This is a genomic window from Micromonospora parva (assembly GCF_000718515.1).
GTDB classification, from domain to species: Bacteria; Actinomycetota; Actinomycetes; order Mycobacteriales; family Micromonosporaceae; genus Micromonospora; species Micromonospora parva.
The window spans coordinates 1-56081 of the sequence record NZ_JNZS01000010.1 but is presented as its reverse complement, the minus strand read 5'-3'; the positions used below and the strand labels follow the sequence as shown (position 1 = coordinate 56081).

The following is a 56081-nucleotide window of genomic DNA, read 5'->3' as shown; positions in this document are numbered from 1 at the left end:
TGACCGTCGAACAGGCGCTCGCCGACGGGCACCGGCCCACCGTGCAGCGCAACGGGCCGGTCACGCTGCTGGTCCTGCGCACCGCCGGGTACGTGGAGCACGACGAGCTGACCGACACCTCCGAGGTCATCGACACCGGGGACGTCATGGTGCTGCTCGGTGACCGCTTCGCCATCACTGTGCGGCACGGTGCCGCCGGGGCGCTGCGCAGCGTCCGCGCCGACATCGAGCGCCGCCCCGCGCTGCTGGCCGCCGGCCCGTGGGCGGTGGCGTACGCGGTCTGCGCCCGCATGGTCGACTCCTACCTGGAGGTGGCCGGGCACGTGGAACGCGACCTGGAGCGGGTCGAGGAGGCGGTGTTCGCCCGCGACCGCACGGCCGACATCCAGCACATCTACCAGCTCAAACGGGAGGTGGTGGAGTTCAAGCGGGCGGTCCTGCCGTTGCAGACGCCGATGCGTACGCTGCTCGAACCCGACGGCCCGCCGCGCGCCCTGCACCGCTGGTTCGTCGACGTGGACGGCCGGCTGAGCCGGGCGGTGGATCGGGTGGCCGCGTACGACGACCTGCTCACCTCGATCGTCCAGTCGCGGCTGGCGCAGCTCGCCGTGGAGCAGAACAACGACATGCGCAAGATCGCCGCCTGGGCGGCCATCGCGGCAACCCAGACCGGCATCGCCGGCATCTACGGCATGAACTTCGACCACATGCCCGAGCTGGCCTGGCGCTACGGCTACGCCGGGGCGCTGACCCTGATGGCGGCGGCGGCAGTGTTCCTGTACCGCCTGTTCCGCCGGTCCGGCTGGCTGTGAGGCCCGCCGGCGGGCCGCTCAACGATGCGCGGAGAGGAAGGCGCGGATGCGGTCGCGGGGGTTGTCGGTCAACTCGGGACCGTGGGTGAAGGCCGCCAGGTCGTACTCCAACTCGCCGAGCACGTGCGCGGTCTCCCGGGTCATCTGGAAGTCGCTGCACAGCCACCGCATCGGCCACCGCACGCCGAGCACGTTGAACAGCGCGTCCCCGGTGATCAGCAGGCGGGTCGGCTCGTGCAGCAGCGACACGTGCCCGGGCGAGTGCCCCGGGGTGTGCACCACCCGCAGACCGCCACCGACGTCGAGCAGGTCCCCGTCGGCCAGCGGCTGGGCCACCTCGACCGCCGGAAACCGGCCGCTGTTGAGCCGGGCGAAGAGCCGGCCGCCGGTCACCGCCGGGTCGCTGACCGGCGCGCGGCCCGCCTGCGCGTACGCCACGTCGGCGGCGTGCGCCGCGACCGGGGCGCCGGTGCGGCGGGCCAACTCCGCCGCGCCGCCGGCATGATCGGGGTGCGCGTGGGTGAGCACGATCCGGGTGACGTCCGCCGGCACCTTGCCGATCGCCGCCAGCCCGCGCACGATCCGGGCCGGCGCCTTGGCCAGCCCGCAGTCGACAAGTGTGACGCTGCCGTCGTCGTCGACGAAGGCGTACGAGTTGACGGCCGAACGGCCGACAGTGGGGATACGCCAGACGTTCGGGGCCAGTGCCACCGCAGGGGCTCGCGTCATGTCGCGAGTCTAGGAACCATCGTCAACTGTCGTTGTCGACCGGTCGACGGTCTGCCCGAGGTGCCGGAGGGCTAACCTCGCCCGGGTGATGTGGCAGCGGTACGTGGCGATCGGCGACAGCACCACCGAGGGGCTCGACGACCCGGACGGCGCCGGCGGCTACCGGGGCTGGGCCGACCGGTTCGCCCTGGCGGTGGCCCGCGCCCAGGGCGGTCTGGAATACGCGAACCTGGCCATCCGTGGCCGGACCACCGCGCTGATCCGGGCCGAGCAGCTCCAGCCCGCCCTCGACCTGGCCCCCGACCTGGCTACCGTCGTCGCCGGCATGAACGACGTGTTGCGCCCCTCCTTCGACGCGGACCAGGTCGCCGGTGATGTGGCGGCGATGCAGCAGGCGCTCGTCGATCAGGGGGCCACCGTGCTGACGTTCACGATGCCGGACCCGGCGCCCGTGATGCCGCTGGCCCGGCCCCTGCGGGGTCGCATGCTGGCGCTCAACGAGGCGCTGCGGGCCGCCACCGCGCGGACCGGCGCCACCCTCCTCGACCTGGGTGCCCACCCGGTCTCCTCCGATCCCCGGCTGTGGAGCGACGACCGGCTGCACGCCAACAGCGCCGGGCACGAGCGGATCGCCGCCGCGCTGGCGTACACGGCGGGTCTGCCCGGTTTCGACGACTCCTGGACGCAACCGTTGCCACCCGCAGCGCGGCGACGCCGGGGTGAGGTGTTCGGCGCCGAGCTGGCCTGGACCCGCCGGCACCTGCTGCCCTGGCTGGTCCGGCACCTGAGCGGCCGGTCCTCGGGCGACGACCGGGTGGCCAAGCGGCCGGTGCCGCTGCCGGTGCCGCTGGACTAGAACGGGTACGGAAGGATAGCGACGTGGGCAAGGGTGCGGGACGCCGGCGGGCGAACGCGACGACGGGACGGGTGTGCCCGTGCGGCTCCGGCCGGGCGTACGCGGACTGCTGCGCCCCGGCGCACGCGGGCGACGCCCCGGCGACGGCCGAGGCCCTGATGCGCTCCCGGTTCAGCGCCTTCGCCCTCGGCGACTCCGGTTACCTGCTGCGCAGCTGGCACTCGTCGACCCGGCCGGCCGCCCTGGAGCTCGACCCGGGGCAGCGGTGGACCCGACTGGAGATCGTGCGGACCGAGCGGGGCGGCCTACTCGACGCCGCCGGCACGGTGAGCTTCCACGCCCACTACCGGCACGGGGGCCGGCCCGGCACGGTGACCGAACACAGCCGGTTCGTCCGCGAGGACGGCCGGTGGGTCTACCTCGACGGTGACCAGCCCTGACGGCTGCGCCGACGGCCGGTCGGGGCGTACGATGACGTCGGCGTCGTCCTGCGCCGCACCTCCCTCCCGGCGCTCACGCCGCCGGCAACGCGGAGGCAAAGGGGGCCTGGAGCCCTCGGGACGTGGTGCCACATGCCCCACTCCGGCGGGGTCGGCGGGAGCGTGAGTCCCGGTGACCGTGCCGTTGACCGGGAGCATGTGATGACCACCCAGAGATCGTTCAAGGCCCGGGTTCGGACCCGGATGGCGAAGACCGGCGAGAGCGCCCGTTGGCTGCCCGACGTCGAGGTACGCGTCCGCACCGCCACCGCGCCCCGGATCTTCCGGGCCGACTGGGCCGGTGGCCCGACCCGGATAGTCGTCGGCATCGACGCTGTCGGCGAGTCAAAGACCCGGGTCAGCGTCCTGCACGAGAAGCTGACCGGGGCTGAGCAGGCCGCGGAGCTGAAGGCGTACTGGCGGGAACGACTCGCCGCGCTGAAGGCACTGCTCGAAACGGACGGAGGCCACCGATGACCATGACGTTCATCAACCTGCCGGTGCGCGACCTGACCACCGCCGCCGAGTTCTACCGGGCGATCGGCTTCACCAGCGACCAGAGCGAGCCGGACGGCGACAGCATGGTGCTCACCATCTCCGACACCACCCGACTGGTGCTGCACCTCCGCTCGGGTTTCGAGAGGTTCACCGGTGTCGCCACCCCGGACACGGCGACCAGCCGGGAGGTCATCGTCGGGCTGTCGGCGCAGAGCCGGGGGCAGGTCGACGAGCTGGTCGACCAGGCGGCCGTCGCCGGTGGCGAGTCGCTCGGGCCGGGGATGGCCAACGGGCCGATGTACATGCGTGGCTTCCGGGACCTCGACGGCCACCAGTGGTCGTTCCTGCACCTGGACGGCTGACCACACGGCCCGGCGGCGACCCCCTCGGGCCGCCGCCGGGCCCCGGTCAGTGCCGGCCGGGCGTCACCGCCGCGACCACACCGGTGGGCACCACCGCCCGGCGCCGGCGGCGGGTCAGCAGCACCAGCGCCACCACGAGGTACGCCCCGGCGGTCAGCGCGAACGCCACCGCGTTACCGGCCGCCGTGGCGAGCAGGCCGTAGCCGGCGTACGTCACGATGATCAGCACGTCGGTGGCCATCCCGGCCAGGGATGTGACGGTGGCGCGGCTGGTGCCGGTGATCCGGGCCTGCAACCGGGCGTCGGCCAGCACGGTGGCCAGCTGCGCCGCGCCGAAGGCCACCGCGATCAGCACGAACCCCGCCGGGTGCCGCAGCAGTGCACCGCCGGCCAGCGCGACGCCGACCAGCCCCAGCAGCGCGGCGTACCCTCGGCTGCCCAGCCGCTCCCCCGCCGGGGCGAGCAGCCCACCGACTGTCACCCCGGCCCAGAGCAGCAGGAGCAGCAGTGGGACGGCCTGCGCCCCGACACCGGTGTCCAGGGCGAGCAGCGGGGTGTACTCGTCCAGGGCACCCCAGTCGGCGGCGACCACCGCCACCAGCAGCACTGCCGACCGCACTGGCGCGCGGGTGCGGACCTGCGCCACCCCGGCCCGCAGCGTGTCCCACCATCCCAGGTCGGCATCGTCGTCCGGGCCCGCCGGCGGGACGCTGTCCGGCTCGTCCGGGCCCGCCGGTGGCGCGGTGTCCGGCTGGTCCGGCCGGGGTGGTGCGGCATTCACCGGCCCGGCAGCCGGCACCGGCTCGGCGACCGTGACGCGTGCGGCGGCTGGCGCGCGGTGCTCCGGAAAGCGGGTGGCGGCGATCGCGGCGAGCAGGCAGGCGGCCACGCTGGCCGCGCCGACCGCCGGATACCCGCCGACGGCGAGCACCGGGCCGGCGAGCACTCCGGAGAGCACCACGCCCAGCACACCCGCCGTCCGCGCCCGCCCGAGCACCCGGGCGTACCGGCCGACCGCGCCGAGCCGGTCCAGCTCGGTCCAGACCAACGCCTCCAGGGCGCCGGACACCAGCGCGCCAGCGGCGCCCCAGAGCAGGAAACCACCAGCGAACGCCGGGTACGACGGCAGCAGCACCCAGAGCGCGAAACCGGCGGCGGCCACCAGCGGGGCGAGGCACAGCAGCAGCCGGCGGGACAGCACGTCGGCCCACGCGCCGGAGGGCACCTCGAACAGGATGCCGGCGGCCGACCAGATGACGAACAGCGACGCGATCTGCCCCACCGACAGCCCGGTGTCGGCGAAGAACACCACGTACAGCGGGTAGAGCAGGACAAGGTCGCTGAGGAACGCGTACCCGTAGAGGGTCGCCGTCAGCCGGCGGACCGCCGGGTCGGGCACGCGCGAGACGATGGAGATCATGGGGCCTTCCCGTGGGAGTGGAGACGGACACCGGACGTGCGGTGCCCGTGGTGGCCCACGGGATCGGCCTAGGCCGGTGGATCAATGTCGCCAGGTCATGCCCGCGATGCTAGACAACCGGCGCGGTGGCGGCCAGCGCTTTCGGCGTGCCGGGCAGCGCGAACCGGGCCGGGTAGGCGAGGCGGTGCGCAGAACGCGAGGCGGGGCGGGATCAGGTCGATCCCGCCCCGCCGTAACGCCGGATGTCAGCGCCGGTCGACCGGCGGAATGACAGTGGTGGTCTCGCTGTCGTCGCTGGTGCGCTGCCCGGGCACCGCGCGGTCGGTGCCGCCGGTGACCACCTGGGTCGTGTCGGAGTCGGCACCGGCACCCACCACCTGCGTGACGTCGGGGTCGGCCGAGCGGCTGACCACCTGGGTGGTGTCGTCGGTTCCAGAGCTGACCGGGAAGCGCACGACCTGGGTGGCGTCGGTGTCGGCGGGCCGGGTCACCACCTGGGTGGCCTCCGGGTCGCTGGTGGGGGCCGACGCGCGGGCCAGTTCCGCCTCGGCGTCGCGACGGCCGGCCCGGTACGCCTGCGCGTGCTCGGCGATCAGCCGCGACTCCCGCTCGGCGCGGGTCAGCCACGACTCCCAACGGCTCTGCATCGGACGGATCAGGCCGCCGCCGACACCGACGACGAGGATGCCGCCAATCGTGGCCAGCACGGCGATCAGCACCGGAGTGGTGACCGCGGTGGCCACCCCGATCTGGTTCAGCGCGGCGATGACGCCGAGGCCGAGGATGAACACCGAGGCGATGGTGGCCAGCGCCCGGCCGTACGACAGGCCGCCGAGCGCGCCGCTGATGATGTCCTTGACCGCGTTGGCGATGGCGGCGGCGACCACGACGATGACGATCGCGACGAAGGCCCGGGGCAGCCACGAGATCACCGCACCGAGCAGGTCGGAGATCGGGTTCGGCCCCCAGATGCCGAAGGCGAGCTGGAGGGTGAACAGCAGCACCGCGTAGTAGGCGAGCTTCGCGACGATGTCGCTGGCGTCGTACCGGGAGCGACTCAACGCGCGGCGGATGCCGCCGCGTTCGACGGCGCGGTCGAAGCCCACCCGTTCGAGGACCTTCTCCACGATCTTCAGTACCGCCTTGGCGATCAGCCATCCGGCCACCAGGATCGCCAGGAAGGCGACGGCCTTGGGCAGGAAGAGCATCACCGAGCGGAGCGCGTCGCCCACCGCGTCGCTGACGTTGTCACTCATCTGGTCATTCCTTAAGGGGCAGCCGGATCGGTCTGCCCCGACCTACCCCCGACCCGGCGCGCGGAAACACCGGTGATCACGAGCTCTGCCGGCCCTCTAGCGCGCGGGCGAGTCTTGGCAATATTCTCCGAGGTACGTGCGGCCACTGGAGCTACTTTTCATCCCCCGCCGTCGGCCGCAGGAGGAGATGCCATGCACGTCGACCATTCCGAAGTGGATCGCCGGACGCTGCTGCGGGCCGGTCTCGGCGCCGCCACGGTCGCCGTCGTCGGGAGCGAACTCGCCTTCCCGGGCGCAGCGCAGGCCGCGCCGGGCACCGACCTGGACTGGATCATCAGCTGTGACGAGTGGGCCGCCCGCCCGCCGAAGGATCCGCTGTCGGTGAGCGCCATCGCCACCAACAAGATCATCGTGCACCACATGGCGTTCCCGAACGTCACCGACTACTCCCGTGAGCAGGCGGTGAAGCTCGCCCACGACTGCCAGGACCTGCACATCGACGGCAACGGCTGGTCGGACACCGGCCAGCACTTCACGGTCAGCCGCGGCGGCTACGTGCTGGAGGGCCGCCGGGGCAGTCTGGAGCGCCTCGAAGCCGGCGACCGGCAGATGATCTCGGCGCACTGCCCGGGTGAGAACGGCCGGGCGATCGGCATCGAGAACGAGGGCACCTACGTCACCGAGACCCCGCCGAAGGCGTTGACCGACTCGCTGGTCAAGCTCTGCGTCGCGATCTGCCGGCAGTACGGGCTGCACGCGCACGACATCTTCGGCCACTGGGACTTCCGCACCACCGAGTGCCCGGGCGCGGCCTTCTACCGGCAGTTCCCCGAGCTGCGGCGGCGCGTGCACGCCGCCCTCGGCACCACGCTCGGTGACGTGCCGGCGCGCCGCTGGCCGGACCTGTGGCGCTTCGTCAACTCCCCCTCGGTCCGGGTGGTGCAGCACCTGCTCGCCTTCCGGGGCTACCCGGTGACCGTCAGCGGCACGTTCGACGCCGCGACCGTCGCGGCCGTGCAGGACTGGCAGGCCCGCAACGGCATCGCTGTGGACGTGGACGCCACTCTCACCACCCCGACCTGGGAAACCCTGGTGCCGGAGCTGGACCAGCACGCCAGCGGAGCGCCGGTGACTGCCGTGCAGGAAATCCTCGCCACCAAGGGGTACGCGGTCACCGTGACCGGGGCGTACGACCACGCCACCCGGAGCGCGGTGCAAGAGCTCCAGGCGCTGCACGGGCTGCCGCGCAACGGCAAGCTCAGCACGAGCACGTGGTGCACGATCGTCGGCGGATCGGTCCGCGAGTCGTTCCGGCACCGCTGAGCGTCCGGTGGCGGTGTGGGGGCACCCGCACCGCCACCAGCCAGCTCACCGGTTTGATCCGCCGCCCGGGCGGAAAGACTCCCGGGCATGACCTGGGCCCGTCGAGCCGTACCCGCCGTCGCCACCGCCGTCGCGGCGCTCGCCGCGCGGGACCTGATCCAGCGCGATCACGCGCTGCTGCGCAACTTCCCGATCCTCGGCCGCGCCCGCTATTTGTTGGAGACGATCGGGCCGGAGCTTCGGCAGTACATCGTGGCCGGCAACAACGAGGAGCGGCCGTTCACCCGCGACCAGCGCCGCTGGGTGTACGCGTCGGCCAAGCAGGAGAACAACTACTTCGGTTTCGGTACGGACAACGACATCGAATACACCCCCGGGTACCCGATCATCAAGCACCGTACGTTCGGCCGTGCCGTGCCGCCGTCGTCACCGGCCGCCGGGCACGATGTGCGGTTGCCCTGCGCGAAGGTGCTCGGCGCGGCACGGGGGCGGGCCCGGGCGTTCCGCCCCGAGTCGGTCGTCAACATCTCCGGGATGAGCTTCGGCTCGCTGTCCGGCAACGCCGTCACCGCGCTCAACAAGGGTGCGGCCCTCGCCGGCTGCCTGCAGAACACCGGTGAGGGCGGCCTGTCGCCGTACCACCGCAACGGTGGTGAGCTGGTCTTCCAACTCGGCACGGCGTACTTCGGCTGCCGCGACGAGCACGGCCGGTTCAGCCTCGACCGGCTGAGGGACCTGGTCGCCGGGGCCCCGGTCAAGGCGTTGGAGATCAAGCTGAGCCAGGGCGCCAAGCCGAGCCTCGGTGGGTTGCTGCCCGGGGCGAAGGTGTCCGCCGAGATCGCCGCCACCCGGGGCATCCCGGCCGGTCAGGACTGCGTCAGCCCGTCCCGGCACGCCGAGTTCTCCGACTGCGACAGCCTGCTCGACTGGGTGGAGCTGCTGGCCGCCGAGACAGGTCTGCCGGTCGGCATCAAGTCGGCCGTGGGTGACCTGGGCTTCTGGCAGGAGCTGGCCACCCTGATGCGGGACACCGGCCGTGGTGTGGACTTCGTGACGATCGACGGCGGTGAAGGCGGCACCGGCGCCGCACCGCTGATCTTCACCGACTCCGTGTCGCTCCCGTTCCAGCAGGGCTTCTCCCGGGTGTACAAGATCTTCGCCGAGCACGGCCTGCACGAGCAGGTGGTCTTCGTCGGCGCCGGCAAGCTCGGCCTGCCGGACAACGCCATCGTGGCGTTCGCGCTCGGCTGCGACCTGGTCAACGTCGGTCGGGAGGCGATGCTGTCGATCGGCTGCATCCAGGCGCAGAAGTGCCACACCGACACCTGCCCGACCGGTGTCGCCACACAGAACGCGTGGCTCGCCCGTGGCCTGGACCCGGCGTCGAAGTCGGTCCGGGCGGCCAACTACGTGCGGACCCTGCGCCGGGACCTGACCAAGGTCGCCGAGGCCTGCGGCGTCGAACACCCCGGCCTGATCGGCACCGACGCCGTGGAGATCCTGGACGGCCGCACCAGCTCCACGCCACTGCACGAGGTGTACGGCTACCGGCCGGAATGGGGGCTGCCCTCGCCCGCCGACCGGGCGGAGATCATCCGACTGATGGTCCCGGAGGCGCCGCAGGGCGGCAGCGCCCCACCCTCCGCCACTGCCGTCGGTTGAGATCGCGGATCGCGGATCGCGGATCGCGGATCGCGGATCGCGGATCGCGGATCGCGGATCGCGGATCGCGGATCGCGGATCGCGGATCGCGGATCTCCCCGCCATGTCCGCGAAGTGCCGCCCGCCGTCCACCGGCGACCGCCACCCACCGGCGACCACCACCCACCGGCGACCACCACCCATCACGACCACCACCCAGCGGCGACCGCCGCCCACCGGTGGCCGCCGCCCACCACGACCGCCATCCACGACGACCGCCGGCAGATCGGTGCCGGCGATAATCGCGTGGAGCCGGCAACTCACCGCGTCTATGGTGGCGCGGTGCTGATCAGACGCGAGACACCCGCCGACGTCGACGCGATTCGCGCGGTGCACTCCGCGGCCTTCGCCAAGGCCGATGGCGGTGACGGCGTACCGGTCGAGGCGACGCTCGTCGACGCGCTGCGCGTCGACGAGGGCTGGCTGCCCGCGTACTCCCTGGTGGCGGTCGATTCGGACGGCCAGGTGGTCGGTCACGTGGTGGCCACCCGCGGCCTGGTGGGCGGCGCGGCGGTGGCGTTGGGCCTGGGGCCGCTGGGAGTGCTGCCGGACTGGCAGCGGCGCGGCGTCGGCAGCGCGTTGATGCACGCGGTGCTCGGCGCGGCCGACGCGCGGGACGAGCCGCTGGTGGTGCTGCTCGGGCACCCCGACTACTACCCGCGTTTCGGGTTCCGGCCCGCCGTCGAGCTGGGTGTCACCCCACCGCAACCGTGGGGGCCGCAGTACTTCATGGCTCGGCCACTGCACGCCTGGAACGAGTCGATCCGGGGCGAGTTCCGCTACGCCAGCCCGTTCGACGACCTGTGAACCCACCGGGCATCCGCCGGCGGCGCGCCACCGACCTGGACGGCTGCGTCGCGGCGCTCACCGAGGTTCACCGGGTCGACAGGTACCCGCTGAACTGGCCCGCCGACCCGCACCGCTGGCTCCGCGAGCCGCAGCCGGCGCGGGCCTGGGTGGCAGTCGATGACGACGCTGCCGTCGTGGGTCACATCGCCGTGCACCGGCTGCCCGATCCGGCGGGCGGGCCGCTGGCCCCGCCGACGGCCGAGGTCGCCCGTCTCTTCGTGGTGCCGAAAGCCCGGGGGTTGGCGCTGGGCAGCGCGCTGCTGGACCGGGCCCGCCGGTGGGCGGCCACACGCGCGACGGACCTGGTGCTGGAGGTGGCCGCCGGTGACACCGCGGCCGTCGCGCTGTACGAGCGCGCGGGATGGCGGTGCGTCGGCACGAGCACGGCGCCGTGGACCGCTCCCGACGGCGGCCCGGTGTCGCTGCGGCACTACACGCTGCGTCACCGCGCGTCGGGCTCCGACGTCGCACCGGCCAGCACCGCGAGGCGACGGGCCAGCCGGCCCGCGGCCTCGCGCAGCTCGGCAGGCTCCAACACCTCGACCTCGTAACTCAGCCGGGCGAGGTGCGCGGCGAGCCAGTCCAGGCTGTCGCCGCCGAGGACCAGCACCGACCACCCGTCACGATCGTCCTCGACCCGTCCCACCTGGGGCGGGACCACCTCGCGCAGCTGGTCGGCCGGGGCGTGCACGCGCACCCGGGCGAGGTACCGGTACGGCGCCCCGGTCACCGCCCGCTGCACGAAGGCCACCGGATCGGGGTGCTCGCGGGCCCGGAACCGCCAGGTGGTCGCCACCACCGCCCGCATCCGGTCCAGCCGGAACGTCCGCCAGTCGTCGCGGTCGACGTCCCAGGCCATCAGATACCAGCGGCGGCCGGTGGTGACCATCCGGATCGGTTCGACAGTCCGTTCCTGGCCCCCGGCGCCCCGGCCGGGATAGTCGAACCGAACGCGCACCCCGTCCCGGCAGGCGCGGGCCAGCGTCACCAGCAGCTCCGCGTCGATCTCGGCGACCGGGCCGATGAGGGTGTCGGTGGCGCCGTGCACCGCCCGCACCTCGGCGCGCAGCCGCGACGGCATCACCTGGTCGAGCTTCGCGAGTGCCCGTAGCGCCGCCTCGCCCGCCCCGGCGACGGTGCCGCCGGAGGCCAGCCGCAGCGAGACCGCCGTGGCGATCGCCTCCTCGTCGTCGAGGAGCAACGGCGGCAGCCGGGTGCCCGCACCGAGTTGGTAGCCACCGCCGACGCCCGAGACGGCGTGCACGGGGTAACCGAGCGTCCGCAGGCGCTGCACGTCGCGGCGCACGCAACGGCCGGTGACCCCCAGCTCGACGGCGAGTTCGGCGGCCGTCCAGGACGGTCGTCGTTGCAGCAGCGCCAGCAGGCGCAGCACCCGCTCGGTCGTCGCCTCGACGGTCATTCGTCGATCGTTGCACGGATAGCGGAACAACCCTGTCCGCTATCCGCGAGAGGCTCAGTTCATGACCGACCAGATCAGACACCAGGGATCCGCCGTGATCCGCGACGTGCAGATCACCTTCGACTGCGCCGACCCGGCCCGGTTGGCCACGTTCTGGGCCGAGGCGCTCGGCTACCAGGTGCAGGCCCCACCCGGAGACTTCGAATCCTGGGACCAGGCGCTGGAGGCGATGGGTGTGCCGCCGGAGAACCGCAACGACGCGTCGGCGGTGGTCGACCCCGAGGGCGCGCGACCACGGCTGTTCTTCCAGCGGGTGCCGGAACGCAAGCAGGTGAAGAATCGCGTCCACCTCGACGTCCGGGCCGCCCCCGGGCTGACCGGTGACGCGCGGATGGCGGCCCTGGAGACGGAGGCCGAACGGCTCGTCTCGCACGGCGCGAAGCGCCTCGGCCGGCACGAGCCCACTCCCCCGTTGGCCGCCGGTCACCTCATCATGGCCGACCCCGAGGGCAACGAGTTCTGCCTCGACTGATCGGGCGTTCGCCCAGCTCACTGCCGCATCGGCCGGGCGCCATGCGAACATGTGTACGTGTCGCCCGGCGCCAGCATCCTGCACGCCGACCTGGACGCGTTCTACGCGTCGGTCGAGCAGCGCGACGACCCGCGCCTGCGGGGCCGACCGGTGATCGTCGGTGGTGGGGTGGTGCTCGCGGCCAGCTACGAGGCGAAGGCGCGGGGTGTCCGCAGCGCGATGGGCGGCCAGCAGGCGCGTCGGCTCTGCCCGGACGCGATAGTGGTGCCGCCCCGGATGTCGGCGTACACGGCGGCGAGCCGCGCGGTCTTCGAGATCTTCCGGCAGACCACGCCGCTGGTCGAGGGGCTCTCCATCGACGAGGCGTTCCTCGACGTGGGTGGGCTGGGGCGGCTGGTCGGGCCGCCGGCCGAGATCGCCGAACGGCTGCGCCGGGAGGTCCGCGACCAGGTCCACCTGCCGATCACGGTGGGGGTGGCCCGCACGAAGTTCCTGGCCAAGGTGGCCAGCGCTGTGGCGAAACCGGACGGCCTGCTGGTGGTCGCGCCGGACGATGAGCTGGCGTTCCTGCATCCACTGCCGGTGGAACGGCTCTGGGGAGTCGGCCCGGTCACTGCCGCCAAGTTGCGGGAGCGCCGGATCCGTACGGTCGGGGAGGTGGCCCGCCTCGGCGAGGCGGCGCTGGTGTCGATGCTCGGGGCGGGCGCCGGCCGGCACCTGCACGCGTTGGCGCACAACCGCGACCCCCGGGCGGTGCAGGTGGGGCGGCGGCGCGGGTCGATGGGCGCGCAGCACGCCCTCAGTCGCACCCCGCACGCCTCGACGGAGTTGGAGGCCATCCTCGCCGGCCTGGTCGACCGGGTCAGCCGGCGGATGCGGGCGGCCGGACGGTCCGGCCGCACGGTGGTGTTGCGGCTGCGCTTCGGCGACTACACCCGGGCGACCCGCTCGCACACGGTGGGGAAGGCGACGGCGGACACCACGCCACTGCTCGCCGCCGCGCGTGCGCTGCTGCGCGCGGCGCTGCCCGAGATCGATCGCCGTGGTGTCACCCTGATCGGTGTCTCGGTGGGCAATCTCGACGACAACCCCGTCCAGCCTGAGCTGCCGTTCCAGCCTGACGCCGGTTCCGATCTGGACGCTGCGGTGGACGCGGTCCGCGACCGGTTCGGATCGGCGGCGCTGACCCGGGCGGTGTTGCTCAACCGGGAGCCGGGGGTGGAGATGCCACTCCTGCCGGACTGACCGATACGCGTGCGGCGTCCGCGGTCGAGTTGCGAGCAGAGACACATCACAGCAGGTCGGCGGTTTAGCTGGCGGCTGACGGGTGACCCTTGGGGGGTACAGCCTGACGAGGGGGGCCATGATGTCCGACGACACCAGCAACCGACCGAGCCGCACCGCCGAGCGTCCGCACGACGTGACCGACCCGCTGCTGTGGCAGTTGGCGGTCGACGTGCTGAGCGCACACGAGCCGGACGACGAGGGCCGGTGCCGCAACCTTCAGTGCGCCGGGCAGTCGTGGCCGTGCGTGGCGCGTGCCGGTGCCGAGCACTCACTGCGACTGGCTCGCAGCACCCCGGCCTCGGTCGAGCTGACCGTCGACGGAGCCGACAGTGACGACGTCGAACCGGACGGACGTCGTGACTCCTCGGTGCCGGCGCCGCGATGGGGCTGGAACGCCGGCCCGGCGGCGTCGCACCGAGGGTCGAAGGCCGCCTCCGCGGCCTGACGGGTCGCAGGCACCCGAGCTGCTCCGGCACCACCCAGGTGAACGCTCGGCCGGCGATCCGGCCGAGCGTTCACCTGTTGTCGGTCGGCCGCCGGTTACAGGGTGCGGGCCAGCCGGTCGGCGAGCGTCCGGGTGAAGCGGGCCGGGTCGGTCAGCTCGCCACCCTCGGCCAGCACCGCCAAGCCGTAGAGCAGCTCGGCGGTCTCGGTCAGGGCCGCCTGGTCGCTGCCCTGCTCGTGGGCCTTGCGCAGCCCGGACACCAGCGGGTGCCCGGGGTTGATCTCCAGGATCCGCTTGGTCGGCGGAATCTCGTGCCCCATCGCCCGGTACATCTTCTCCAGGGTCGGGGTGAGGTCGTGGGCGTCGCCGACGACGCAGGCCGGCGAGGTGGTCAGCCGCGATGACAGGCGCACCTCCCGGACACTGTCGGTGAGGGTGGTCCCCAGCCAGTCGAGCAGCGCCGCGAACTCCTGTCGCTGCTGCTCACGCTCGGCCTCGGCCTGCTGCTTCTCCTCGTCGGTGTCCAGGTCGATCTCGCCCTTGGCGATCGAGCGCAGCGTCCTGCCGTCGTACGTGCCGACCCGCTCGACCCACACCTCGTCGACCTGGTCGGTGAGGAGCAGCACCTCGTGCCCCTTGGCCCGGAACGCCTCCAGGTGCGGCGAGTTCTCGATGGCGGCCCGGGATTCGCCGGTGGCGTACCAGATGTCGCTCTGGCCGTCCTTCATCCGGGACACGTAGCCGGCCAGGTCGGTGGGCTCGGCCGGGTCGTTGGTGGAGGCCACCGACAGGATGTCCAGCAGGGTGTCCCGGTTGTCGGTGTCGTCGATCAGCCCTTCCTTGACCACCGCGCCGAACTCGGTCCAAAAGGTGCGGTAGCGCTCGGCGTGGTTGGCCTTGAGGTCCTTGACCGTGGCGAGGATCTTCTTGACCAGGCGGCGGCGGACGATCTGGATCTGCCGGTCCTGCTGGAGGATCTCCCGGGAGATGTTCAGCGACAGGTCGTGCGCGTCGACCACGCCCTTGACGAAGCGCAGGTACGTCGGGACCAGCGCCTCGCAGTCGTCCATGATGAAGACGCGCTTGACGTAGAGCTGCACGCCACGGCGGCCCTGTGGGGAGAACAGGTCCAGTGGGGCGTGGCTGGGCAGGAACAGCAGCGCCTCGTACTCGAAGGTGCCCTCGCCCTTCATGTGCACGACCTCGAGCGGGTCGGCCCAGTCGTGGCTGACGTGCTTGTAGAACTCGTTGTACTCGGCGGCGTCGACCTCGTCGCGGGGTCGCGCCCAGAGGGCCTTCATGGAGTTGAGGGTCTGCACCTCGCTGGTGGGGGCCTCACCGTCGGCGCCGGGCCGCTCCACGCTCATCCGGATCGGCCAGGCGATGAAGTCGGAGTAGCGCTTGACGATGTCGCGGACGGTCCACTCGGCGGTGTAGTCGTGCAGGTTGTCCTCGGTGTCGGCCGGCTTGAGGTGCAGTGTCACAGCGGTGCCCTGCGGCGCCTCGTCGACCGTCTCGATCGAGTACGTACCCTCGCCGGCGGACTCCCAGCGGGTGCCGCCGGTCTCGCCGGCCTTGCGGGTCAGCAGGGTGACCCGGTCGGCGACCATGAACGCGGCGTAGAAGCCGACGCCGAACTGGCCGATGAGGTCCTGCTTGGCGTGGGCGTCGGCGGACTCCCGCAGCTGGCGCAGCAGCTCGGCGGTGCCCGACTTGGCGATCGTGCCGATCAGCTGGACGACCTCGTCGCGGGTCATCCCGATGCCGTTGTCCCGCACGGTGAGGGTGCGGGCGTCGCGGTCGATCTCCAGGGCGACGTGCAGGTCGTCGGTGTCGGCGACGAGGTCCTTGTCGATGAGGGTGGCCAGCCGGAGCTTGTCCAGTGCGTCGGACGCGTTCGAGATGAGTTCCCGCAGGAAGACGTCCTTGTTCGAGTAGATCGAGTGGACCACCAACTGGAGGAGCTGACGCGCCTCGGCCTGGAATTCCAACGTTTCGGCCTGGTTGCTCACACCGTCTCCCATCTCGGCTCGTACGGAGGTTCGCGGAAAGGATACGAGTCGTCACCGGTCCGGCTGTGGGCGCGTCCGGGTCGTATTCCCGATTCGCTCGCCCGCTCCGGTGAGATAGCTGACTTTGCCCAACAGAAGTCAGCTCGGATAGCGTGACGGCCATGAAGCTCGCTGGAAGCACCGCCCTCGTCACCGGCGCCAACCGTGGCCTCGGCCGCCACCTGGCCGCCGAACTCCTCGCCCGGGGCGCCACCGTCTACGCCGGCGCCCGCAACCCCGACCGCGTCGACCTGCCCGGCGTGACGCCGGTACGCCTCGACATCACCGACCCCGCATCGGTGGCCGCCGCCGCCGCGCTGGCCGGCGACGTGAACCTGCTGATCAACAACGCGGGCACCGACTTCCGAGCCGACCTCCTCGACGGCGACCTGGACGTGCTGCGGCAGGAACTGGAGACCCACTACCTCGGCACACTGTCGATGGTCCGGGCGTTCGCGCCGATCATCGCCGGCAACGGCGGCGGGACAATCCTCAACGTGCTCTCCGTGCTGTCCTGGTTCAGCTCCCCGATCCACGGGGCCTACGGCGTCGCCAAGGCCGCGCAGTGGTCGATGACCAACGGCGTGCGCGTGCGCCTCGCCGACCAGGGCGTCCGGGTCGCCGGCCTGCACGTCGGCTACCTGGACACCGACATGGCCGCCGACATCACCGGCCCGAAGTCCGACCCGGCGGAGATCGCCAAGATCGCGGTCGACGGCGTCGAGGCCGACGCGTACGAGATCGTCGCCGACGACGTCAGTCGGCGGGTACAGGCCGGGCTGGCCGGCGGTGTCGCCGCGCTCTACCCCCAGCTTCCCTGACCACGACGCGACGGGCCGCCACCGGCGAGAACCGGTGGCGGCCCGTTTTCGGGTACGCGGTCAGCTCGCCTGCAACGTCACGTCGTCGATCACGAAGCTGGTCTGCAGCGAGGAGTCCTCGGTGCCGGTGAACGTCAGCGTCACCGTCTGCCCGGCGTACGCAGCCACGTTGAGCGTGCGCTGGACGTAACTGCTGGAGGCGTTGAGGTTCGAGTACGTCGCCAGCGTGGTCGAGCCCATCCGCACGGTCAGCTTGTCGTACGCCGTGGACGTGGTCGTCTCGGCGGTGTCGATGCGCGTCCAGAACGACAGCGTGTAGCTGGCGCACCCGGCCGGCACGGTCACCGACTGGGACAGGGTCTCGGTGCGGGTGCTGCCGTACCCGTTGAGCCACGCCTTGTACGACCCGGTCCGGGCCGGCTTGCTGCTGGAGTTGGTGATCACCCCGGAGGATGCGGTCCACGGCGTGCTGCCGTTTTCGAAGCCACCGTTGCCGACCACCTGACCGCCGGTGCAGCTCGGGGTCCCGCCGCTCACGGCGAGCTGCCACAGCGCGTACGCGACACCGTCGGCCGCCCGGTTCAGCACCGTGGCGCTGACGTTGGCGGTGGTGTCACAGGACCGGTGGTAACACGGGTCGTACGCGGAGTTGGCGGTGCCACCCCACTTGGCCGCCTGGGTGCTGGTCTTGCGGGCGCTGGCGCCGGCGGCGTAGCCCGAGGTGGGGATGCCGGCCTGCTGGAAGTAGTAGTCGTCGGAGCGGCCCTGCCCCTCGACGTTCTCCTCCGGTTGCAGGCCCAGGGAGTCCCAGTACGCCTTCAGCGGCGCCGCGGTGGTCGAGGTGACCCGGTTGATGAAGTAGCCGCCGTTGACCGAGCCGACCATGTCGAAGTTGTAGTAACCCTTGATGTAGCCGCGCTGGGTGCTGGTGAGCGAGTTGACGTAGAACCGGGAGCCGTTGAGCCCCTGCTCCTCGTCGGTCCACCAGGCGAACCGCACCCGCTTGGTCATCGTCGGGTTCTGCGCGGCCAGGACCAGCGCGTTCTCCAGCAGGGTCGCCGAGCCGGTGGCGTTGTCGTTGATGCCCGGACCGGCCGAGACGCCGTCCAGGTGCGCGCCGAACATGACCACCTGGTCGGCCGGGCCGCCGGGCCACTCGGCGATGAGGTTGTTCGAGGGATACGTGCAACTGGAGCAGTACTGCTCGCTGACGGTGTAGCCGGCCGACTGGAGCCTGGTCTTGACGTAGGTGAGCGAGGCGGTGTAGCCGGCCGAGCCGGCCCGTCGGTTGCCACCGTTGCTGGTGGCGATGGCGTTGAACTGGGTCAGGTGCGCCTGGACGTTGCTGACGGAGATGTCCGGCGCTGCGAGTGCGGCGACGGACCCGGCGATCGGCCGGGCCACCGTCGTGGCGGTCGGGGGTGACGCGGTCACCGGTTGGGCGGCCAGCGTCACGGTCGTCGCGGCGAACACGGCGAGCGCGATTCTCGCGCTCAGCGTTCTGCCTCTCATGGGGGCTCCTCGGGGTCGGAGGGATACCCGAGACAATTACAGATGTCGATGTACTAGGCATCGGTCGTTCGTCCCGAACCGCCGCCGGTTCGACGGTGGGTACCGGCGTCAGCACAGCTGAGTAGAAGTGTCAGGATGGGTAGGTAACGCGGCAGGGGTCGTCAGGCCCGGAACGGGGGCTTGCGATGGGGTCGGATCGAGCGTGACACGACCCAGCAGCGACCTGTTCCTCGGCGGCGGCGAAACCGGGCGGTTGATGGCCGAGCTGGACTGGGCCCGCACCCCGCTCGGCCCGGTCAGCGAATGGCCGCAGAGCCTGCGCGCCGCCGTCCGGATGGTGCTCTCCTCCCGGTACCCCATGCTGCTGCTCTGGGGCGAGAACTACTCCCAGCTCTACAACGACGCCTACTCGGCGCTGATCGGTGACAAGCACCCCGCCGCTCTCGGCGACGACGTGCGGGTGACCCTGGCCGAGGTCTGGGACGTGCTCGCCCCACTGGTCGAGGAGGCCATGGCGACCTCGGTGGCCAGCTGGGTCCCCGCGCTGCAACTGCTGCTCAGCCGGGCCGGCTACCGCGAAGAGGCGTACTTCAGCGTCTCGCACGCCCCCGCCCGCGACGACGACGGGCGCACCGTCGGCGTGCTGACCGTGTGCAGCGAGGTCACCCAGCAGGTGATCGGCGAACGTCGGCTGCGCCTCCTGCGCGACCTGTCAGTGCTCGGCGACGGGCGCACCGTCGACGTGGACGCCACCGGCGCACGGCTGGTCGGCGTGATCGACGACCACCCCCTGGACGTGCCGTTCGCCGCCATCTACCTGCGCGACGGCACGACACTGCGCCGGATCGCCTGCACCGGCGGCGACCGGCGGCACGCCCAGACCCTGCCGGACGCCGTCGAGCTGACCGACCCGGGCCCGTCCGCGTACGCCTGGGGGCTGGCGGACGCGGCCGAGGGCCGGGCGACCGAGGTGACCGACGTCGCCGACAGGTTGCCGCTGCCCGCCGGCCCGTGGGACGACCCGGTCCGCACCGCGCTGGCGCTGCCGCTGTCCTCCGCCGACGAGGGTCAGCCACGCGGCGTCCTGCTCGCCGGGGTGAGCCCCAGCCGTGGGCTCGACGAGGCGTACCGCTCGTTCCACCAGCTCCTCGCCCAGCAGATCTCGGTGGCATTGCGCAACGCCCAGGAGTACGAGGAGGAGCGGCGCCGCATCGAGGCGATGGCGGAACTGGACCGCCTCAAGACCGACTTCTTCGCCAACGTCAGCCACGAGTTCCGTACCCCGCTGACCCTCATCCTCGGCCCGCTGACCGACGCCCTCACCGACGCCACCGCGCCGCTGGCACCGGTGCAGCGGGAGCGGGTGGAGACCGGCTGGCGTAACGCGACGCGACTGTTGACGCTCGTCAACAGCCTGCTCACCTTCTCCAGCCTGGAGGCCGGGCGGGCGCGCAGCGACGCCCGGGTGGTCGACCTGGCCGCGCTGACCGCCGAGCTCGCCGGGGTGTTCCGGGCCGCCGTCGAGCGGGCCGGGTTGACCCTCGAGGTGAGCTGCCCACCGCTGCCCCGGCCGGTCTCTGTCGACCCGGTCAACTGGGAACGCATCGTCACGAACCTGCTCTCCAACGCCCTCAAGTACACCTTCATCGGCCGCATCCGGGTCACCCTCGACGCCGACGACGAGGAGGTGCGTCTCACCGTCGCGGACACCGGCATCGGCATCGCGGAACGGGACCTGCCGAAACTCTTCGAACGCTTCCATCGGGTACGCGGCGCCCGCTCGCGCAGTCACGAGGGCACGGGCATCGGTCTGGCCCTGGTGCACGAGTTGGCCCGGCTGGAGGGCGGCGACGTCCGAGTGACCAGCCAGGTGGGCGTCGGCAGCCGGTTCACTGTGACGCTGCCGTGGTCGGCGACGCACCGCACCGCGGTCAGCGGCCCGACGGTCGGCGGGCGGGGTGACGCGGCCCGGGCCGCCGTCGAGGAGGCGGTGGGCTGGCTCACCGAACCGAGCGACGCGGTGACCGAACCCGACCCCGCGACCCGAACGACCACGGATGAGCTGGCCGGGGCCCGGATCCTGCTCGCCGACGACAACGCCGACATGCGGGCGTACCTCACCCGGCTGCTCACCGCGCAGGGCTGGCGGGTGCGGGAGGTCACCGACGGTCAGCAGGCCCTCGACGAGATCCACCGCGACCTGCCGGACCTGGTGCTGACCGACGTGATGATGCCGGTGATGGACGGCTTCGACCTGGTGCGCCGGCTCCGGGCGGACCCGGCGACCCGGGCGCTGCCGGTGCTGGTGCTCTCCGCCCGTGCCGGCGGTGAGGCCAGCGTGGAGGGCCTGAGCCTGGGCGCCGACGACTACCTGGTGAAGCCGTTCGCCGCAGCCGAGCTGGTCGCCCGGATCCGGGCCAGCATCCGCCGGGCCCGCGACCGTACCCCCGCGGCGGCCCTCGGCGGCGAACCGGCGACCGTCGCCGCCTCCGCTCCCCCTTCGCTCCCGGCCCCGGTCGGCCCCGTCACGGCGGACCCGGCTGTCGAACCCGTCCGCGACGCGGCGGTGCTCGCGCCGACGCCGGCCGACCCGGACGCGCTGGGCGATCTCCTGGACGTCGGGTGGACGTACCCGTCCGAACCCACCTCGGCGGCGGCGCTGCGTCGGGACGTGCGCGGCGTCCTGGGTGAGCTGGACGTTGACCCGGACGTCCTGGAGGATCTCCTGCTCGCCGCCTCCGAGGCCATGAACAACGCCGTCGAGCACGCGCAGCGGCCCAGCCGCCCGGAGGTGCGGGTGCGCGTCCAACTGGGTGGCGGCCTGGTCCGGATCTCGGTACGGGACTTCGGCACCTGGCGGGACCGCCGACCGGCGATGGACCGGGGGCGCGGCGCGCTGCTGATGAACGCCTACGGCGACGTGCGACTGGTCTCCACCGCCGAGGGGACGACGGTGACCATCGAGCGTCGGCTGGCCTGAGCGGCGGCAGCGCGTCAGAGTCGACGGCCGCCGCCGTCGCGGGCGATGATGCCGTCCAGCCGCTCCCCCGGGGTGAGGTGCGCCGGATCGAACCAGAAGATCACCACCTGGCTGTCGAGACTCCACCGCGTCACCCGGGCGTCGACCTGCCGACCGTCGACGGTGCCGATGATCCGCTTGGCGGGGCCGACGAAGTAGCCGAAGGTGGGCACCGGCGCGGCGGCTGACCTCTCGTCGTAGCCGATCTGGTGGAACCCGGCGCTGCGGTCACTGCCCTCGACGTCGTTGACCAGGATGTCCGTCGTCAGCGAGCCGCCGGGGGTTTGGCGACCGGCGGCCAGGCCGATGGACACCTTGGGTTGGCCGGGCACGGACACCGGGACGAAGTAGTACATTCGGCGCTCGCTGCCGTGCCGTACCCCGCTGTCCACCAACTGGCCCAGGGGCTTCGCCAGCGGCCTGTCGCTGGCCAGCGTCGGCGGTGGCGTGCGGTCCGGCGACTTCTGCGCTGTCGGCGAGTCGGCAACCGTCGGTGAAGCGACAGCGGCCGGCGGCAGGGGCTCGGTCGGCGTCGGATCGCCCGGCCCGGACACGCCGACCGCCACCGCGACGACCGCGGCGGCCAGGCCGGTCGCGAGCGTCGCCGCCCCGGCCGCGGCGACGCGCCGACGGGTACGCAACCGACGTCCCTCGCGCATCACGGCGCTCAGATCGAGCCCCGCGTCGGGACGCTCGGTCGCCCGCATGGCGTGGCGGAGCCGTTCCAGCTCGCTCATCGGCGCGCCTCCTCATCGGCCATCCGGGGGGTGGCGCTGCGCAACTTCTCCAGAGCCCGCGAACTGGTGCTCTTGACGGTGCCGACGGATACCGAAAGTTCCCGGGCCACCTGCGCCTCCGGCAGGTCGAAGTAGTAGCGCAGGACGACGATGGCGCGCTCCCGAGGGCTGAGCGCACCGAGGATGGCGATCAACCAGCGCCGGGTTGCCACGTCGTCGGCCACGTCGTCACGCCGCCGCTCCGGCACCTCGTCGGTCGGGTACTCCCGCATCGGCCGTCGCCACCCGTCCACCAGATGGTTGACCAGCGTGCGGCGCGCGTACCCGTAGGCGTCGTCGTCGTGGATCCGTGACCACGACGCGTAGGTACGGACCAGCGCGGTCTGCGCGGCGTCCTCGGCCTGGTGGTGGTCGCCGGTCATCAGGAACGCGGCGTGCACCAGTCGCGCGGACGCCACCCGCGCGAACTCCACGAAATCCGCGTCCCCCCGCGCCACCGCGAACCCTCCCCGTGCCACAGAGCTAGAGACGGGCGGGGCCGGCAAAAGGTTGAGCGCTGGGTCACATCAACTTTTCGCCCCGGTCACCCGTCTTCTCCTCCGCGCCACCACCGAGCGTTGCGCGAGGGGAGAGACATGTCGACGAAGGTTACCCGCCGCTGGGGTCCCGCATCGATGGCGTCGCTGCTGGTGATGGCGTTGCTCACCGGATGCGGTCTGCCGGCCGCCGGGGAACCGGCCACCGAACCGGTCGCCGCCGGAGAGCTGCCCGCCGGGCCGGCGACACCCGCCGGGCGGCCGAGCGCGACCACCGAGGTGCGGTCCAGTTCCCCAGCGGTCATCCCGGTGACCTACCCCGCCACCGGCGGTAACCGCTGGTCGGTGGCGTCCGGCGAGACGACGCCGGGACGCGCGACGGGCGGCCGGTTGCTGCGCTACCGGGTCGCCGTGGAGCGCGACATCCAGGGCCTGGCGACGGCTGACATCGCGACCGCGATCACCACGACGCTGAACGACCCGCGCGGGTGGACGGCGGGCGGGGCGTGGCGGCTGCGCCGGGTCGGTGCCGGTGAACCGACCGACTTCACCATCTACCTGGCGACCCCCGGCACCCGTGACACGCTCTGCCAGGACGTGCCGGACGCCTACACCTCGTGCCGCAACGGTGCCCGGGTGGTGCTCAACGTGGCGCGTTGGGTCAAGGGGGTGCCGCGGTACGGCGCGAGCCTCGACACCTACCGGCAGTACATGGTCAACCACGAGGTGGGACACAAACTCGGGTACGGCCACGAGCGGTGCCCCGGGCGGGGCCGGGCGGCGCCGGTGATGCAGCAGCAGACGCTGGGCCTGCACGGTTGCGCCGCGAACGCCTGGCCGTACCCGAAGGGCAAGACCCGCTACAGCGGCCCGGTCGGGGCGTACGACGACGAGATCCCCCGGCGTGAGGGCGGCTACCCGGCGCGCTGAGACCGTCGGCGGCGGTGTGCCATCAGGTGCGCCGCCGCCGTTCCTGTTCGAGTCGCTCATCCAGCCGACCCATCTCGTAGATGGCGTTGAGGCTGGTCGGCAGGCGGCTGACGTTGTCGTTGTCCGGAACCGGGCCGGGATCCGGTGCGGGACCGGAATCCGGCACGGGACCGGGGTCCGGCGCGGGTGCGGCAACGGCGGGGGCCGGGGCCCGGCGGCGCAGGAGCAGCAGCGCCAGCACCGCGAGCAGCACGACGACCAACAGGTACGACGCGGGTGGCCAGGCGTCGCGGGTGGGGCTGGCGAACACCGGCGGGGCGGCCGGTTCGGGGGTGTCGCCGTCGCGCTGGGGCACGACGACCTCGCGGGTGTCGGTGCTCTCGCCGACGGGGCGGCGATCAGGGGCGGGGGCGGCGGGTGCGGGAGCATCACCCACCGAACCGGCGGGCGCCGGGACCGCCGTGGTCCGCACCGGGGTGGGCTGACCGGCGGCCGGTGGCCGACTGGGCGTGGGCACCCCGGTCGCGGTGGCGCTCGGTGTCGGAGCGGCACTGGGCGGGTCGCCGCCGAGCAGGTCGTCGACGATCTGACCGACCCCACCGATGATGTCGCCGAGCGGATTCGACGTGGCCGACGGCGAGGGCGCCGGGGCGAGGGCGAGGGTCAGCGCGAGAACGACGACGGTAGGCATGAAGCGACCTCCGATGTGCCGAGATGCCACGCACCGTACCGCGTCCGGCGAGCGCGTGGTGACACCGGCACACCCGGGCGGGGGCGCGTGCGTCGCGCGCCCCCGCCCGCGATGTCAGTGCCGGTCAGACGGGCAGGCCGCCGACCTGAGTGGAGATCCACGAGCGGATGGACGGCAGGTCCACATAGATGGACGGGCCGGTGGCGCAGGTGGAGTTGTTGTTGCCGGCCCGACTCGTCGCGCCGATCAGGTTCCACACCCCGTTGACCTTGCGCACCTGCGGACCACCCGAGTCGCCGTAGCAGGCGCCGGAATTGCCGTTGGTGTTGTTGGTGCAGATCTCGTACGGGCCGTTGATGCCGGAGCACCGGCTGTCGGCCACGATGGAGGTGTCCAGTTCGTTGGCCACCGCCGGCGCCGACCCGCAGCCCCGGGGAGCGCAGGTCTGACCCCAGCCGATGATCCGGGTGGCGGTGCCGACCGCGCCGGAGGTGCTCGGGATCGGGGCCGGGGCGTACGTCACCGAGCTGGCCAGTTGCAGCAGCTTGACGTCGACGCTCGGGTGGTTGACCGCCCGGGTCACCCGCACGACGGTCCCGCCGCTGGTGCGGTTGATGCTGCCCACCCGCACCGAGGACGGCGTCGAACAGTGCTTGGCGGTGACCGCCCAGTTGCCCTTGATCAGCGTGCCGGTGCAGCCGGAGACGTACACCATGAACGGGTAGTTCTCCGACGCCGGCCGGCCGCCGACCACCAACGGCGCGATGTCCGAGTCGCCGCTCCAGGTGTACGTCGTGCTGGCGGGCGCGGCCAGGCTGCCGGCGAACAGCGAGTTCACCCGGCTCGCCTCGGTGGAGCTGGGGTTCGCGTTGCGGCAGGACACCGGGGCGCTGCTGCCGGACATCAGGTCGGTGCACAGCCCGGTCCGCCGGTCCGGCAGGCCCAGGATGTGGCCGATCTCGTGGGCGGCGATGCGGTTGCGGTCGTAGCCCTGGTTGACGGCCGTGCGGCCCATCCAGATCCGGCCCGAGCCGAGGCCGGTCGGTTGCGCCCGGGGCCAGCCGTCGTCGACGTAGATGGTGATGCTGGCCGGGGTGCCGGCCAGCAGCCGGACGTTGCTGACCCGGCTGTTCCAGATCTGCGCCGCCTGGTCGAAGTTGGTCCGGAACTCACCGGTCCGGCTCGCGTCGTAGTAGACGGTCCGGACGGCGGCGGCCGGAGCGCCGGTGGCGAGCTGCATCCCGGCCGCCGCCAGGATCGCCACCAGCATGGCCAGCGCCGCACGTCTCAGTTGTCGTCGAAGCATCATGCACTCCCCTGCGGTCGTCCGGCGACCATCAGCCACCGGGTCATCGATGCACGTAGATGTTACTGTGACGGCGATCGATGTCAGGCATAGCGGAAGCGTCATACCGTGGCCGCGTCGAGCACCCCGGCCGCCGGCAGTCGCCGGTCGCGCGGACGACGTCAGGTGGCACCCGCACCGCTGGCGGCGATCAACGCCTCAGCCGCGGTGGTGCGGGCGTAGAGCACGAAGCGCCCGACGCGGTGCGCGCCCACCAGGCCGGCTTCGCGCAGCGCACCGAGGTGCTGCGACACGGTGCCCGTCGCGAGGCCACACCGACCGGCCAGTTCCAGCGTCGAGGTCGGGACCGCCAGCTCGTGCAGCAGCGCCGCCCGGGTTCGACCCAGCACCCGCGCCAACCCTCGCCCGTGCGGGGTCGGATCCCGTTCCCAGAGCGTGCCCACCGCCCGCGCCGGGAACCGCAGGACCGGCTGCCCCGGAGAGTCGAAGTTCGACCACACCCGAGCGCCGATGAACACCGACGGTACGAGCAGCAGACCCCGCCCGTCGAGTCGCACCGAGCCGGCCAGGGTGACGTGCTCCACGGTCAGCGTCTCGGCCTCCAGCCGGACGAACTGGTTGAGGTGATTGAGCAGGCCGTGCACCCCGTCGGTGGCCATCCGCTGCGCGCCGAGCAGCACCTCCCGCTCCAGCAGGGCTCGCATCCGGGGCCAGTAGGGCGCGATGACCGCGTCGGCGTACCCCCGGATCGCCGTGGCCAGCCGGGGCAGCTCGGTCGCCGGGTCGGCATGCAGCGCCGCCAGGCGCGACGAGCGTGGCCCGGGCAACGCTTCGACACCGGCCCGAACCGCCTCCGCAGAGGTGGCGACGAGGGTCGCCAACTCGACGTCGAGGGTGGGCTGTGACATGGCCGGGGGCGGGCAGAGGAAGGCGGGGATGACCGGCGTCGGCATCCGCACCAGGTCGGCGAAGAGCCGCCAGTCCACCCCGGTCAGCCGGGGCCGGACCCGCTCGTACCAGGCCAGGTGCTCCGGGAACTGTTGCGGCCGCTTGACGACCCGCACGCTGGCCACCGCCTCCCACAGCGGTGACACCGCGAAGCGGGTCATCGCCAGGTCCCGCGCGGCCAGGCCGACCAGCATCATTGGCGCTCCCGGTGGATTCGGCGAGAGTCGAATCTATCGGTTCGACGCGCCACTGCCGGCACCGTGGACGGTGTGACCACCGCCCCGACGACAACCGCACCGACGCACCGGACCAGTGCCTGGCCGCCCTCCTTCCGACTGCTCTACGCCGCGTCCCTCATCGACGGCATCGGCTTCCACATCGGCCAGATGGCCGTACCGGTGATGGCGGTGTCCCTGCTCGCGGCAACCCCCGCCGAGGTGGGCCTGCTCGGTGCGCTGAGCACCGCCGCGTTCCTGCTGATCGGTCTGCCGGCCGGAGTCTGGGTGGACCGGCTGCCACGACGCGCCGTCCTGGTCACCGCCGACATCACCCGTGCCGCGCTGGTGGCGTCCGTGCCGCTGGCGTGGTGGGCCGGCGTGCTGAGCATCCCCCAGCTGTACCTGGTGGTGCTACTGACCGGGGTCGGCACCGTCTTCGCCGACGTCGCCGCGCAGAGCTGTCTGCCGCAGGTGGTCGGCCGGGACCGACTGGTCGCGGCGAACGCACTGATGATGAGCACGAACGCCACCATGCAGATCGCCGGACGAGGGCTCGGCGGGATCGTCGTGCAGGCGCTGACCGCGCCGGTCGCGATCGTGCTGGACGCGGCGGCCTACGTGGTCTCCGGGGTGATCCTGACCCGGATCCGCCCCGAGGCGCCCCGCCCGCGCCAGCCCCGGGCACCGGGCGGCTTCGCCCACCAGCTCGGCGCCGGTGTCCGGCACGTGACCGGCAGCCCTCTGCTGCGTCCGCTCGCCCTGTCGACCGCGAGCATCAACCTGACCATGCAGCTGACCACCGCCATGCTGCCGGTGGTGTTCCTGCGCGAGCTCGGCCTGGGCGCCGCCGCGCTCGGCCTCTTCCTCGGTACGGGCGGAATCGGCGCTCTCCTCGGCGCGGTGACCGCCCGCCCACTCGCCGAGCGAATCGGTCACGGTCGCGCGCTGTGGCTACCCGGCCTGCTCGTCGCACCCCTCGGTGGACTGGTCACGCTGATCGACACCGGGCCGATGCTCTGGGTGGCGGCGAGCGGCTGGCTGGCACTGGCCTGGCGGACGGGGGTGGGCAACGTGATCGGAGTCAGCCTGCGCCAAGGCGCCACCCCGGACGAGTTGCTCGGCCGGATGAACGCCACCTTCCGGTTCCTGCTCACCGGGGCGCTCGCCATCGGCGCGGTGCTCGCCGGGGTGCTCGGCCAGTACGCGAACGTCCGCACCGCACTGGTGGTGGGCGCGGCCGCGAACGCGTTGACCTGGCTTCCGGTGTTCTTCTCACCGTTGCGCACCCTGGACCGGCCGCCCTCGGTCGACTGACCCCGTCCGCTGTTACCCAGCGGTTACGCCACGGCGAAGCCCCTGTGGCGGGGCGGGACGACGGTGGCGGCAGAGGGTCACCGGCAGCGCCGCCGCGACGTGGCCCCGACACCGAACGGAGAAACCACAATGAGGATCAGGAGCGCACTGACCGCGCTGGCGGTCGTCCTCGCCGGCCTGGTCGCCAGCGCCGGCAGCAGCACCGCGGCGGGCGGCACGACGGCCGCGTACTGCGGGATCACCTGGGGCAGCGCGGAAAAGTCGGCCGGCGCGTTGAGTGACGCGCCGCTGGTCGAGGTCCGGACCGGCCGGCACGACTGCTACGACCGGGTGGTGTTCGAGTTCGCCGGCCCGGTCAACGGTTACGCGATCGGCTACGGCGAGACGTGGACCGAGGGCGAAGGGTTGGCCCTGTCGCCGTACACCGCCGGGGGCGCGCTGCTGCGGGTCTCGCTGCGGGCCCCCGCGTACGACGACGACCACCTGGGCACCGTGCCGTACGCGGTCGGCGAGCACGTGAGCAACCTGTTGCGCTATCCGACGCTGCGCGACGTGGTCTTCGGCGGCAGCTACGAGGGCTACAGCACCTTCGCCGTCGGCGTACGGGCGCGGTTGCCGTTCCGCGTGCTCGTACTGGCCGGACCGGGCACCCACAGCCGGGTGGTGCTCGACGTCGCCCACCAGTGGTGATCGGATCCGGCCGAGCCGCGTGGCCGTCCGCCCGTACCCGGCGGGCGGCCACGCGCAGAACACCTAGCCCACCTCGCTGCGGCGCGCCGTACTGAACCGCCGTTGGTAGGCGGCGGGGCTGATCGACAACTTCCGGGCGAAGACCCGTCGCAGGCTCTCGTAGCTGGGGAACCCCGCCAGGGTCGCGGCCCGCGTCGCGGTGTGACCCTGGTCGAGCAGCGCCCGCGCCAGGTCGAATCGGATGTTCTCCACGTAGCGGGCCGGTGTCGTGGACAGCTCGTCGTGAAAGAGCCGGGTGAGTTGCCGGGTGCTCACGTTCAGGTGCCTGGCGAGTTCGGCGAGCGAGAAGTCGCCGCGAGGGTTCGCCGTCACCACGTCGGTGACGGTCCGCAGCGCCGCCGAGCGCGGGGGCGGCCCCTGCAACGGCGCGGAGAACTGGGACTGGCCGCCCGCGCGCTGCATGTACACCACCAGGGCGCGGGCGACGTCGCGCGCCAGGTCGGGTCCGTGGTCCTCTTCGACGAGAGCGAGCGCCAGGTCGATCCCGGCGGTCACCCCCGCCGAGGTGTACGTGCTGCCGTCGCGGACGTAGATCGCGTCCGGCTCGACGCGGCACGCGGGATACCGGGCGGCGAGCTGGTGCGCGACCTGCCAGTGCGTTGTCGCACGCTTGCCGTCGAGGACACCGGCGGCGGCGAGAACGAACGCCCCGGTGCAGATCGACGCGACCCTTCCCGCCGCAGCCGCCGGCACCCGCACGGCGTCCACCAGGCCGGCGGGCACCGTGGCGCTCGGATAGTGGTCGGACCCGGCCACCAGCAGGGTGTCGAACGCCGGCTCGGCGGCGATCGCACCGTCCACCGCCATCCGGACCCCGAGACTGGAGGTGACCTCCGCACCGGTCGGCGACAGCAGCACGATCCGGTAGTCGGCACCGAAGCGGTTCGCCTCCTTGAACACCTCCGCCGGACCGGCGACGTCCAACAATGTCACCCCGTCGTAGACGAGGATCGCGACCCGATGCGGACCGGTGTTCGGCACCGCTCATTGGTAGCACGCCCTCCACCAGCCGCGGACCGCGTCCGGATATGAGGGATTCCTGGCCGGACGAGGGCGGCGCCGTACGACGATCGGTGGGCAGCATGGGGGGCGTCAACACGGCTGCGCACAGTGCCGGGAAGGTCGGAGGACATGTCAGAGGTCATCGCGGGGTTGGAGATTCCGGATACAGCGGCGGTCGCCGAAGCGACCCGGCACATCCAGGAAACCACCAGGCCGGTCATTTACCACCACTCCCGCCGGGTCTTCTTCTTCGGCCTGATCCACGCCCACCGGCTCGGCGTGAAACCGGACCCGGAGCTGCTCTATCTGGCGGCCATGTTCCACGACACCGGCCTGCTGACCCCGTTCTCCGACGTCGAGCAGCGCTTCGAGATCGACAGCGCCGACCACGCGCGCGCGTTCCTGATGGGCCGGGGTTTCTCGACCGCCGCCGCCGAGACCGTGTGGACGGCGGTCGCGCTGCACACCTCGCCCGGCATTCCCGACCGGATGGGCCCGGAGATCGCGACCACGTACCTCGGTGTGCTGACCGATGTCCTCGGCCTCGGTCTGGACGGGCTGGAACACGATCAGCTCGGCGACATCCTCGCCGCCCATCCACGCGGGGACTTCAAGAACGAGTTCCTGCGCGCCCACGTCGACGGGCTGAAGAACCGCCCCGAGACCACGAACGGCACCGTGAACTCGGACATCCTCGAACACTTCATCCCCGGCTTCCAGCGCGTGACGACTGTCGAGCGCATCGTCGGGTCGCCCTGGCCGAGTTGATTGGACACCGATGCGAGCGATCACCGTACGCGACCGTGACGCGGGGATCAGCGGGCTCACGCTGACCGACATGCCGCACCCTCATGCCGCGGAGAACGACGTCATCGTGCGCGTTCACGCCGCGGGCTTCACCCCCGGAGAGCTCGACTGGCCGGCGACGTGGTCCGATCGTGCCGGCCGCGACCGGACACCCAGCATCCCCGGGCACGAGTTGTCCGGAGTCGTGGTCGAACTCGGCTACGGCACCACCGGCCTCACAGTGGGTCAGCGGGTGTTCGGACTGACCGACTGGGCGCGCAACGGGTCGCTGGCCGAATTCACGGCGGTGGAGGCTCGCAACCTCGCCCCGCTCGCGGCCGACATCGACCACACCGTGGCCGCGGCGCTGCCCATTTCCGGACTGACCGCATGGCAGGGGCTGTTCGACCACGCTCACCTCGCGACCGGTCAGACCGTCCTCATTCACGGCGCCGCGGGAGGCGTCGGCTCGATCGCCGTTCAACTCGCGCGGGAGGTGGGCGCGCACGTGATTGGCACCGGCCGGGCCGACGACCGGGACCTCGCGCTCAGCCTCGGCGCGCAGACGTTCCTCGACCTGGACGCCGACGATCTGCGCCGGGTCGGCGAGGTGGACGTGGTGCTCGACGTCATCGGCGGCGACATCCTCCGGCGGTCGACCGAACTCGTACGCCCCGGCGGCACCGTCGTCACCATCGCCACGCCGCCCACCGTCCAGCCGAAGGACGGGAGAGCCGTCTTCTTCGTCGTCGAGCCTGATCGCGCCCGGTTGATCGACCTCGCCCAGCGCCTGCGGGCCGGACGGCTCAAACCCATCGTCGGCGCCGTGCGACCGCTGCACGAGACGGCCTCGGCGTTCGCTCGTCACCGCCGCGCACCGGGCAAGACGATCATCCGGGTCGCGGACGATGAGGCACCGCGGCACCAGAGCGCGGACAGCTGACCGGCGCGTAGGCGGCTCAGGCGTGCAGGGTGGGCCGGTAGCTGAGTTCCAGGGACCGGCCGTCGAGGGTCCGGCTCCCGATCAGCTCCAGGTCGAAATCGGCCGCGCCCTGGAAGATCGGCTCAGTTCCGGTCTGACCGGTGATCACCGGGCCAGTCGAGGGAGCCCGCCAGCGTGTTCGACACCACCGTCGCCGGGGGGCTCCTCATCCGGGTCACCCCGGCGTCGCGGACCTCGGGCTCTCCATTCACGTGTCAGTTGGCGGCGACGGGTCCGCAGGTAGGCCCGCTCGGTCTCGTTGGTGGCCAAAGCCATGGCCTGGTCGTAGGCGGCTCGGGCCTCGTCGTCCCGTCCGAGCCGGGCCAGCAACTCGGCACGGGTGGCGGGCAGCCGGTGAAAGCCCGGAAGGTCGACACCCTCCAACGCGGCGAGGGCCACCGTCGGTCCGTGCACCTCGGCCACGGCGACCGCACGGTTCAGCGCGACGACAGGGGTTGGCGCGAGCGCGAGGAGCTGGTCGTAGAGCGCCAGGACCTGCTGCCAGTCGGTGGCGGCGCCGTCGGTGTGCACCGCGCTGATCGCGGCCTGGATCTGGTACGGGCCGGGCTGGTTGCGGCGCAGGCATCGACGGACCAGGTCGTGGCCCTCGGCGATGAGGGCCACGTTCCACAGCGACCGGTCCTGGTCGGCCAGCAGCACCAGTTCGCCGGCCGGGTCGAGCCGGGCCGGGCGGCGCGCCTCGGTCAGCAGCAGCAGCGCGAGCAGACCCAGGACCTCGGGCTCGTCGGGCATCAACGCGGCGAGTTCGCGGGCGAGCCGGATCGCCTCGGTGCACAGGTCCGTTCTGATCAACGGTCCGGCGGTGGACGCGTAGCCCTCGTTGAACATCAGATAAAGCACGGTGAGCACGGGCGGCAACCGGTCCGGCAGCTCATGTGCGGCGGGCACCCGGTACGGGATGGCGGCGTCGCGGATCTTCTTCTTGGCGCGCACGATCCGCTGAGCGACCGTCGCCTCCTGAATCAGATAGGCCCGGGCGATCTCCGGCACGTCGAGGCCACCGAGCAGGCGCAGCGTGAGGGCCGTCCGCGCCTCCGGAGCGAGTGCCGGGTGGCAGCAGGTGAACATGAGTCGAAGCTGGTCGTCCTGCACCGGTCCCACCTCCCTGGGCTCGTCCTGTTGGTGCAGCAGCAGGGCCTGGGCGTGCCGGGCCTCCCGGGTCGACTCCCGGCGAAGCCGGTCGACGGCCCGGTTGCGTGCGGTGGTCACGATCCAGGCGCCGGGGTTCGGCGGCGGGGTTTGCCACTTCTGCAGCGCTGTGGTGAACGCGTCCTGCACCGCCTCCTCGGCGAGGTTGATGTCGCCGAGGAGGCGGGCAAGGGTGGCGACGCAGCGGCCGTACTCCGCGCGGTAGATGCTCGCCAGGTCAGTGTCGGGAGACTGGTCCACGTCGGGAGGCCGGCTACTGGTCAGGCCTGGGACAGGTCGTCGAAGGGGCGTACCTCGATCGGGCCGCAGGCCGCCGCGCACCTCTGCGCCCAGGCCAGCGCCTGGTCCAGGTCGGCGCACCTGATGACCCAGAACCCGGCGATGTGCTCCTTCGTCTCGGCGAACGGCCCGTCGCTCATGGTGGTGGCGCCGTTGTCGACCCGGACGACGGTGGCGCTCTCGGGCGACGTGAGTCCCCCGCCGAAGACCCAGGCTCCCGCGGCCTGCATGTCGTCGTTGATCCGGCCGGTCTCCCGGAACATGGTCTGCACCTCCTCGTCGGACGGCGTCGGCGCGCCCTCGACGAAGTGCACGGACAGCAGGTACTGCTTCATGACGATCCTCCAGTAGGTCGAACGGGCAGGTCAGGCGGCCAGGCGGCGGGCGATCGCGGGGATCACGATCGCGGCCGCGACCAGGTGGGTGAGCATCAGCAGCGCCTTGGTGGCCGCCCCGGCGTCGGCGAACACGTCCGGCACCAGCGACAGGACCGTCAGCGCCACCGTCGTGCGGACGAACGTGTGCCGCGGGCGCCGGGCGAAACGCGCGAGCAGCGCCGCGATGGCGACCCCGATCAGCGAGAAGACGGCGGTCAACACACCGAACCCCGACACCGGGATCGGGGTGCCGCTCAGATCGAGGCTGACGCCGGCCAGGTCGCCGGCGGCGGCGACGGCCATGGTGGCGGTGCTCGCGACGACGGCGGCGATGACACCGGTCCGGATCAGCGCGCCGACGGTCGACGTGGTGGTGCGGGTCGGGTTCACAGTGGCGGTCATCGTGCCCTCCGGTGGCTGGGTGCCCGGCTCGTTGCCGGGCTCTCACCAGGGCTACGAACGGAACCGGTCCCAATCGACAACACGCCCAGAAATTCTTGGCGACGGCGTGAGGCGAGGCAGCCCCTTTTGTCGCCGGACGCCTCGCCTCGCAACCGCCCGAGGGAGCTAGGCCTCGTCGGCGAGGTGCCAGACCTCGCGCATCGGAGCCCACCAGTCCCCCGACCCCGGCTCGGCGATCGACTCCTGGCACGGGTCGGTCAGTTTCCACCACTCCTGCGTGTGCGGGTCCGCGGCGATCAGCCGCTGATCGGCCTCGTAGTCGTCGCCGACGTACTCGTAGTAGCCGAACAACAGGTCGTCGTGGAGGAAGATGGTGTAGTTGCGGAAATTCGCCTCGCGCAGCGTCTTCTCGACGCTCGGCCACACCTCGGCGTGTAGCCGCAGGTAGTTTTCCCGCTGCTCGGGGCGGAGTCGGATCACGCAGCCATGACGTTGCACGTCGTGCCCTTTCGAGTGAGCTGATTCACTGGTGCCGAAGGCACCTGACCGTAGCGGTTGGACGGTGCCGGTGAGGGGCCAGCCGGGCACCGATGCCGACCGTTCCGCCAGGACTACGGACGGTCGCAGCGGGTCTACCCTCGGGTGATGGAGGGCCGCGTGCTGGTCGTCGAGGACGACTTCTCGATCCGGGAGGTCACCGCCCTCGGTCTGCGCCGCGCCGGCTTCCGGGTCGACACCGCTGTCGACGGGCGGCAGGCCCTGGCCGCGTTCCGCGCGCACCCGGTCGACCTCATCGTCCTCGACATCATGCTGCCGGGGCTGGACGGTCTGGAGGTCTGCCGGGAGATCCGGCGCGGCAGCCAGGTGCCGATCCTGATGCTGACCGCGCGCACCGACACGATCGACGTGGTGGTCGGGCTGGAGTGCGGCGCGGACGACTACCTGCGCAAGCCCTTCGACCTGCCCGAGTTGGTGGCCCGGATCCGTTCGGTACTGCGCCGGGTGAACGTGCCGGCGGCGTCGACAGTCATCGAGGTCGGCGGCCTGGAGATCGACCCGGGCGGCTTCGTGGTCCGCCAGCACGGTCGGGAGGTGACGCTGACCGCCACCGAGTTCCGCCTGCTGCTGGAGCTGGCCCGGCGGCCCGGCCAGGTCTTCACCCGGGAGCTGCTGCTGGACCTGGTGTGGAACCACGACTTCCTCGGCGACTCCCGACTGGTCGACGTGGCCGTGCAGCGACTACGCGCCAAGATCGAGGACGATCCGGCGCAGCCCCGGCTGATCCGGACCGTGCGCGGCGCCGGCTACAAACTGTCGACGGGCTGACCGGAAGGGGGCGGCGATGGCCGGACACGCGGTGCTCCCCGGCCGCCTGCGGCGCCGGCTGACGATCGCGTTCGTCCTGGTCGCCGGCGTCTCGGCCGGGCTGCTCGCCGGCGGGACCGGGCTGCTGCTGCGGCAGTCCTGGTTGGACGCGTCGCTGCATGAGGCAGCCGCCGACGCCCGCTACCAACTCGTGCTCGCTGGGCAGTTCCTGCCGCTGACCGAGCAGCGCAGTACCGAACTGCTGACCAGCTTCGAGGCCAGCGGTCGGCACGTCGTGCTCGTCGACGGCCCGGCCCGCGCCTCGCACCCCGCGTACGCCCCGGTGCTGGGCACCCGGTTGCGGGCCGTCGTCGCGGACGGGCGGCTCGGCTACCAACGCTCCGCGCGGGCGGAGCGTCCCCGGCTGCTGATCATCGGCGGGCGCATTCCCGGCTCGACCGCCGAGCTGTACGTCCTCACCGTCGAGGACGGCGTCGCCGCCGACCTGGGTCAGCTGCGCACCGCGCTGCTGGCCGGCTGGGCGCTCGTGGTGCTGCTCGCCGCGGCGGTGGGTCACGCGCTGGCCCGCCGCACGTTGGAGCCGGTGGGTCGGGCCAGCCGGGCCGCCCGAGCGCTCACCGAGGGCCTGCTCGCCACCCGCCTGCCGGTACGCGGGCGCGACGAGTTCAGCGTGTGGGCGGCGACGTTCAACGAGATGGCCGAGGCGCTGGAGGCGAAGATCGCGGCGTTGTCGGCCGCGCAGGCCCGCGAGCGGCGGTTCACCGCCGACGTCGCGCACGAGCTGCGTACCCCGGTGACCGCGTTGGTGGCCGCGGCGTCGCTGCTGCGCGAGCACCTCGACCAGTTGCCTGAGGACGCCCAGCCGTCCGCCCGGCTGTTGATCGGCGACGTGGTCCGGTTGCGCCGGCTGGTCGACGATCTGATGGAGATCTCCCGGTTGGACGCCGGGCGGGAGCGATTGACGGTGCGGCCGGTCGACGCGGTGGCGCTGCTGCACGGCATCGTCTCGGCACGCGGCTGGTCGGCGCGGGTGCGGGTCACCGGTGACCCGTTGGTGTTGCGCACCGACCCGCGCCGGCTGGAGCGCGTGCTGGCCAACCTGGTCGCCAACGCTGTCGAACACGGCGGTGGCGAGATCACGGCCACCGTGGCGGGTGCGGGCCCGCTGGTCGTCTTCGAGGTCACCGACCAGGGGCCCGGCATCCCGGCCGAGCATCTGCCCCGGGTGTTCGACAGGTTCCACCAGGTGGACGCGTCCCGCTCGGCGCCGGGCAGTGGGCTCGGGCTGGCCATCGCGCGGGAGCACACCGATCTGCTCGGCGGCGCGCTGGGCGTGCACAGCGAACCGGGCGAGGGCACCCGGTTCCGGCTGGAGTTGCCCGCTGACGGCCCCGCCGGCCCGCAGGGTGACGTGCCGCGCCAGGACCAGCGCGCCGACCCGGGCCCGAGCGGGCGTGCCGCTGACCCGGTGGGCGGTGTGGGATGAGCCGCCGCGGCACGGTCCGGCTGGGCGTACCGGTGCTCATCGCGGCGCTCCTGCTCAGCGGCTGCGGCACGTCCCGCTCCGGTGACCTGGGCCCGGCGCCCACCGCGCCGCCGACGAGCGCCGCACCCGGCAGCCGCCCGGCACCCGTCCCGACCGTGGCCGCGCAGCCGACGCCACCACGACCACCAACCGACCGCCCACCGCGTCCGTCGGCGGCGGCGTCCTCCGGCACGCGCCGGCCCGACCCGGTGACCATCGAGCTGTGGTACGTCCGCGCCGGGCTGTTGGTGCCGACCCGGCGCACCCGGCCGGCCACTGTCGCGACGTCCCGGCTGGCGCTGGCCGAACTGGCCGCCGGGCCGAGCCCGGCCGAGGCCGCCACCGGGATGACCACGCTGCTTCCGGCCGGCGTCGAGGTCACCCGCATCGCCGACGGCGTCGCGACACTGCGGGTGCCGTCCGTCGGCGACCCGGCCACGCGACGACTGTGTGAGGCCCAGGTGGTGTGGACGTTGACCCAGTTCCCCACCGTGCGGCAGGTCCGCCTCGACGGCGCGGCTGCGGTCGATCGGGCGGACTACGCGGATCTGCTGCCGCCGATAGTGGTCACCGGCCCGGTCCCCGGCGAGCGCGTCTCCGCGCCGCTCGTCGTCACCGGCACCGCCGTCGTGTTCGAGGCCACGGTGAGCGTCCGGGTGCTGGACGCCGCCGGCCGGGAGGTGGCCACCGGCTTCGGCACCGCCAGTTGCGGCAGCGGCTGCCGGGGTGGCTACCGGGTGGTGGTCGGCTGGCGCGCGGTCCGCGAACAGCAGGGCACTGTCGAGGTGTACGAGGTGTCCGCGGTGGACGGCGCACGGATCAACACGATGGCCGTGCCGGTGGTCCTCGCTGGCGGCGACTGACCATCCGAGAGCCGCGGCTCAGCGGCTTTCCGGGTCGGTCGATTGTGATCAGGTGGGCGATACTTGCCGGCGGGTCGTCCACCTGGCACAGACCTGTCACCGGCGCCGCGAAACGGGGATCCCGCATGCCGACCACGTCACCTGCCGCGTCGACGGGCGGGCCTCGCCGGCCGGTCCGCTGGCTGTCGAGCACAGTGCTCGCCCTGCTCCTGCTGGCGGGCCTGGTCACACCGGCCGGCCTGGTCACACCGGCGGCGACCGTCGGGCGGCTGCCGGCCACCGTGCCGGCCGCCAGCACCTACGGCCCGTTCGACGTCGGCTTCGCCGAGGGCAGCGGTCTGCTCGACACCGATCTGACCCGCCGGCTGGACGACCTGGTCGCCTACGTTCCCGGCCGCTCCCCGATGATCCGCATCGACCTCGACTGGTGGTACGTGCAGCAGTGCCGCACCTGCGCGTTGCGCTGGGACCGACTCGACCCGGTGGTGGATGCCGCCCGCGCCCGGGGCATCCGGGTGCTGATGGTGCTCGCCTACGCGCCGCCCTGGGCCAACGGCGGCAACAGTACCGACAAGTGGTTCCCCACCGACGACGCCGACTGGACCACTATCGTCGGCGCCACAGTGCGGCACTTCGCCGGCCGGGTGCACGCGTACGAGGTCTGGAACGAGCCGAACAACGGGCGGTCCGGCAGCTATGAAGGTTTCGGCAACTACGCCACCGACCGGAAGACCCGCTACTGGCAACTGGTCCGGCTCGCCCACCCCCTGATCCACGCCGAGTGCGCGGACTGCGTGGTCCTCGCCGGCGGCTCGGGGGGCGGCACTCCGGTCACCAGCACCGGCAACGTGAACGAGGCGGCGCTCTGGTTGGACTGGGCCTATCGCAACGGGTACGGCCCGTACTTCGACGCGGTGGCGCTGCACCCTTATCCGGCCTGGAACTCCGGTCTGGGCCCGGCCGCGCCGGAGTGCGTCAACCGCTGGTGGAACCTCTTCGGCCCGCCCGGGGAGAATCCGCCCTGCGGTGAACTGGCCTACCTGCGCTCGGTCATGGTCAACCACGGCGACGGGGCGAAGAAGATCTGGGGCACCGAGTTCGGCTACCCCACGTCCGGGGCGACCGGCCTGGGTCGGGAGACCCTGCGGGATCACCTGGTCCAGGGCGTGTCCATGTGGCGCTCACTCAGCTACACTGGGCCGCTGTTCCTCTACTCGTACCGGGACGCCTGCACCGATCCGACCAATCCGGAGTGCAACTTCGGGGTGGTGACGAGAGATTTCACCCCGAAAGAGCCGATCTTCACCGATTTGTCGGTTCAACTTTCGGACACCGCGCCGGCCAACCTGCGTACCGGGCAGACCCTGCGCCGGTGGGCCAAGCTGCGCTCCCTCGACGGCCGTTTCGAGTTCTGGTTGCAGGACGACGGCAACCTGGTGCTCTACCAGCGCAGCTCCGCCACCGCGCTCTGGGCCAGCAACACCCGCGACGGCGTGCGGCTGGTCAACGGCCCCGACGGGAACCTCGCCCTGTACCGCGCCAACGGCACGATCGCCTGGTCGACCCAGACCGGCGGTCACGGCCCCGCCAGTCTCTGGCTCCAGGAGGACGGCAACCTCGTCCTGTACCGCGACAGCGACGCGAAACCCGTCTGGGCGAGCAACACCATGGTGAGCTGACCAGACCCCCGATCCCCCGCTGAAACGCCATCGTTTCGTCGGCGAGATGCGAGGCAACTCACGAAAGCCTGCACGATCAGCGAACCGCGAACTAGGGTCAGTACGACATCGTTTCGCGGGGGGTCGAGATGCTGGGTGGTCAGCAGGTGGACGCGGGCGCCGGGGTGCCGGCTGCCCGGGCTCCGCGCTGCACCGACAGCGACCTGTTCACCGTCGTCATCGACACCCTGCGCGAGGTCGGCTACGACCGGATGACCATCGACGCCGTGGCCGCCCGCGCCCACGTCAGCAAGGCCACCATCTACCGGCGCTGGGACGGCAAGGCGGAGCTGGTCGTCGCCGCCCTGCGCGACCAGCGCGTGGGTGTGCACAACCCGCCCGACACCGGCTCCCTTCGCGGTGACCTGATCGAGTTGCTGCGGGCCACGGCCGCGATCTGCACTGCCGACTGCGACCTGATGCAGGCGTTGACCTTCGCCATGCGGACCAACCCCGAGCTGGAACGTCTGGTCCGTCACCAGGTGCTGCCGGCCGGGCGGGTGGCCAGCACCGCCATCCTGGTCCGGGCCGCCGCCCGCGGGGAGATCCCGCCGGAGGCCGGCGAGCGGGAGATGTTCCACGATCTGGCGCCCGCGCTCACCATGTCCCGCATCGTCGCGCACGGCCTACCCGCCGATGACGCGTTCCTCACCCAGGTCGTCGACCAGGTGCTGATCCCGGTGCTCCGCTATCAGCACGACGGTCCGTCGCCGGCCTGATTCACCGATATCCGTAACACGGAAGGCTTCACCATGCCCGGAACCACCTCGACCGCCCCCGGCGCGCCCAACGCCGGGGTGTCGACCGGCGCCCCGCATCCGCGGCGCTGGATCGCGCTGGCGGTCATCGCGGTCTCACAGCTGATGGTCGTCCTGGACGCCACCATCGTGAACATCGCACTGCCGCAGGCCCAGGCCGACCTGGGGATCACCGACGCGAACCGGCAGTGGGTGATCACCGCCTACACGCTGGCCTTCGGCGGTCTGCTGCTGCTCGGCGGTCGCATCGCCGACTACTGGGGGCGCAAGCGCACCTTCATCGTCGGCATGACCGGTTTCGCGCTCGCCTCGGCCCTGGGCGGTCTGGCCACCACCGGTGAGATGCTCTTCGCCGCCCGCGCGTTGCAGGGCGCCTTCGGCGCGCTGCTCGCCCCGGCGGCGCTGGCGCTGCTCACCGTTCTCTTCACCGAGACCACCGAGCGGGCCAAGGCCTTCGCGGTGTACGGCGCGATCGCCGGCGGTGGATCGGCTGTCGGTCTGCTGCTCGGCGGGGTGCTCACCGAGTACGCCGACTGGCGCTGGTGCCTGCTGGTCAACATCCCGGTCGCCGCGATCGCCATCGCCCTCGCCCTCCCGCTGGTGCCGGAGAGCCGGGCCCACGGCAACACCCGCTACGACGTACCCGGTGCGATCGTGGTGACCGCCGGCCTGGTCTCCCTGGTGTACGGCTTCACCAAGGCCGCCGAGGACGGCTGGGACGCCACCGCGACGCTCGGTTTCATCGCCGCGGGCGTGCTGCTGCTCGCCGCGTTCGTGGTGATCGAGCTGCGCTCCAGCCACCCGCTGCTGCCGCTGCGGATCCTGCTGGACCGCAACCGGGGCGGGGCGTTCCTCACGTCGACGCTGATCGGCGCGGGCCTGTTCGGGGCGTTCCTCTTCCTGACCTTCTACTTCCAGGTGGTGTTGCAGTACAAGCCCCTGGAGGCCGGTCTCGCGTCCCTGCCGGTCACCGCCGGTGTGCTGATCGCCGCGGGTGGCGCCAGCCAGCTGATGCCCCGGGTGGGGGCCAAGCCGCTGATGGTCGCCGGTTCGGCGCTCGCCGCCCTGGGCATGCTGGTGCTGACCCAGATCGACGTGGACACCCCGTTCCTCACCCACCTGCTGCCCGCGCAGGTCGTCCTGGGCCTCGGGTTGGGCTTCACCTTCGTCCCGCTGTCCAGCCTCGCCCTGGTCGGGGTGCCGGAGCACGACGCCGGCGCGGCCAGCGCGACGCTCAACGCCACCCAGCAGATCGGCGGCTCGCTCGGCACCGCGCTGCTGAACACCTTCTACACCAGCGCGGTCGCCGCCTACCTGGTCGGCCGGGCGCCGAACCCGGTCAACCAGGTCGAGGCGCTGGTGCACGGCTACCGGGTGGCCTTTGCCTGGGGCGCGGCGCTGATCGTGCTCGCCGGGCTGGCCACACTGGTCCTGGTGAAGGTCCGCAAGGAGGACGTCCCGACCGGCAACACCGTGCACATGGGTTGAGCTGACCGCCGTGGCCGCCGGCCGGAGTGCCCCGAGCCTGGGGTGGGCCGGCCGGTGGCCACGTCCGGTAACGTCCCGATCATCGTCGAAAATCCGTTGAGGAGACCCATGTCGACCCCTGCTGACCAGATCATCACCGCTCTGCGCGCGGGCCACGAGGAGCTCGCCGCGCTCGTCCGGGACCTCAAGGAAGACGACCTGCTCCGCCCGTCCGGGGCCAGTGAGTGGCAGGTGTCGCAGGTGCTGAGCCACCTGGGCAGCGGCGCCGAGATCAACCTGGCGACGCTGGAGGCGGCCCGCACCGGCACGCCCGGCCCGGACGGGGACTTCAACCGTGGCGTCTGGGCCCGCTGGGACGCGATGTCCCCGGCCGAGCACGCCGCCGGCTTCCTCGCCAGCAACGAACGACTGGTCGAGGCGTACGAGGCGTTGGACGCCGAGAGCCGGGCCTCGATGCGGGTCGACCTCGGCTTCCTGCCGGAGCCGGTCGACGTGGCCACCGCGGCCCGGTTCCGGCTCAGTGAGTTCGCCCTGCACCAGTGGGACGCCGAGGTGGCGTTCAACAGGTTCGCGGCGGTGACGCCGGGGGCGGTGGCGCTGCTGCTCGACCAGATCGGCGGCATGCTGGCCTGGACCAGCCGACCGCATAAGTTGGACGGTCAGGGGGCCACCCTGCTGGTCCGGCTGCACGCGCCCGAGCGGACGTTCGGGCTGCGGCTGGGTGAGCAGGTCGAGATCGTCGACGCGCCGGAGCATCCCGACGGCGAGCTGGTGGCGCCGGCCGAGGCGTGGCTGCGGCTGGCCACCGGACGGCTGGGTCCCCAGCACACCCCCGACGGGGTGCTGGTGACCGGTTCGGTGACCCTCGACGACCTGCGCCGGGTCTTCGTCGGCTTCTGAGACGGTGCCGCGCGGGCCGGTGATCCGGCCCGCGCGGCGTCTCAGCCCTTCACGCAGACCACCTGCTTGAGGTGCGCGACCACCTCGACCAGGTCCTCCTGCTGGGCCATCACCTCGGTGATGTCCTTGTACGCGCCGGGGATCTCGTCGACCACCCCGGCGTCCTTGCGGCACTCCACCCCGGCGGTCTGCGCGGCCAGGTCCGCGGTGCTGAACGTCCGCTTGGCCTGCGCCCGGGACATCCGACGCCCCGCGCCGTGCGACGCCGAGCAGTACGCGTCCGGGTTCCCCCGCCCCCGCACGATGTACGACCCGGTGCCCATCGACCCGGGGATGATGCCCAGGTCACCCCGGCCGGCCCGGATCGCGCCCTTGCGGGTGACCAGCACGTCCACCCCGTCGTAGCTCTCCTCCGAGACGTAGTTGTGGTGGCAGCTGATCGGCTCGTCGTAGCCGACCTGCGGGAAGTGCTCACGCACCACGCCGCAGAGCAGGGCCAGCATGACCGCCCGGTTGCGCCGCGCGTACTCCTGCGCCCAGAACAGGTCCCGCCGGTACGCGTCCATCTCGGGCGTCCCGGCGAGGAACACCGCCAGGTCCCGGTCCGGAAGGTCGGCGTTGTGCGGCAGCCCCCGGGCCACGGCGATGTGCCGCTCGGCCAGTTCCTTGCCGATGTTGCGGGACCCGGAGTGCAGCATCAGCCAGACCCGGCCCTCGTCGGCGCCGCCCTGCTCCAGGCAGACCTCGATGAAGTGGTTGCCCCCGCCGAGGGTGCCGATCTGCCGCTGCGCCCGCGTCTGCAGCTGCGCCACCCGCCGGTCCAGGCCGGCGAACCGGCCCCAGAAGTCGGCCCAGCCGGCCTGCTCCAGGCCCCGGATCCGGCGCGGGTCGACCGGGTCGGTGCGCTGGGCGAAGCCGACCGGGATGGTGGCCTCGATCGCGGAGCGCAGCCCGGCCAGGTCGTCCGGCAGGTCGGCGGCAGTCAGCGAGGTCCGCACCGCCGACATCCCGCAGCCGATGTCGACGCCCACCGCGGCCGGCGAGACGGCCTGCCGCATCGCGATCACCGAGCCGACCGTGGCGCCCTTGCCGAAGTGCACGTCGGGCATGACGGCGACGCCCTGCACCCACTTCAGCGCGCCGATGTTGCGCAGCTGCTTGGCGGCCTGCGGCTCGATGGCGTACGGGTCGGTCCAGACCCGGACCGGTGCCCGGGTACCAGCGAGCGGGGTGAATCCCATCGTGGTCTCCTTGTGTCGTGCCGGCACCAACGTCGCATGGTGACCGGAAATGATCGCGTACCGGAAGGCCGGGCGCGGAAGTTCGTCGGATACGAAAAGGCCGCCCGACCCGCAGGGGTGGGCGGCGACACCGGACGCGTTGGCGTCAGCGGTGGCGTCGCCCTGGTCGCCGGCCCTCAGCGAGCTGACCGAGACAAGTGGGCTGACCGAGATACCGGCACCGTGCGCCCGAGGGCAACCCGGCACCCGCACCTGGCGTGCGCCAGATGATCGTGGTGCGGTCGCGCTGCGACACGGCGTACTCCCCGGGGTCTGATCGGTTGACCTTGCTTCGATGACGGTAGGCGGGCCGCGGCCTGTCCGCAAAGGATATTGCGCGCCGGTCGCCCTGGGCTCGGGCGTCGGCCCGAGCGGCTCAAGATCGTGCTCGATCCAGGAAAGAGGGCCCTCAGGATGCGACGAGGCCACCACATCATTGTTCGAGCGCGATCAGACGAGTTTCGCCGACGCGGACACCCGTAGCCCGGGGCACGGCCTCGTGGCGGTGGCCGTCGGGTGGCGGGCCGCTTCGGCTCCGGCACCGTCGGTGAGGGTGGCGGTGACGGAGCCGAAGAACTGGCCCTTGTCGTAGTGGCCGATGGTGCTGGCGCGGTAGTCGGGCTCGTGCGCGATCGGCAGCAGGTCGGGAATCGCCATGGCCGCGAAGCTACCGCCGGGCTACGACACGGGCACCACCCGGAAGGACTGCGCGGCGGTGCCGTTGCAGGCGTACTGGATGAGCTGGACGCTGTCCGCCGTCGACGCTCCCGGCACGTCGAGGCACTTGCCGCTGCCGCGGTTGACCAGGCGGTAGTAGCCGCCGCCCTCGGGCTCGGCCCGCCACTGCTGGTTGTTGCCGCCGCTGTAGGACCAGAGCTGGATGGGCGCCGAGTCGGCCGTCGACCTGTTGGTCACGTCGAGCACCTGGGCGCTGTTGTTGCGGTTGTTGACCCGCAGGTACCCGTCGCTGGTCGGCACGAACTGGTACTGCTGGGCGGCGCTGCCGTTGCACGCGTACTGCTGGATGGCGGTGCCGTTCGCGCTGGCCGCGGCCCGCGCGTCCACGCACTTGCCGTTGCCCCGGTTGACCACCGTGTGCCAGGCGGTCGGCGAGATCGTGCCGTCGGACGGCGGGGGCGTCGTCGGCGGGACAGTGCCGACACCGGCGAGCCAGTGCAGCCCGTCGATCAGCAGCTGGTTCTGCTGCGGGCTGTCGAAGGTGGAGGACAGCCCGGTGTTGGTGCTGTAGTTCATCGCGTTGTGCCCGAAGTTGGCGTAGAGCATCTTGTACTGCCGGTTGCTCCAGACCAGCGGGTAGTAGCCGCCGTACCAGGACTGGTTGGGATCGGTGCCGACCGGGAAGCTGGACGGGTCGACCGAGGCCAGGATGTCGATGTTGGGGTTCTGCCGCAGGTCGTTGCTCCAGGAGTACCACTCGCTGATCGAGGACGGGAAGGTCGCCGGGAGGTTCCGGGTGGCGGGGTGGGTGCGGTTGTCGGCGCGCATGGTGACCCGGGTGGGCCCCCAGGTGTTGGTCTGGAACGCCCCGGTTCCGAGGAAGGTGTTGTAGTACCAGCTCCAGCTCGACGGGTTGTCGGTCCACGCGCTGACGTGGAAGCCCAACCACGCTCCGCCGTTCTGCATGTACTGCTGGAACGCGGCGCGTTGCCCGGTGGGCGGCGCGTCGTCAAGGAACATGACGACCTTGTACTGGGCCAGGTTGGCGGTGTTCAGCAGGCCCCAGTTGTTGGTGGCCTCCCAGGAGAAGCCGTACTGGGCGGCGGCCTGCGGGAACCAGGCCCGGGCGTCCTTGACGAAGTCGATGTGCGCGGCGTCCCAGGTGCCGTTGTAGAAGGCCAGGACCTTGAACGTCGGCGCGGCCTGCGCACTGCGCGAGGCGCTGACAGCGACACCGGCGGTCAAGGCGACGACCAGGGCGACGAACAACGACAGGATCCTTCTGGTACGGGAGGAGAGTTCTGCGATCACCTGATCGTCCCTTCGGTGGGGACGCGCGCCGCCGCGTCGAGGTACATCTGTTCACAAGGTTTACAGATAGACGAAAGGTTATTCCTCTGACCAGATCGCGTCAATCGCCGATCGCCCGAACGGGTGGGATTCCTCCGGCAACGGGTACCCCCGCCGGATGACCAGCCCGGACGCCGTCGACGTCGACACGCCGCTCGCCGTGGACGTGCCCGCCGCGCCGCACGACGCCAGCGGCGAACATGTGCCGATCCGCGACCTGGCCGGCCTCGCGCCGCCGACCCGGTCGGCGCGCCGCTGGACCCCGAGCCGGGTGGTGGCCACCCCCGCGGCGCTCGACCACCCGCACGGCCAACGGATCGTCGAACGGGTGCGGGCACTCGGCATCGAGGTGGAACACCTGCGCGCCAACCGGCTCACCGGGGTACGCGGGCAGACCGACCGGGAAACCTACGCGCGGGCCAAGTCGACAATGGCGATCGTGGTGAGCCCACCCTCGCGGCGTGTCCTGCAACCCATCGCGCCCAGCGCGGACTGGCGGGTCGACCTGGCCGAGGGCTGCCCGGCGCACTGTCAGTACTGCTACCTCGCCGGATCCCTGTCCGGCCCACCGGTGACCCGGGTGTACGCCGACCTCGACGACATCCTCGCCGGGTTGGCCGCGTACGCCGGGCGCGGTACGGTGACCAGCCGCAACGCGCGGCGCGCCGACGAGGGCACCACCTTCGAGGCGTCCTGCTACACCGACCCGCTCGCCCTTGAGCACCTGACCGGCAGTTGGCGGCGCGCGGTGCAGCACTTCGCCGACTGGGACGCCCCCGTGCAGTTGCGCTGGACCACCAAGTACGCCGACGTGGACACCTTCGTCGGCCTGCCGCACGCCGGCCGGACCCGGGTCCGCTTCAGCGTCAACTGCGCCCCGGTCAGCCAACGGTTCGAGGGCGGCACCGCCCGGGTGCCGGACCGGCTGGCCGCGCTGCGCCGGCTCGCCCTCGACGGCTACCCGGTCGGGCTGACCATCGCGCCGATCATCGCGCTGCCGGACTGGCGGGAGCACTACGGCGACCTGCTCGACCAGGTCCGCGCGGCGGTCGACGGGGTGCCCGATGTGGACCTGACCGCCGAGCTGATCACCCACCGGTTCACGCCCGGCAGCAAGGAGGTGCTGCTCGGCTGGTACCCGCGTACCCGACTGGAGATGGACGAGGAGTCCCGCAGCCGCAAGCACGGCAAGTTCGGCGCGGTGAAGTACGTCTACCCCCGCGAGCAGATGACCGAGCTGCGCGACTGGTTCACCACCGAGCTGACCGCCCGCGTCCCGGCCTGCCGGATCCTCTACTGGACCTGACCCCGGGCTAGACGCCGACGGCGCCGTCGATGCCCTCGCGGAGAAAATCGGCGTGGCCGTTGTGTCGGGCGTACTCGTGGATCAGGTGCAGCATCACCAGCCGCAGTGACACGATCTCGCCGGAGCGGGCGTTGCGGCCGGTCACGTCGAGCGACGCGGCGGACCGCTCGATCCGGCGGGCGTGCGCGACCTCACGCTCCCAGGCGTCGAACGCCTCGGCCCGGGTGGCCGAGCTGGCGTCGTACGCCTGCTGGAAGTCGCCGGTCTCCGACCACACCAGCGGGATGTCCTCGCCGTCGATGACCCGCCGGAACCAGGCGCGCTCCACCTCGGCCATGTGTCGCACCAGGCCGAGCAGGGACAGGGTGGAGGGCGGCATCGACTGCCGGCGCAGGTCCCCGTCGGAGAGACCCTCGCACTTGAGGGCCAGCGTGGCGCGGTGGAAGTCGAGGAACGCGCGCAGCGTCTCCCGCTCGTCGCCGGTAACCGGGGGGCCGATCCGTTCGGTGGTCATTGAAACGATCATGCCGGACGGCGGCTGCGGGGTCCGGCCTGGGTCAGCCGACCGAGGATCGGGCGACCGGGGCGGCGAAGAACGTGTCCGGGTACGGCTCGTCGCGCAGGCTGTAGTGCCACCACTCCCGGTCGTAGTTGACGAACCCGGCGTCGGTCATCAGCCGCCGCAACAACTGCCGGTTGTCCCGCGCCGTCGCGGTGACTGAGGGGTCGGCGGTGTGCGCCCGGGGGTCGAAACAGTCGAAGCCGGTGCCCATGTCGATGCTGTTGTCGGCGAAGCGCTGGGCGCGCGGCGCGGTGCAGGCGACCAGCGGTTGCCCGACCCGGTACGGGGGTTGGCTGGCGGCGGGATCGTCGACAAGGGTCAGGTCCAGGGTGCTGCCGCGGCTGTGCGCGGTGGGCGCCCCGATGTAGCCGTCGGCGAAGAGCCGGTTCTTGGCGAGGTCCGGGTAGAACTCGGCCTTGGTCTGCTGCTCATCGGGGCGCTTCGACCAGGCCACGAAGTCGTCCACCGCCGGTTGCGGGCGGTAGCAGTCGTACACCTTGATGCTGTGTCCGCTGGCCAGCGCGGCGTCCTGTACGCGGCGCAGCGCCTGGGCCGCCTGCCGGGTGAGCAGGCACAGCGGCTCCCGGTAGCCGGTGATCGGCCGGCCGACGAAGTTGTGCGCCGTGGCGTAGCGGATGTCGGCGTGGATGCGCGGGTCGACGTCGGTCACCACCACGAACCCCGGCAGCGGGGGTGCCCCGGACGGGGTCGGCGCGGGGGTGGGGCTCGCCGACGTGGGCTGCGGCCCGGTCGGCGCGGGTCGGGGCTCCGCCCGCGAGCAGCCGGCGAGCAGCGCGACGAGCGCGACGACGACGGCCAGGCGGTGACGCACCAGTCCTGTCTATCAGCCCAGCCAGGGCCGCTGTCCCAGGATCCGCTCGCGGTGCGCGAAGTCGCCCTGCCCCCGGCCGCCGGACACTGCGAATCCACGAAAGTCGATTCCACCTGGAGCCATTTGTCGACGCAATCAACGAAAGTTGGCGAAAAAGCTCCGGAAGTTTTCCGCAACTCCAGCCAAGCTTCGGTCGACCTGGCATGTCGTCAAACCCCATCGGTGAGGCAAGATGACCCGTGGAACGGGCACGCCGTTTCGGGACACACGGTGGACGACGACTTCTGGTCGTTCCTCCGGCTCGGTGAAGGAGACGCGGGTGGGCGCGGACGACGGACGCAGGGTGACCATCACCGCGATCGCACGGGAGGCCGGGGTGTCGGTGCCGACCGTGTCACGGGTGCTCAACGGACGCTCCGATGTGGCCCCGGACACCCGCGAGCGGGTCGAGGAGTTGTTGCGCCACCACGGCTACCGGCGTCGGACCAGCCGCAGCGTCCGCCGCGCCGGCCTGGTCGACCTGGTCTTCAACGACCTGGACAGCCCCTGGGCCGTGGAGATCATCCGCGGTGTGGAGGACGTCGGGCACGGGGCGGGTGTCGGCACCGTGGTCTCCGCGATCCACCGGCAGCCCACCGCGGCCCGGCAGTGGTTGCAGAACCTGCGCACCCGGGCCACCGACGGCGTCATCTTCGTGACCTCGCACCTCAGCGCGCCGCTGCACGCGCAGCTGCGTCGCCTCAACGTGCCGGTGGTGGTCGTCGACCCGGCCGGCGTGCCAGCCATGGACGTGCCGACGATCGGCGCGACCAACTGGGCCGGCGGGCTCGCCGCCACCGAACACCTGCTCGCCGTCGGGCACCGGCGCATCGGTTTCGTGGCCGGGCCGACGCATCTGCTGTGCAGCCGGGCGCGACTCGACGGTTACCGGGCCGGGCTGGAGGCCGCCGGCGTGCCGGTCGACGACGCGCTGATCTACCCGGGCGACTTCTACCACGCCTCCGGGTTCGCGGGCGGGACCGCGCTGCTCGACCTCGCCGACCCGCCGACCGGCATCTTCGCCGCCAGCGACCAGATGGCCTTCGGCGTCTACGAGGCGATCCGCCGCCGCGGGCTGCGCGTCCCGGACGACGTGAGCGTGGTGGGTTTCGACGACCTGCCGGAGGCCCGCTGGGCGTCCCCGCCGCTGACCACCGTTCGCCAGCCGTTGGTCGAGATGGGACGGTTGGCAGCCCGGACGGTGCTCCGCCTCGCCCAGGGCGAGGGCATCGACTCGCCCCGGGTGGAACTGGCCACCGAACTTGTCGTGCGCGACAGCACCACCGCCCCGCCGACCGGGTCACCCGCCTCGGCGTGACGGCCGGACCTGCCGCAGAAACCGGTTGGACCGGTTCCGGTCCGTTCCGGAAAGTTCCGGCCAGGTCGTGGCCGGCCCGGGCGCGGTGAGCGACCGACGGTCACCCACCGCGCCGTACGGTCAGTGGTGGTGGTGCCAGCGGACCGCCTTGCGGATGGTCACCGGCAGTGCCGGCGCACCGTCGACCGGTGCCGGGTCCTCGGCGGTCGGCGCCACTCCCCCGGCGGCGATCCGGTCGAGGGTGGCCAGGCCGGCCGCGTCGACCTCGCCGAAGATCGTGTAGTTCGGGCGCAGCGCGGAGTTGGCGTAGACCAGGAAGAACTGGCTGCCGTTGGTGTCCGGCCCGGCGTTCGCCATCGCGAGGACGCCCCGGGCGTACACCCGGCGTTCCCCGGTCGGGTCGGTGGGCGCGGGAGGCAGGTCGGTCGGCAGTTCGTCGCGGTACCGGTAGCCCGGGCCGCCCTCGCCGGTTCCGGACGGGTCACCGCACTGCAACACGCTCAGCGTGGGGTACGCGGTGAGGCGGTGACACGGGGTGCGGTCGTAGAAACGCTTGCTGACCAGGTGCAGGAAGCTCTGCACCGTGCACGGCGCGGCGGCCCGGTCCAGTGTCAACCCGATCGGCCCGTGGTTGGTCGCCAGGGTCACCCGGACGCTGCCCCGGGCCGGGGTGCGGCGCGGGTCGGGCGGCAACGGCACCGGTCGGGCCGCGGGCTCGTCCGGGGTCTCGGTGTACGCGCACGGGCCGTGGGTGGTGCGCGGCGGTCTGGCGGCGGCGTCGGCGGCGGTGGGCGGCGCTGCGGACACGCGCACCGCGTCGGCCGCCGGGGCCGGCGCGGCGAGCGCGGTGGCGGACGCTCCGACGACCAGCGCCCCGGCGAGCACTGTCACCCCCGCGAGGCGGGTCAGGGCGCGCACCGACCGGCGGGGTGCCGCCACTGCGGGGCGCGGTTCGGGTTCACTCGGCACAGGGATCCTCCTGGACTGGTGGTGCCAGAAAGACCGGAGTCTATGGACGGCCACGCCCGATGTCGATCCGTCAGGGCAACCGGCGGCGACGCCGCCACAGCAGACCGCCCATCAACGCCACCACCGTCGCGCCGCTGAGCGCGGTCACCGACCAGAGCCACCCCGCGTCGCTACGCGCCGGTCCGCTGGCCGCCGCCGGCCGGGGCGCGCCGGGTGCCGCCAGCGCGGACGGCGCCGCCGACGGGGTGGCGGTCAGCTCGCCGGGCTCGACCAACCGGCCCACCGCGGCGTCGCGGGGCAGCGTGAAGCCCCAGTCCAGCAGGGCGGCACCCTGCTCCCAGCCGCGAGCCGGCGCCGACTCGGCGCCCAGCAGGGTCACCACCAGCCGCCGCCCGCCGCGTTCCGCCGCCCCCACATAGGTGTGCCGGGCCAGGTCGGTGAAGCCGGTCTTGCCGCCGAGCGCCCCCGGGTACCGGTAGATGAGCTGGTTCTCGTTCTGGATCTCGAAGCCCTTGGTACGTTGCGCCGGCTGGGCCGGAATCGACGTCTGCTCGGTCAACGCGTACCGGCGGAAGGTCGGCTGGGCGAAGCAGGCCCGGGCGATCAACGCCAGGTCGTACGCGCTGGTGAACTGCCCCCTGCCGTCCAGCCCGGACGGGGTGACCGCGTGCGTCTGCAACGCGCCGAGGTGGTGCGCCTGCTCGTTCATGGCGCGGACACCGGCGGCGCTGTCCGTCCCGCTGCCCAGTCGGGCCAGCGCGTTGGCGGCCTCGTTGCCGGAGTTCAGCAGCAACCCGAGCCAGATGGTCTCGACGGTGTACCGGCCGCCCGCGACCAGGCCCACGGCCGAGGAGCCGGGTTCGATGTCCATGTCCGCCTCGGTGACGGTGACCAGCTGCTTCGGGTCGAGCTTCGGCAGCATGGTGGCCGCCAGCAGCAGCTTCTGCACGCTCGCCGGCGTGCCGTACTCGTGCGGGCCGCAGCCGCCGAGCACCTGGCCGCTGTCCAGGTCGGCGACCAGCCACGACGTGGCGGTGATCTTCGGCGGTGCGGCGACGCCGGCCGGCACGACCAGGCCGGTCGTGTCGAGCGCCGCGCCGCCGACCATCCGCTGGCCGGGGACGGCAGGCGGCGGCGACGGCCGGGGTGGGCGCGACGCCGCCGGCGCCGGGACCCGGGGGCAGCGCACCGTCGGCGCGGCGGACGCTCCCGCCGTACCGACCGGCACGGGAGCGAGCAGGACGGCGGACGTCGTGGCCGCCAGCAGCGCAGCTCTCATGAGCCGACCCTAGTCACGACGATCGCTGCGCGGGACGGGATGCGGGTCAACCCGCGTCGCCGCGACCGCTCAGATAGTCGTGCAACGCGGCACTGCCGCGCAGCCTGCGCAGGCTGCGGGCGTGCAGCTCCTGCTCACGGCGCGCCAGCTCGGCACGGACCCGCTGCGGGCTTCCGGTGGTCCGCAGCTCACCCAGCACCGCCTCGATGATCTCGAACGGGTACGCGCCTCGGCGCAGCAACGCGATGACCTGCGCGGCGCGTAGCTCCGCCTCGTCGTACACCCGGTAGTTGGTGCCCGGGGTGCGGCCCGGCCGCAGCAGCCCGCGCTCCTCCCAGAGCCGCAGCTGCGCGGTGCGGACCCCGACCAGGGCGGCGACCTCGCCGATGCGCGCGCCGTGGCGAGGCGCGGGCCGGGCCGCCGGTGGGCTCGCCAGCACGGTCTCGAAGGCGCCGAGCACGCGGCGGATCTCGGCGCGTTCCCGGTCCAGCTCGGCGTGACCGCCGTCGAGCGCCGCCAGGGCCGCCGGCAGGTCACCGGAGTGCACCGCCGCCATGATCTCCCGGGTACGGGACCAGCCGTGCCCCTCGGCCAACCGCCGCGCCACTGTCAACGCCCGGGCGTGCTCACCGGTGAAGATCCGGTAGCCGCTCGCGGTGCGGCGCACCGGCGGCAACACCCCCGCCTGGACGTAGTTGCGCACCTGCTGCACCGAGATCCCGACGGTGGCCGCCAGGTCCACGGCGCGCAGCCGATCCTTCGGAGCGACGTCCACGCGAGCCACCGTACCGCTTACGACGTGATTTGAGACTTTCCCGGACGTCCTGCGGCAGTGCACGCTCAATTGTCGGCGAAAGTCTCCACGTGCGGATGAATGAGACAATTGAACCTGCCAGTGCCCGGCGGGAGAAGTCCCGCCACGATTCCGTGAAGGGTTCGAATGTCGCAGCCAGCATGGTCCGCCGCCGACAGCCACGACATGATCGAAGTACGCGGGGCGCGGGAGAACAATCTCGCCGACGTCTCGGTGGACATCCCCAAGCGCCGGTTGACCGTCTTCACCGGCGTCTCCGGATCGGGCAAGTCGTCGCTGGTCTTCGGCACCATCGCCGCCGAGTCCCAGCGCATGATCAACGAGACGTACAGCGCGTTCCTCCAGTCGTTCATGCCGAACCTCAACCGGCCGGACGTCGACTCGCTACGCAACCTCAGCGCGGCCATCGTCGTCGACCAGGAACGGATGGGCGTCAACTCCCGCTCCACCGTCGGCACCGCCACCGACGCGTACGCCATGCTGCGGATCCTCTTCAGCCGGCTCGGCCAGCCGTCCATCGGCGGCGCCGGGGCGTTCAGCTTCAACCTCCCCGAGGGCATGTGCCCCACCTGCGAAGGGTTGGGCCGCGTCTCCGACCTCGACATCAACGAGTTGGTGGACGTCGAGCGCTCCCTCAACGACGGCGCCATCACCGTGCCGAACTTCGCTGTCGACTCCTGGTACTGGCAGACCATCGTCGGCTCCGGCCTGTTCGACCCGGACGTCAAACTGCAGGACTTCACCCCACAACAGTGGGAGGACTTCCTGCACAAGCCGGCCACGAAGATCAAGGTGGGCAGCAACAACTGGACGTACGAGGGCCTCGCGGTCAAGGTCAAACGGCTCCTGCTCGCCAAGGACCGCGAATCCATGCAACCGCACATCCGCGCCTTCGTCGACCGGGCGGTCACCTTCACCAGCTGCGCCGACTGCGGCGGCACCCGGCTCAACGCGGCGGCCCTGTCGTCGCTGATCGCCGGGCACACCATCGCCGACTGCTCCGCCATGCAGATCAGCGACCTGGTCGCGTTCGTCCGCACCATCGACGACCCGGGCGCCGCGCCGCTCGTCGCCAACCTCCGCGACCTGCTGGACTCCCTCGTCGAGATCGGCCTGGGCTACCTCAGCTTGGACCGTGAGTCGGCGACCCTCTCCGGCGGAGAGGCGCAACGGGTGAAGATGGTCCGCCATCTCGGCTCCAGCCTCTCCGACGTCACGTACGTCTTCGACGAACCGACAGTCGGCCTGCACCCGCACGACATCGCCCGGATGAACGACCTGCTGCTACGGCTGCGCGACAAGGGCAACACCGTGCTGGTGGTCGAACACAAACCGGAAACCATCGCCATCGCCGATCACGTCGTCGACCTCGGGCCGGGCGCCGGCACCGACGGTGGCCGAATCTGCTTCACCGGCGACGTCCCCGGCCTGCGCCGCTCCGGCACCCTCACCGGGCGGCACCTGGACCACCGGGTACGGGTGCGCGAGACGGTACGCCAACCGACCGGGCGCCTCGCCATCCGCAAGGCCGACCTGCACAACCTGCGCGACGTCGACGTGGACATCCCGCTCGGGGTGCTCACCGTGGTCACCGGCGTTGCCGGCTCCGGCAAGAGCTCACTGATCCACGGGTCGCTACGCGGCCGGTCCGAGGTCGTCATCGTCGACCAGTCCCCGATCCGTGGCTCACGACGCAGCAACCCGGCCACCTACAGCGGGCTGCTCGACCCGATCCGCACCGCCTTCGCCAAGGCCAACGGGGTCAAGGCCGCACTGTTCAGCGCCAACTCCGCGGGCGCCTGCCCGGCCTGCAAAGGCATCGGGCTCATCTACACCGACCTGGCGATGATGGCCGGCGTCGCCAGCATCTGCGAACGCTGCGAGGGGCGACGCTTCACCGACGAGGTGCTCACGTACACGCTGCGCGGCAAGAACATCAGCGAGGTGCTGGCCATGTCCGTCACCGAGGCGTACGCGTTCTTCCCGCACCCCATCCTCAGTCGACTGGTCGACGTCGGGCTGGGCTACCTCAGCCTCGGCCAACCACTGACCACCCTGTCGGGCGGGGAGCGGCAACGCCTCAAGCTCGCCATCCACCTCGCCGAGAAGACCACCACGTACGTCCTGGACGAGCCGACCACCGGTCTGCACCTGGCCGACGTGGACCAACTGCTGGCCCTGCTCGACCGCATGGTCGACGCCGGCAACACGGTGATCGTCATCGAGCATCACCAGGCGGTCATGGCCCACGCCGACTGGCTCATCGACCTCGGCCCCGGCGCCGGCCACGACGGTGGCCGCATCGTCTTCACCGGCACACCAGCCGAACTGGTTGCCACCGGCGGCACCCTCACCGCCAGCCACCTCCGCGAGTACGTCACCGACCCGGCGGTCATCTGACGCGGCGCAGCCAGCGCCGCTGCCAGGGGGTCTCCACCGCCTTCGGGTGGTAGCCAGCCCGAACCCACGGCACGGCCCGCTCGACCGGCAAACCGTCGAGGATCGCCAGCGCGGCCAGGGCCGTTCCGGTGCGGCCCACCCCACCGCGACAGGCCACCTCGACGCGTTCACCATCGTGCGCCCGCCGTAGCGCCTCCCGCAGGGCGTCGAGGGCATCGGCGCTGTCGAGCGGTACCCAGAAGTCGGGCCACCGGATCCGCCGGTGCGGCCAGGCCGGCTCCGGACCAGGGGCCAGCAGCACGGCGAAGTCGGCGGGCGAGGTCGCGGCAACGATGCGGCGTCCGCGCACCAACGCCCCACTGGGGAGTACGAGTACGCCCGACTGCTCAGACCACGGCAGCGTCTCAGTCACCCGGACATTGTGCCGCGACGCTCTGACGAATGAGCACAGACAGTGCCGCCCCCGGCCGGTGAGCCGGGGGCGGCACTGGTGTCGGTGTGCAGGTCGCCTCTCGGCGAGTGGCACGACGCGGCTCCAGCCGAACGGTATTCCGCGAAGGCGATATTAGGTGAGGCCCGGGGACACTGAGTCACACCGACACTGTCCTCAACCTGCCGGACCCCCACCTTGTTCCCGCACCCGCCGCGTCTATGCACGCACCACCCGACCGTCCCGCGGACCCCGTCCGACGCCCCCGCCGATCGCCCCGCCGCACGGGCGGCCAGCCGATCCAGCGGCCAGCGGCCAGCGGCCAGCGGCCAGCGGAGCACGCCGCGAGATCTTGGACAGTTTCCGTTCTGTGCTAACGGAAACTGTCCAAGATCTGGAAAACGCACGCCGCTTGATGACGCCATCCGCCTCCGCCGAGGAGCCCT

General features: G+C 72.1%; 55 protein-coding genes (1 of these 55 running past the window's edge). 29 read left to right on the top strand and 26 right to left on the bottom strand.

What is annotated here, in order from left to right:
- Nucleotides 1-812 carry the 3' portion of a magnesium and cobalt transport protein CorA gene (locus IF22_RS0115290; protein ID WP_030332490.1) on the top strand. It extends 289 nt beyond the left edge of the window, so 812 of the gene's 1101 nt are visible here — the last part of the coding sequence; its start codon lies beyond the left edge, outside the window; it ends in the stop codon at nt 810-812.
- An 18-nt stretch (nt 813-830) separates the two neighbouring features.
- Here IF22_RS0115290 and IF22_RS0115285 read toward each other — a convergent pair whose 3' ends face one another.
- A complete protein-coding gene (locus IF22_RS0115285; RefSeq protein ID WP_030332488.1) occupies nt 831-1541 on the bottom strand; it encodes an MBL fold metallo-hydrolase in 711 nt (236 codons plus the stop codon).
- A gap of 88 nt (nt 1542-1629) precedes the next feature.
- Between IF22_RS0115285 and IF22_RS0115280 the strand changes: the two genes are divergently transcribed.
- The 4 genes from IF22_RS0115280 (at nt 1630) to IF22_RS0115265 (ending at nt 3736) form a co-directional block, all read left to right on the top strand.
- Nucleotides 1630-2397, top strand: coding sequence for an SGNH/GDSL hydrolase family protein (locus IF22_RS0115280; protein ID WP_030332486.1), 768 nt, complete (start codon nt 1630-1632; stop codon nt 2395-2397).
- 23 nt (nt 2398-2420) lie between these two features.
- Nucleotides 2421-2837 carry a YchJ family protein gene (locus IF22_RS0115275; protein WP_081883838.1) on the top strand — a complete coding sequence of 139 codons (417 nt, stop codon included), beginning with the start codon at nt 2421-2423 and terminating at the stop codon, nt 2835-2837.
- A 201-nt stretch (nt 2838-3038) separates the two neighbouring features.
- Nucleotides 3039-3353: a hypothetical protein gene (locus IF22_RS33100; RefSeq protein ID WP_030332483.1), complete on the top strand. Its 315-nt coding sequence runs from the start codon at nt 3039-3041 to the stop codon at nt 3351-3353.
- Nucleotides 3350-3736 (top strand): VOC family protein, encoded by a 387-nt coding sequence (locus IF22_RS0115265; protein ID WP_030332481.1) that lies wholly within the window; start codon nt 3350-3352, stop codon nt 3734-3736. The genes IF22_RS33100 and IF22_RS0115265 overlap by 4 nt, the downstream gene beginning before the upstream one ends.
- A 46-nt stretch (nt 3737-3782) precedes the next feature.
- Here the strand turns inward: IF22_RS0115265 and IF22_RS0115260 are convergent, their stop codons facing one another.
- Both IF22_RS0115260 and IF22_RS0115255 read right to left on the bottom strand, forming a co-directional pair.
- Nucleotides 3783-5156, bottom strand: a complete 1374-nt coding sequence (locus tag IF22_RS0115260; RefSeq protein ID WP_030332480.1) for an MFS transporter — start codon at nt 5154-5156, stop codon at nt 3783-3785.
- A 245-nt stretch (nt 5157-5401) separates the two neighbouring features.
- The gene (locus IF22_RS0115255) at nt 5402-6412 is read right to left on the bottom strand and encodes a mechanosensitive ion channel family protein (protein ID WP_030332478.1); all 1011 of its coding nucleotides are present in this window, start codon (nt 6410-6412) and stop codon (nt 5402-5404) included.
- A 213-nt stretch (nt 6413-6625) separates the two neighbouring features.
- On the opposite strand from IF22_RS0115255, the gene IF22_RS0115250 reads away from it, so the two are divergent.
- The 4 genes from IF22_RS0115250 to IF22_RS0115235 all read left to right on the top strand — a co-directional run bounded on the left by IF22_RS0115250 (nt 6626) and on the right by IF22_RS0115235 (nt 10836).
- The gene (locus tag IF22_RS0115250) at nt 6626-7735 is read left to right on the top strand and encodes a peptidoglycan recognition protein family protein (protein WP_245233638.1); all 1110 of its coding nucleotides are present in this window, start codon (nt 6626-6628) and stop codon (nt 7733-7735) included.
- A gap of 87 nt (nt 7736-7822) precedes the next feature.
- A complete protein-coding gene (locus IF22_RS0115245; RefSeq protein ID WP_030332474.1) occupies nt 7823-9397 on the top strand; it encodes an FMN-binding glutamate synthase family protein in 1575 nt (524 codons plus the stop codon).
- A gap of 321 nt (nt 9398-9718) precedes the next feature.
- Nucleotides 9719-10243: a GNAT family N-acetyltransferase gene (locus IF22_RS0115240; RefSeq protein WP_030332472.1), complete on the top strand. Its 525-nt coding sequence runs from the start codon at nt 9719-9721 to the stop codon at nt 10241-10243.
- A complete protein-coding gene (locus tag IF22_RS0115235) occupies nt 10240-10836 on the top strand; it encodes a GNAT family N-acetyltransferase (protein WP_081883837.1) in 597 nt (198 codons plus the stop codon). Before IF22_RS0115240 ends, IF22_RS0115235 begins: the two co-directional genes overlap by 4 nt.
- On the opposite strand, the gene IF22_RS0115230 is transcribed toward IF22_RS0115235, so the two are convergent.
- Complete coding sequence (locus IF22_RS0115230; RefSeq protein WP_030332469.1) at nt 10728-11705, bottom strand: helix-turn-helix transcriptional regulator; 978 nt, start codon at nt 11703-11705, stop codon at nt 10728-10730. The genes IF22_RS0115235 and IF22_RS0115230 overlap by 109 nt on opposite strands.
- Nucleotides 11706-11766: 61 nt before the next feature.
- Here IF22_RS0115230 and IF22_RS0115225 point away from each other — a divergent pair, with 61 nt between their 5' ends.
- The 3 genes from IF22_RS0115225 (at nt 11767) to IF22_RS0115215 (ending at nt 13969) form a co-directional block, all read left to right on the top strand.
- Nucleotides 11767-12237 carry a VOC family protein gene (locus IF22_RS0115225; RefSeq protein ID WP_209444557.1) on the top strand — a complete coding sequence of 157 codons (471 nt, stop codon included), beginning with the start codon at nt 11767-11769 and terminating at the stop codon, nt 12235-12237.
- Nucleotides 12238-12294: 57 nt separating this feature from the next.
- Nucleotides 12295-13482, top strand: a complete 1188-nt coding sequence (dinB, locus tag IF22_RS0115220; RefSeq protein WP_081883864.1) for a DNA polymerase IV — start codon at nt 12295-12297, stop codon at nt 13480-13482.
- 121 nt (nt 13483-13603) lie between these two features.
- Nucleotides 13604-13969 (top strand): hypothetical protein, encoded by a 366-nt coding sequence (locus IF22_RS0115215; RefSeq protein ID WP_030332463.1) that lies wholly within the window; start codon nt 13604-13606, stop codon nt 13967-13969.
- A gap of 95 nt (nt 13970-14064) precedes the next feature.
- Here IF22_RS0115215 and htpG read toward each other — a convergent pair whose 3' ends face one another.
- A complete protein-coding gene (gene htpG / locus IF22_RS0115210) occupies nt 14065-15993 on the bottom strand; it encodes a molecular chaperone HtpG (protein WP_030332461.1) in 1929 nt (642 codons plus the stop codon).
- Between the two features lie 149 nt (nt 15994-16142).
- Between htpG and IF22_RS0115205 the strand changes: the two genes are divergently transcribed.
- On the top strand, nt 16143-16841 hold the full coding sequence (locus tag IF22_RS0115205) for an SDR family oxidoreductase (RefSeq protein WP_030332460.1): 699 nt from the start codon (nt 16143-16145) through the stop codon (nt 16839-16841).
- Between the two features lie 60 nt (nt 16842-16901).
- On the opposite strand, the gene IF22_RS0115200 is transcribed toward IF22_RS0115205, so the two are convergent.
- Nucleotides 16902-18353: a M28 family peptidase gene (locus IF22_RS0115200; RefSeq protein ID WP_030332458.1), complete on the bottom strand. Its 1452-nt coding sequence runs from the start codon at nt 18351-18353 to the stop codon at nt 16902-16904.
- 202 nt (nt 18354-18555) lie between these two features.
- On the opposite strand from IF22_RS0115200, the gene IF22_RS0115195 reads away from it, so the two are divergent.
- Nucleotides 18556-21333, top strand: a complete 2778-nt coding sequence (locus IF22_RS0115195; protein ID WP_030332456.1) for an ATP-binding protein — start codon at nt 18556-18558, stop codon at nt 21331-21333.
- Nucleotides 21334-21347: 14 nt separating this feature from the next.
- Here the strand turns inward: IF22_RS0115195 and IF22_RS0115190 are convergent, their stop codons facing one another.
- Both IF22_RS0115190 and IF22_RS0115185 read right to left on the bottom strand, forming a co-directional pair.
- Entirely contained in the window at nt 21348-22109 is a 762-nt protein-coding gene (locus IF22_RS0115190) for a hypothetical protein (RefSeq protein WP_030332454.1), read from the bottom strand.
- Nucleotides 22106-22606 carry a SigE family RNA polymerase sigma factor gene (locus IF22_RS0115185; protein ID WP_030332453.1) on the bottom strand — a complete coding sequence of 167 codons (501 nt, stop codon included), beginning with the start codon at nt 22604-22606 and terminating at the stop codon, nt 22106-22108. The genes IF22_RS0115190 and IF22_RS0115185 overlap by 4 nt, the downstream gene beginning before the upstream one ends.
- 138 nt (nt 22607-22744) lie before the next feature.
- Between IF22_RS0115185 and IF22_RS0115180 the strand changes: the two genes are divergently transcribed.
- Nucleotides 22745-23575 carry a DUF3152 domain-containing protein gene (locus IF22_RS0115180; RefSeq protein WP_030332451.1) on the top strand — a complete coding sequence of 277 codons (831 nt, stop codon included), beginning with the start codon at nt 22745-22747 and terminating at the stop codon, nt 23573-23575.
- 22 nt (nt 23576-23597) lie between these two features.
- Here the strand turns inward: IF22_RS0115180 and IF22_RS0115175 are convergent, their stop codons facing one another.
- The 3 genes from IF22_RS0115175 to IF22_RS36170 form a co-directional block, all read right to left on the bottom strand.
- On the bottom strand, nt 23598-24266 hold the full coding sequence (locus IF22_RS0115175; RefSeq protein WP_030332449.1) for a hypothetical protein: 669 nt from the start codon (nt 24264-24266) through the stop codon (nt 23598-23600).
- Nucleotides 24267-24390: 124 nt separating this feature from the next.
- The gene (locus tag IF22_RS0115170; RefSeq protein WP_425339849.1) at nt 24391-25506 is read right to left on the bottom strand and encodes a snapalysin family zinc-dependent metalloprotease; all 1116 of its coding nucleotides are present in this window, start codon (nt 25504-25506) and stop codon (nt 24391-24393) included.
- A gap of 227 nt (nt 25507-25733) precedes the next feature.
- A complete protein-coding gene (locus tag IF22_RS36170; protein WP_030332445.1) occupies nt 25734-26717 on the bottom strand; it encodes an ArsR/SmtB family transcription factor in 984 nt (327 codons plus the stop codon).
- 72 nt (nt 26718-26789) lie between these two features.
- On the opposite strand from IF22_RS36170, the gene IF22_RS0115160 reads away from it, so the two are divergent.
- Nucleotides 26790-28052 (top strand): MFS transporter, encoded by a 1263-nt coding sequence (locus IF22_RS0115160; RefSeq protein WP_051708555.1) that lies wholly within the window; start codon nt 26790-26792, stop codon nt 28050-28052.
- A gap of 129 nt (nt 28053-28181) precedes the next feature.
- Nucleotides 28182-28742: an AMIN-like domain-containing (lipo)protein gene (locus IF22_RS0115155; RefSeq protein WP_030332442.1), complete on the top strand. Its 561-nt coding sequence runs from the start codon at nt 28182-28184 to the stop codon at nt 28740-28742.
- Between the two features lie 63 nt (nt 28743-28805).
- On the opposite strand, the gene IF22_RS0115150 is transcribed toward IF22_RS0115155, so the two are convergent.
- A complete protein-coding gene (locus tag IF22_RS0115150; RefSeq protein WP_030332440.1) occupies nt 28806-29783 on the bottom strand; it encodes a GlxA family transcriptional regulator in 978 nt (325 codons plus the stop codon).
- Between the two features lie 150 nt (nt 29784-29933).
- Between IF22_RS0115150 and IF22_RS0115145 the strand changes: the two genes are divergently transcribed.
- Nucleotides 29934-30572 carry an HD domain-containing protein gene (locus tag IF22_RS0115145; protein ID WP_030332438.1) on the top strand — a complete coding sequence of 213 codons (639 nt, stop codon included), beginning with the start codon at nt 29934-29936 and terminating at the stop codon, nt 30570-30572.
- A gap of 10 nt (nt 30573-30582) precedes the next feature.
- Nucleotides 30583-31533 (top strand): NADP-dependent oxidoreductase, encoded by a 951-nt coding sequence (locus IF22_RS0115140; protein WP_030332436.1) that lies wholly within the window; start codon nt 30583-30585, stop codon nt 31531-31533.
- 16 nt (nt 31534-31549) lie between these two features.
- On the opposite strand, the gene IF22_RS36165 is transcribed toward IF22_RS0115140, so the two are convergent.
- The 5 genes from IF22_RS36165 to IF22_RS0115115 form a co-directional block, all read right to left on the bottom strand.
- A complete protein-coding gene (locus IF22_RS36165) occupies nt 31550-31681 on the bottom strand; it encodes a hypothetical protein (RefSeq protein WP_256443407.1) in 132 nt (43 codons plus the stop codon).
- The gene (locus tag IF22_RS0115130; RefSeq protein WP_245233637.1) at nt 31678-32982 is read right to left on the bottom strand and encodes an RNA polymerase sigma factor; all 1305 of its coding nucleotides are present in this window, start codon (nt 32980-32982) and stop codon (nt 31678-31680) included. The genes IF22_RS36165 and IF22_RS0115130 overlap by 4 nt, the downstream gene beginning before the upstream one ends.
- A 20-nt stretch (nt 32983-33002) precedes the next feature.
- Nucleotides 33003-33356 carry a YciI family protein gene (locus IF22_RS0115125; RefSeq protein WP_030332431.1) on the bottom strand — a complete coding sequence of 118 codons (354 nt, stop codon included), beginning with the start codon at nt 33354-33356 and terminating at the stop codon, nt 33003-33005.
- Between the two features lie 30 nt (nt 33357-33386).
- The gene (locus IF22_RS0115120) at nt 33387-33800 is read right to left on the bottom strand and encodes a DUF6069 family protein (RefSeq protein ID WP_030332429.1); all 414 of its coding nucleotides are present in this window, start codon (nt 33798-33800) and stop codon (nt 33387-33389) included.
- Between the two features lie 165 nt (nt 33801-33965).
- Nucleotides 33966-34280 carry an L-rhamnose mutarotase gene (locus tag IF22_RS0115115; protein ID WP_245233636.1) on the bottom strand — a complete coding sequence of 105 codons (315 nt, stop codon included), beginning with the start codon at nt 34278-34280 and terminating at the stop codon, nt 33966-33968.
- A 165-nt stretch (nt 34281-34445) separates the two neighbouring features.
- Here IF22_RS0115115 and IF22_RS0115110 point away from each other — a divergent pair, with 165 nt between their 5' ends.
- The 7 genes from IF22_RS0115110 to IF22_RS0115080 all read left to right on the top strand — a co-directional run bounded on the left by IF22_RS0115110 (nt 34446) and on the right by IF22_RS0115080 (nt 42378).
- Nucleotides 34446-35126 carry a response regulator transcription factor gene (locus tag IF22_RS0115110; RefSeq protein WP_030332427.1) on the top strand — a complete coding sequence of 227 codons (681 nt, stop codon included), beginning with the start codon at nt 34446-34448 and terminating at the stop codon, nt 35124-35126.
- A 16-nt stretch (nt 35127-35142) separates the two neighbouring features.
- Nucleotides 35143-36612, top strand: coding sequence for a sensor histidine kinase (locus IF22_RS0115105; RefSeq protein WP_051708497.1), 1470 nt, complete (start codon nt 35143-35145; stop codon nt 36610-36612).
- Complete coding sequence (locus IF22_RS0115100; protein ID WP_245233635.1) at nt 36609-37514, top strand: Gmad2 immunoglobulin-like domain-containing protein; 906 nt, start codon at nt 36609-36611, stop codon at nt 37512-37514. Before IF22_RS0115105 ends, IF22_RS0115100 begins: the two co-directional genes overlap by 4 nt.
- A 125-nt stretch (nt 37515-37639) precedes the next feature.
- Entirely contained in the window at nt 37640-39193 is a 1554-nt protein-coding gene (locus tag IF22_RS0115095) for a hypothetical protein (protein ID WP_081883836.1), read from the top strand.
- Nucleotides 39194-39321: 128 nt separating this feature from the next.
- Nucleotides 39322-39951: a TetR/AcrR family transcriptional regulator gene (locus tag IF22_RS0115090; RefSeq protein ID WP_051708495.1), complete on the top strand. Its 630-nt coding sequence runs from the start codon at nt 39322-39324 to the stop codon at nt 39949-39951.
- A gap of 33 nt (nt 39952-39984) precedes the next feature.
- Nucleotides 39985-41478, top strand: a complete 1494-nt coding sequence (locus tag IF22_RS0115085) for an MFS transporter (protein WP_030332422.1) — start codon at nt 39985-39987, stop codon at nt 41476-41478.
- A 108-nt stretch (nt 41479-41586) separates the two neighbouring features.
- The gene (locus IF22_RS0115080; RefSeq protein ID WP_030332421.1) at nt 41587-42378 is read left to right on the top strand and encodes a maleylpyruvate isomerase family mycothiol-dependent enzyme; all 792 of its coding nucleotides are present in this window, start codon (nt 41587-41589) and stop codon (nt 42376-42378) included.
- Between the two features lie 41 nt (nt 42379-42419).
- On the opposite strand, the gene IF22_RS0115075 is transcribed toward IF22_RS0115080, so the two are convergent.
- From IF22_RS0115075 to IF22_RS0115065, 3 genes are all read right to left on the bottom strand, one after another.
- Nucleotides 42420-43619, bottom strand: a complete 1200-nt coding sequence (locus tag IF22_RS0115075) for an RtcB family protein (RefSeq protein WP_030332420.1) — start codon at nt 43617-43619, stop codon at nt 42420-42422.
- 489 nt (nt 43620-44108) lie between these two features.
- On the bottom strand, nt 44109-44315 hold the full coding sequence (locus IF22_RS0115070; protein ID WP_030332419.1) for a hypothetical protein: 207 nt from the start codon (nt 44313-44315) through the stop codon (nt 44109-44111).
- Between the two features lie 21 nt (nt 44316-44336).
- Nucleotides 44337-45647, bottom strand: a complete 1311-nt coding sequence (locus IF22_RS0115065; protein WP_245233634.1) for an RICIN domain-containing protein — start codon at nt 45645-45647, stop codon at nt 44337-44339.
- 157 nt (nt 45648-45804) lie between these two features.
- Here IF22_RS0115065 and IF22_RS0115060 point away from each other — a divergent pair, with 157 nt between their 5' ends.
- Nucleotides 45805-46992: a spore photoproduct lyase family protein gene (locus tag IF22_RS0115060; RefSeq protein ID WP_209444556.1), complete on the top strand. Its 1188-nt coding sequence runs from the start codon at nt 45805-45807 to the stop codon at nt 46990-46992.
- A 7-nt stretch (nt 46993-46999) separates the two neighbouring features.
- Here the strand turns inward: IF22_RS0115060 and IF22_RS0115055 are convergent, their stop codons facing one another.
- Nucleotides 47000-47506, bottom strand: coding sequence for a DinB family protein (locus IF22_RS0115055; RefSeq protein WP_030332414.1), 507 nt, complete (start codon nt 47504-47506; stop codon nt 47000-47002).
- Between the two features lie 43 nt (nt 47507-47549).
- The gene (locus IF22_RS0115050) at nt 47550-48386 is read right to left on the bottom strand and encodes a M15 family metallopeptidase (RefSeq protein ID WP_245233633.1); all 837 of its coding nucleotides are present in this window, start codon (nt 48384-48386) and stop codon (nt 47550-47552) included.
- 319 nt (nt 48387-48705) lie between these two features.
- Here IF22_RS0115050 and IF22_RS0115045 point away from each other — a divergent pair, with 319 nt between their 5' ends.
- Nucleotides 48706-49743 carry a LacI family DNA-binding transcriptional regulator gene (locus tag IF22_RS0115045; protein ID WP_030332410.1) on the top strand — a complete coding sequence of 346 codons (1038 nt, stop codon included), beginning with the start codon at nt 48706-48708 and terminating at the stop codon, nt 49741-49743.
- Nucleotides 49744-49863: 120 nt separating this feature from the next.
- On the opposite strand, the gene IF22_RS0115040 is transcribed toward IF22_RS0115045, so the two are convergent.
- The 3 genes from IF22_RS0115040 to IF22_RS0115030 all read right to left on the bottom strand — a co-directional run bounded on the left by IF22_RS0115040 (nt 49864) and on the right by IF22_RS0115030 (nt 52766).
- Nucleotides 49864-50712, bottom strand: coding sequence for a peptidylprolyl isomerase (locus IF22_RS0115040; protein ID WP_245233632.1), 849 nt, complete (start codon nt 50710-50712; stop codon nt 49864-49866).
- A 70-nt stretch (nt 50713-50782) separates the two neighbouring features.
- On the bottom strand, nt 50783-51991 hold the full coding sequence (locus tag IF22_RS0115035; RefSeq protein WP_030332405.1) for a D-alanyl-D-alanine carboxypeptidase family protein: 1209 nt from the start codon (nt 51989-51991) through the stop codon (nt 50783-50785).
- Between the two features lie 46 nt (nt 51992-52037).
- A complete protein-coding gene (locus IF22_RS0115030; RefSeq protein WP_030332403.1) occupies nt 52038-52766 on the bottom strand; it encodes a MerR family transcriptional regulator in 729 nt (242 codons plus the stop codon).
- A 165-nt stretch (nt 52767-52931) separates the two neighbouring features.
- Here IF22_RS0115030 and IF22_RS0115025 point away from each other — a divergent pair, with 165 nt between their 5' ends.
- Complete coding sequence (locus IF22_RS0115025) at nt 52932-55205, top strand: ATP-binding cassette domain-containing protein (RefSeq protein ID WP_030332402.1); 2274 nt, start codon at nt 52932-52934, stop codon at nt 55203-55205.
- On the opposite strand, the gene IF22_RS0115020 is transcribed toward IF22_RS0115025, so the two are convergent.
- Nucleotides 55198-55617 carry a protein-tyrosine phosphatase family protein gene (locus IF22_RS0115020; protein WP_245233631.1) on the bottom strand — a complete coding sequence of 140 codons (420 nt, stop codon included), beginning with the start codon at nt 55615-55617 and terminating at the stop codon, nt 55198-55200. The two genes, IF22_RS0115025 and IF22_RS0115020, sit on opposite strands and share 8 nt — an antisense overlap.
- Between the last annotated feature and the right edge of the window lie 464 nt (nt 55618-56081).

Bases quoted from the DNA above. Each gene is read 5' to 3' on its own strand.
- htpG (WP_030332461.1), bottom strand. From the start codon at position 15,993: ATGGGAGACGGTGTGAGCAACCAGGCCGAAACGTTGGAATTCCAGGCC.
- IF22_RS0115285 (WP_030332488.1), bottom strand. From the start codon at position 1,541: ATGACGCGAGCCCCTGCGGTGGCACTGGCCCCGAACGTCTGGCGTATC.
- IF22_RS0115095 (WP_081883836.1), top strand. From the start codon at position 37,640: ATGCCGACCACGTCACCTGCCGCGTCGACGGGCGGGCCTCGCCGGCCG.
- IF22_RS0115055 (WP_030332414.1), bottom strand. From the start codon at position 47,506: ATGACCACCGAACGGATCGGCCCCCCGGTTACCGGCGACGAGCGGGAG.
- IF22_RS0115155 (WP_030332442.1), top strand. From the start codon at position 28,182: ATGAGGATCAGGAGCGCACTGACCGCGCTGGCGGTCGTCCTCGCCGGC.
- IF22_RS0115145 (WP_030332438.1), top strand. From the start codon at position 29,934: ATGTCAGAGGTCATCGCGGGGTTGGAGATTCCGGATACAGCGGCGGTC.
- IF22_RS33100 (WP_030332483.1), top strand. From the start codon at position 3,039: ATGACCACCCAGAGATCGTTCAAGGCCCGGGTTCGGACCCGGATGGCG.
- IF22_RS0115105 (WP_051708497.1), top strand. From the start codon at position 35,143: ATGGCCGGACACGCGGTGCTCCCCGGCCGCCTGCGGCGCCGGCTGACG.
- IF22_RS0115090 (WP_051708495.1), top strand. From the start codon at position 39,322: ATGCTGGGTGGTCAGCAGGTGGACGCGGGCGCCGGGGTGCCGGCTGCC.
- IF22_RS0115225 (WP_209444557.1), top strand. From the start codon at position 11,767: ATGACCGACCAGATCAGACACCAGGGATCCGCCGTGATCCGCGACGTG.
- IF22_RS0115085 (WP_030332422.1), top strand. From the start codon at position 39,985: ATGCCCGGAACCACCTCGACCGCCCCCGGCGCGCCCAACGCCGGGGTG.
- IF22_RS0115180 (WP_030332451.1), top strand. From the start codon at position 22,745: ATGTCGACGAAGGTTACCCGCCGCTGGGGTCCCGCATCGATGGCGTCG.
- IF22_RS0115260 (WP_030332480.1), bottom strand. From the start codon at position 5,156: ATGATCTCCATCGTCTCGCGCGTGCCCGACCCGGCGGTCCGCCGGCTG.
- IF22_RS0115245 (WP_030332474.1), top strand. From the start codon at position 7,823: ATGACCTGGGCCCGTCGAGCCGTACCCGCCGTCGCCACCGCCGTCGCG.
- IF22_RS0115175 (WP_030332449.1), bottom strand. From the start codon at position 24,266: ATGCCTACCGTCGTCGTTCTCGCGCTGACCCTCGCCCTCGCCCCGGCG.
- IF22_RS0115125 (WP_030332431.1), bottom strand. From the start codon at position 33,356: ATGAAGCAGTACCTGCTGTCCGTGCACTTCGTCGAGGGCGCGCCGACG.
- IF22_RS0115200 (WP_030332458.1), bottom strand. From the start codon at position 18,353: ATGAGAGGCAGAACGCTGAGCGCGAGAATCGCGCTCGCCGTGTTCGCC.
- IF22_RS36170 (WP_030332445.1), bottom strand. From the start codon at position 26,717: ATGATGCTGGTCGGCCTGGCCGCGCGGGACCTGGCGATGACCCGCTTC.
- IF22_RS0115215 (WP_030332463.1), top strand. From the start codon at position 13,604: ATGTCCGACGACACCAGCAACCGACCGAGCCGCACCGCCGAGCGTCCG.
- IF22_RS0115060 (WP_209444556.1), top strand. From the start codon at position 45,805: ATGACCAGCCCGGACGCCGTCGACGTCGACACGCCGCTCGCCGTGGAC.
- IF22_RS0115035 (WP_030332405.1), bottom strand. From the start codon at position 51,991: ATGAGAGCTGCGCTGCTGGCGGCCACGACGTCCGCCGTCCTGCTCGCT.
- IF22_RS0115120 (WP_030332429.1), bottom strand. From the start codon at position 33,800: ATGACCGCCACTGTGAACCCGACCCGCACCACCACGTCGACCGTCGGC.
- IF22_RS0115170 (WP_425339849.1), bottom strand. From the start codon at position 25,506: ATGCAGCTCGCCACCGGCGCTCCGGCCGCCGCCGTCCGGACCGTCTAC.
- IF22_RS0115190 (WP_030332454.1), bottom strand. From the start codon at position 22,109: ATGAGCGAGCTGGAACGGCTCCGCCACGCCATGCGGGCGACCGAGCGT.
- IF22_RS0115080 (WP_030332421.1), top strand. From the start codon at position 41,587: ATGTCGACCCCTGCTGACCAGATCATCACCGCTCTGCGCGCGGGCCAC.
- IF22_RS0115100 (WP_245233635.1), top strand. From the start codon at position 36,609: ATGAGCCGCCGCGGCACGGTCCGGCTGGGCGTACCGGTGCTCATCGCG.
- IF22_RS0115255 (WP_030332478.1), bottom strand. From the start codon at position 6,412: ATGAGTGACAACGTCAGCGACGCGGTGGGCGACGCGCTCCGCTCGGTG.
- IF22_RS0115025 (WP_030332402.1), top strand. From the start codon at position 52,932: ATGTCGCAGCCAGCATGGTCCGCCGCCGACAGCCACGACATGATCGAA.
- IF22_RS0115075 (WP_030332420.1), bottom strand. From the start codon at position 43,619: ATGGGATTCACCCCGCTCGCTGGTACCCGGGCACCGGTCCGGGTCTGG.
- IF22_RS0115070 (WP_030332419.1), bottom strand. From the start codon at position 44,315: ATGGCGATTCCCGACCTGCTGCCGATCGCGCACGAGCCCGACTACCGC.
- IF22_RS0115230 (WP_030332469.1), bottom strand. From the start codon at position 11,705: ATGACCGTCGAGGCGACGACCGAGCGGGTGCTGCGCCTGCTGGCGCTG.
- IF22_RS0115205 (WP_030332460.1), top strand. From the start codon at position 16,143: ATGAAGCTCGCTGGAAGCACCGCCCTCGTCACCGGCGCCAACCGTGGC.
- IF22_RS0115265 (WP_030332481.1), top strand. From the start codon at position 3,350: ATGACCATGACGTTCATCAACCTGCCGGTGCGCGACCTGACCACCGCC.
- IF22_RS0115140 (WP_030332436.1), top strand. From the start codon at position 30,583: ATGCGAGCGATCACCGTACGCGACCGTGACGCGGGGATCAGCGGGCTC.
- IF22_RS0115110 (WP_030332427.1), top strand. From the start codon at position 34,446: ATGGAGGGCCGCGTGCTGGTCGTCGAGGACGACTTCTCGATCCGGGAG.
- IF22_RS0115280 (WP_030332486.1), top strand. From the start codon at position 1,630: ATGTGGCAGCGGTACGTGGCGATCGGCGACAGCACCACCGAGGGGCTC.